Source organism: Novosphingobium sp. (genome assembly GCF_032093395.1).
GTDB lineage: Bacteria > Pseudomonadota > Alphaproteobacteria > Sphingomonadales > Sphingomonadaceae > Novosphingobium.
This window is the reverse complement of record NZ_DAMDBA010000001.1, coordinates 101,010-158,680: the sequence shown is the minus strand read 5'-3', so window position 1 is coordinate 158,680 and position 57,671 is coordinate 101,010. Positions and strand designations below refer to the sequence as shown.

The following is a 57,671-nucleotide window of genomic DNA, read 5'->3' as shown; positions in this document are numbered from 1 at the left end:
CGCCGGCAAGATGATCTGGGAAGGCCTGGTAGACCCGACGCGCGGCCTGCTCGTCCTGTTCTGACTGGCATGCCGGAGGATGCCCGCAGGGGCATTCTCCGGCGGCCCCGGCTTTTCCGTTTCGTTCAGAAGTAGACGTCGATGTAATCCGTCAGCCTGTCGCACCATTCGAATTCGCGCAGCCGATAATAGCTTCGGTTCTGCGTGACGGCGAAATGCCAGGTCTTGTCGGCTGAGCAGGTGCGGCCCGGATCCGGCGTGTCGGTGATGGTGATCTTGCCCTGGAAGGTGAAATAGTCGGCACCGATTTCGGTGATGACGCCATCCAGTGCCAGCAGGCCCGGACCGTTTGCGCCCGCCTGACGGCCATGCAGCCTCCATACGCCGTCCTTGTTCGTGACGGTTGCCGTGCCGCGGTGATCCCAGTCGATCCACTGAAGCGTCAGACCCTTGTTCGCCAGCAGGCGCTCCGCGCTCTTTTCGTCGAGAATCTGCGTAGGCGTTGCCGGGCTGTCGTGTCCATCCGCAGCGCGCGATGTCGACGGCAGGGCGATCGCCAGCAGGGAGGACGCAAGGACTGCCTTGCCGATTTTGGTGACGACCACTTCCATCTCCCACTGCCTGAACGCATCGCGGAAAGGGCGGCCTCCATGGCCGCCCCATTTCCTTGCATATCAACCGTCAAGGCGCAGGCATGCAACAGGCAATGCCGCTGGCAGTACCGGCAATGCCGGTTCGGATGGGCGGAGCGCGGCTTCGGGCACGCTTCAAGACGCGGGGGCCGGCGGCAACTTGCGATGTCGGTCCGGCGTTGCAATCGCATAGACCCGGCGCGAACGTTCCGTCGCGCTCTACCGGAGCAGGATGATGGAAGAGAATGCAAACCAGAGCTACGGGGGCCTCGGCACCGAACATCGCGGCGGAGCACCCCGCATCCTGCCCTATATTCTCTGCGCGATCTTCGGGGTGTTCGCTATAGCTATTGCGATCCTCTGGCTTTCGATCGGCGTCTGGGATCGTCCCGGCCCCGGCCAGGAGGATCCCGGTGCCGGCCGACAGGAAGGCCCCGCGCAGGTCCAGAAGAACCCGCGCTGAAGGCGGCGGCGCCCGAGATGTCTTCAAGGCGACATGTCATCTCGGCAAGTTTCCGCATGGCTGGATAGAGGGGGAAAACAGCTATGATCGCCAGCGTGTTGGCCTCGGTATTAGCGCTTGCAACGACGGTGGCCCCGGCCGGCGCAGCACTTTCGTTGGACAGGATGAGCAGCGGGACGCCGGGCAGTCGATGGGAAGTTCTCGGTGTCGGGGGCGAACGAGCGCCCCGAAGGTCGAAGGCTCCTGCCGCCACGCTGTTCATGGGAGCTGACGGCACGATTGGTGGCACCTGGGAATGCAACAGCGGCGGATCGGCCTACATGCGCTGGACCAGGGCCGGCGCGTTCACCGGGACCGGCGGCCCGATCATCTTCACGGTGATGGGCTGCCCGGCGAAAGACGGGAAGAATTTCGCAGCCCGGTTCTGGCAGTTGATGGGCAAAGCCAGCCGTTGGGAACGCGCGGGCAAGCTGCTCACCATCCGCGCGAGCGACGGTACCACCGCGCAGCTGCGGTTGATGTCGGAGGTTCGTTGACCGGGGCGAGGGCGCGATCAGATTACCGCACCGCGCCAAGGTTCAGCGTCCGGAACTTCGCCAGCATGTCCCTAAACGTGAGCCCGGCATCGATATCGGTATAGATGCGCATCGGCCGGGCGTTCGTCCTGGTCGCATAAGTGCCGTTTTCCAGCAGTCGGGGCGTGGGCATCGCCCTGTATTTGCAGGAGGAAGGGTCCGGCAGCACCGGCGAGACGAGCGCGGAAAGGGTCACCAGGGGGCTGTCTCCCAGCACGTAGGTTTCCGATGCGGAAACCGCTGGCCCACCGGGGATGTTCGCCAGCATCTCGGCCATGGCGTCCACTCTGGTCTTCAGATAGACACCCAGGGCGCCGGATGCGGCAAGTTCGTCCAGCTCCGTGTTGGAAAACAGCATCTGCCGATAGGCGTCGCGCGGGACCTGCCAGATTTCGATGTCGGATTCGTTGAAGATCACTTGCGCGGCGATCGGGTCGATGGAAAGATTGAACTCGACTTCGCCGGGACCGGGAATGGGGTTTGCAAGCCCCGCGTGTTCGTTGCCGCCGATCCAGATGAGCTTCAGTCGCTTGCCGATGCGCGGCTCGCTGAGCCAGGCGAGCGCCAGGTCGGTCAGTCCCGCTCCCGCCGCGTAGATCAGCGGTTCGCTTGCATCCGCACGCATGGCCTCCCGGACGATGGCTGCGGAGGCCGCACCGGCAGACCAGGACGTGCGCGAGCGCATGGCCGTTTCCGACCCGGCGATCGGGCCGTGGGCGGCGTCCAATTTCATGATCTTCAGGAGTTCGCGCGCGCGTGCGGCCCCGTCGCTTGCATCGTGACCGCTGCTGAAGGAGGTGGGCAAGTGAGAGCCGATGATCAGCGGAATATCCACGGAGCGGCACAGGACATGGTGTGCAAGCTGGAACAGTCCATCGGGGTCGCCGGCGAAATCGTTGTCGATGATGACGCGTGCCAGCTTGCGCGGAACAATAGCGGCTGCTGCTGCGTGGCCCATCGGCAGGCTGGCAAGGAACGCGCCGGTGGCGCCGATAAACATCCTGCGATCGATCATCGTGCCTGCCTCACCCCTGTTTACGCCATTGGGGTCAGAGTGGCACTGGCCGTCCATCGTGTAAAATAACGATATTTTCTGGAAGTATAGGCTGACGCTATCTCTGAGTGCCGCGATTCCGCGAGGCGGGTGGCGGCAACCGCCACCCGCCTCGGTTCTTGCCGCAGTCGTTACCGAACCTGTGGCCCCAGCGGTCGCACGTCGGCGGCCGGCGTGCCGATGGCGGGCAGGGGCTTCGGTTTGAGCGGTCGAACGGGATCGCGGGCGATTTCCTGCTTGAGCAGCGAGACGGCAGCTTCGAGCTGGGCATCCTGCCCCGCGAAGCTTGCATGCGGTGCGTTCTCCACCTCGTAGTCAGGGCCGATCCCCAGCCCCTCGACGATCCAGGTGCCATCGGCGGCATACTGGGCGTTTTCGGCGATGCGGACGGCGCCGCTGTCGCTCAGGCGGTTGCGGTCGGACAGCCAGATGCCCGCGCCCGCCGTGCGCTTGCCGATCAGGGGCGCGATTCCCAGCGACTTGATGGCGGCGGCGAAAGTCTCGCCATCGGAATATGTCCGCTCGTCGATGAGCACCGCGATCTTGCCGCGATAGGCATTCTGCATGTTCGTGCCCGGCACGCCGCTGCCGTCCGGCTTGGCCCAGAAGGCCCAGGCGCGGCGCATCAGCATCGAGACGATCAGGCTGTCGATGTTGCCGCCGTTGTTGTTGCGCACGTCGATGATGAGGCCGTCCTTGTCCAGTTGCGCGAAGTAGTCGCGCGCGAAGCTGGCGACATCGTCCGAACCCATGGCGCGCAAGTGCAGGTAGCCGATCCTGTCGTTCGAAAGCTTCCGGGCGGCAAGGCGCTTGCCCTCGACGAAGTCGTGATAGCTGGCGGTCACTTCGCCGTCGAAGTTCATCGGCTCCACGATCGCGCTCAGCGGCTTGCCGCCACGCGTGAGGTCGAGACGCACTTCCTGCCCCGCCTTCGCCGCGATTTCGAGCTGGAGCGCGCCGAGCGAAGCCACCGGACGGCCGTCGACACGGCGGATCACGTCGCCAACGCGCACGTCCACGCCGGGGCGCGTGAGCGGCGGGCGGGTGGAGACCAGATCGGCCTCCGAGCGGAAGATGCTGTCTACGCGTAAACCGCCCGATACCGGCGTGTAGCGCGCGCCCAGGAAGGCCATCTCGCTGTTTTCGCCATCCTTCGGCAGGTCGCCGGGGCGGACCTGGCTGTGCAGGATGCCCAGTTGCGAGGCCATCTGGCCCAGGATCGTGTTGAGTTCGGCGCGATGGCCGATGCGCGCCAGAAGAGGCTCCGTCCGCACGCGCACGGCGTTCCAGTCCACCCCGCGCAAGGCCGGATCGTATGCGAAATCGCGATGCAGGCGCCAGGCGTCCACGAACATCTGGTTCCATTCGGCGGCGGGATCGACCGCCAGGCGCCAGTCGTCCAGCCTGACCACACTGGGTTCCACCTTTTCCGGCAGCTTGGCCTTGGCCGGAACCAGCATCATCCGGGGTTTCCGGGCCTGGCCGGTCACGACCAGAAGCGTCTTCCCATCGGCGGAAATCTCCGCCCCCTGAACCTTGTCGGCGAACGTCTCGACTTTCGGATCGCTCTTGTCGATCGCGATCGAGACCAGCTTGTCGCCCTTGCGGCTATAGAGAAAATCCTTGGACGCCAGCAGCATTTCGCTCATGCCGGGTTCGGTCGGCAGCTTGTAGAGCCGTTCGGCAAGGCCGTTCAGGACGATGCGGGCCGGCTTGGGCTTTTCGTCCTTCTTGTCCTTCTTTTCGTCGGCTTCCGGGGAAGCGGGCTTTTCTTCGTCCGACTTGCCCCCTTCCGGCCTGTCGTCCGCCTTGCCGGTCAGTTCGTTATCCTCGCGGAAGCGGAACGGGGCCGAGGGATCGAGTTGGAGGGCATGGATCTCGCCCCGGTCCGGGAAGGCTACGCCCATGTTGCGATCGCCCCAGGGCGAACCCGGCGTCGGATCGAAGTTGCGGTCTGACAGGAAATAGAGCCAGGCGCCGTCATGCGCGAAGGCCGGGGCATAGCTGTTGTATTTGCCGGACGTGGCCCTGGCCCGCGCGCCGGTGGCGAGGTTCTGCACGAAGAGGTCGCTGGTGTTGGCATTGTTGAGCCGCGAGACTTCCGCATAGGCGATATGCGTGGAATCGGGAGAGAAGGCCAGGTCGTGGAATGGCTGATCGTCTCCCGCGTCGTTGGTGGCCAGCAGGGTAAGGCGGCCGGTGGCGATGTCCACCTTCTGCAGGCGCGCCTGTTTGTCCCACAGCACCAGCGTCTTGCCGTCCGGAGATACGGCGAAGGACCAGATATAGGCATCGTAGCCGCGCGTGATGGCGACGGGTTCGCCGGAACCGTCGGCGCGCATGGTGTAGATGTCGCCGCGCTCGCCCCGGTCGAGGATCATGAACACGCGCTCGCCCTTCGGCGCGGCCACGGCCTGTCGGCCGCGTGCCTGCAAGGGGATCGAAAAATCCACCCGGCGCAAGTGCTTGGGCGCGCCCAGAGCGACCCGGCCGCGGGCCGTCACTGCCACGCTCTCGCCAGAGGGCGATATCCGCGCGGCTTCCAACTGGCTCAGCGGATCGCCGATCGAGCGCAACCGGGTTTGCTCGCGGTCGGTGACGATCTCGATGGAGAGCTTGCGCAGGCTGTTGTCGCGACTGGAGAAGACATGGATGTCCGCGCCGTTCTGGAGATAGACGTCTCCGTTATCGATACTGGCCTGAAGCACCGGGAAGGGCATTTCTCCCGACAGCTTCGTCACTCCACTGCCGTCTTCACCCACCGACCATACCGCGTCGGCTCCGCTCTTGTCCGAAATGAAGTAGATCCGGCCGCCATAGGCCATGGGAAAGCGGATCGGCGCGCCGAAGTCCGCCAGCAGTTGCACGGCCTCTTCGGACGATCCGTTTCGCCAGCGCCATAGCTGCTCCATGCCGCCGCCCCGGTAGAGCACCGCGTTGTCGCGGGCGCGGGCGGTAAGGCCGCGACGGCTGAAGAACAGCGTCTGGCCGTCCTGCCCGTAAGTCGCGTCGTTGGCCCGCCAGAGCGGGATGGCGGTGGCCTCTCCACCGGCCGGATCGACGGTGTAGAGTATCTCGCCCTGTCCCGCGCCGGTGAGGCGCGAGGCGTAGATCACCTTGCCGTCCGGCGTCCAGCCGACCGTGCGCAGCATCCCGCCCTCGAAAGTCAGGCGACGCGGCGATCCGCCGCCGACCGGCATGACGTAGACGTCCTGATCGCTATCGTAGCTGGCGGTGAAGGCGACCTGTGTTCCGTCGGGGGAGACGCGCGCGTCGCTTTCCTCGGCCACATGGTTGGTCAGGCGGGTGGCGATGCCGCCGCTGCGTCCGGTGCGCCACAAATCGCCTTCGCTGGCGAAGACCAGCACGTCCCCCCGGACGCTGGGGTATTGGTAGAAGCCCTGCTCGGCTCCGGCGGCGGACGATGCCAAAGCGAGCAGACTGGTCGCGATCACGCGAAAACGATTCATAAGACGGGAGCCCCTGGTCGAAAACGATGCCGACCATGGCCCAACCCGGCAGCATTGCGCAACCGGTGCGCGCCCTGCTCGCCCCGATACCGCTTTCCGGTACCGTGTTCAGGTCGGTGCGTTAACGACCCGCGTCACGGCGACCTTTGCAGGACTACGGGCCTTGCAGGACTACGGGCGCGATATGGCGGCTGGCCACTTCCCTCAGCACGAAACTGCTGCGGATACGCCGCACATGGGGCAGTACCGAAAGTTCCTTGCGGTAGATCGTGTCGTAATCTTCCAGTGACTGTACGTTGAGGATCATCAGGAAGTCGGTATCGCCGGTGACGAAGGCGCAGAAGCGCATGGATGGACTTCCCAGCACCGCAGTCTCGAAGTCCTGCAGAACTTTCTCGGCCTGAGACATAAGCTCGATCGATACCATCACCAAGGTGCCGTAGCCGAGCGAACGCAGGTTGAGGTTCGCCGCGTAGCTGGTGATATAGCCGGCTTCCTCCAGGATCTTGCGTCGGCGTGCGACGGCCGTGCTCGACAGGTGGACCTTTTCGCCCAGCGACACGTCCGAAGCGCGTCCGTCGGCGACCAGGGCACGCATCAGGCGAAGATCGGTATCGTCCAATTCGTGCTGCCCGGATCTGCCGCGCGCAGCCTCGAGCCAGTGCAGTTTGCCGGACTGCATATCCATCCTGGTGTGACCCCCTTTTTTGACTTTCGAAACCATATTGCCCGGTATCCGCTCGATTTCAAACAAAAGGGTGTGGCAAGGCGATTTATTGGGACAGAATGTTGTCGATCCGCACGATGACGCCGCCGATCGGCATTCCCGAAGCGGCGCATCGACTTCCTTCGCCGTTGCAATGAAAGCGTAGCGCAAACACCGCGACGGTTCCCGGAACTTATCCGGTCGCCGAGCGAGGGTTGTGACGGATTCCTGCACGGTTTCGAAAACTTGTGCGGAAATCGTGCGTGGATAACTCTTGTCCTGCGAGACTCGAGGACGCTAACGGCCGTGCTGCACTGCATTTTCGCGAATCAACCGAAAGTCCCGTTCGGGAAGATGCGCATCGCCGGCAGGCTGCGCACCAATCCTGCGCCAACTTGGCAATTCGCGATGGAATCCATCGTGTATGGGGAAAATCAGCACCAACTTTCTTGGGATCAATCCCTGCCTTCCGGATAGTATCGGCATCGTCAGACAGTAGTCCGGATCGGGCAGCACCGAACAACAAGGTGGACACTGCGAGACGATGGGCTCCTCGCAAAAGGGAGCGGAGATGACGGGTTCTTCACCAGTCCGCCTTGCAGCGGCACCGCAACGACGGTGGGCGCCTTCGTGCGCCGGTGAGAAGCATGTTCGTATCCATCCATCGGGATGAGGGCGCCTGTGGCGAAGAAGGGTCAGTCACAGGGAGTTTTCGCAATGCGCAATGCAGTCCAGACCTCGATAGCGCCGGGGACGTTGGAACCTTTTTCGGCGCGTTCGATCCGCTCCCTGCTTCTGGCGGGCGCGGCGAGGACGCTATTCCTTGGCCCACTGCTGGTTGCCGCGCCGGCCCTGGCGCAGCAGGCGGAACCCGCCGAAGAGGAGCCGCTGAAAGACATCGTCGTCACCGGCTCGCGCATCGTCGGTGACGGTTACAGCGCCCCCACCCCGGTTGCCGTGCTGGGCGAGGCAGATATCGCCGCCCAGGCGCCCGCGAACATTTCCGACTTCGTGAACCAGCTTCCCGCCATTGCCGGCAGCGGCACCTCGGGCAGTTCCTCAGGCGGCCTCTCCAACGCCGCGGCAGGCATCAACTCGATCGGCCTGCGCGGACTGGGGGTCGGGCGCACGCTGGTGCTGGTGGACGGCCAGCGTTCGGTAGCCTCGACCGTGGGCGGCACCGTGGACATCAACACGATCCCGCAGGATCTGGTGAAGCGGGTCGAAGTCATCACCGGCGGCGCTTCGGCCGCTTACGGCTCGGACGCGGTGGGCGGCGTCGTCAACTTCATCCTGGACACCGGCTACCAGGGCGTGAAGCTGGGCGTCGATACGGGTATCTCCACTTATGGCGACGCCTTCAACTACCGCTTCACGGGCACGGCGGGCTTCTCGCTGCTGGACGACCGGCTGCACCTCCTCAGCAACCTTTCCTACTTCAAGCAGGATCGCGAGGAAGGTATCCGCCGCGACTGGAACCACAACGGCTATTTCCAGATCAACAATCCGGCCTACACCGCCACCAACGGCGAGCCGCAGCGCCTGGTCGGCAGCGGCATCGGTCCGTCAGGCTATACGGCCGGCGGCCTGATCACCAGCGGCCCGCTGCGCGGTACCTATTTCCTGGGTGCCGGGCAGACCGCGCAACTTGCCTATGGCACCACCAGCACCAGCAATCCCTGGATGATCGGCGGCGACTGGCAGACCACGCTGGATGGCCACGTCGGCACCAACACGCTTGTCCCGCTTGACGAGCGCCTTAGCGCGTTCCAGCGCGTGGCTTTCGAAATCACGCCCACGGTGGAGGTGTTCAGCCAGTTTTCCTACAACCGCTCGGTCAGTGCCAGCTCCTACCAGCAGACCCCCAGCACCGGCGTCGCCATCCGGGCAGACAATGCCTACCTGCTCAGCCAGTACCCCAGCGTCGCGGCGGCCATGGCGGCACAGGGCCTCTCCTCCATCACCGTGGGCACGTCCAACGCCGGCTTCCCCATCCCCGGCAGCGACATCAAGCGTCAGGTCTATCGCGGCGTGCTGGGCGCCAAGGGCAGTTTCGAGCTGTCCGACAAGACGATGAACTGGGACGTCTACTATCAGAAGGGCGTCACCAAGGCGCGCGAGGCGCTGACCAATAGCTGGATCAACGCCCGCATGACCCAGGCGCAGGATGCCGTGTTCGACGCTTCCGGCAACATCGTGTGCCGATCGAGCCTGAGCAATCCCGGCAATGGCTGCGTGCCGATCGACCGGCTGGGCACCGACGGACCATCGGCGGAAGCGCTGAACTGGATCTTCAACGACGGCAACCAGCCGCTGCGCCGCCAGACCATCAAGCAGGATGTCGCCGCCGCGACGATCTCGGGCAAGGCCTTCGCCCTGCCGGCCGGAGACCTTGCTTTCGCCACCGGGGTCGAATGGCGGCGCGAGCAGATCAACGGCTCGGTGGATCCCCAGTACAATTCCGGCTGGCTATACGGCAATTTCCGCGTCAACCAGGGCAAGTACGACGTTTACGAAGGCTTCCTCGAACTCGACGTGCCGATCTTCGATGGCATGAACGTCAACGCCGCCGCGCGCGGAACGCACTATTCGACGTCCGGCTGGGTGGGCACCTGGAAAGTCGGCGCGAACTGGCAGGCGATCGACGGACTGCGCCTGCGCGGCACTTTGAGCCATGACATCCGCGCGCCCAATCTTGACGAACTGTTCGCGGCGGGCACGGCACGCACCAACTCGGTGATCATCCCGACCGGTGCCGATGCACCGCAGACCGGATCGCTGCAATTCGTCCAGAACGCCTTCGGCAACCCGGACCTCAAGCCGGAAGTGGCGGACAGCTGGACGCTGGGCGCGGTGTTCGAGCCGAGTTTCCTGCCCGGTTTCTCGCTTTCGTTCGATTACTACCAGATCAGGATCAAGGACGCGATCGGATCGATCACCGCGCAGCAGACCGTGGACCTGTGCTACGAGCAGGGGATCAGCTCGTACTGTCCCAACATCAAGTTCGTGAACGGCCAGCTCAGCACGATCGACCTGACCCCGATCAACTTCGCCCGCCAGAAGACCAAGGGCTTCGACATAGAGGCCAGCTATTCCGCCCCGGTCGGCCCCGGCATGTTGCGCCTGCACGGCCAGACCACGCACTATATCGAAAACGTGGTGGATGACGGCATCAGCTTCCCGATCGACTATGCGGGCGTGCTGACCAGCGGCACTTACGCGTCGCCAAGCTGGGTCTATCGACTGAGCGCATTCTACGACATCGATCCCGTAACCTTCAATCTGGTGGCGCGGGGCTTTACCGACGGCGTCTACGGCAACGACTGGATTTCGTGCGACGGCAATTGCCCCACCAGCACCGCGCAGTACCGCACGATCAACGACAATTCCATCAAGGGTGCGGTCTATTTCGACACGTCAGTGGACTTCAAGTTCCCGGCGATGAACAACGGCGTGGGGCACCTGACCTTCATCGTCAACAATGTGCTGAACAAGGATCCGGTGCTCGTCGGCAACGGGCCCGATGGCAACAACGTGCCCGCCTACGCACAGACCAACCGCACACGCTACGACGTGATCGGCCGCACCTTCCGCATCTCGGCTTGGGTCGAATTTTAAAAGAGGATTTCGGATAATGACGACTTTGAAGCGCGCCGCACTTGCTGCCGCCCTGGCCACAACCGGTCTTGCCACGACCGTTTTAGGCAGTGCCCCCGCCCAGGCGGCGGCTCCGCAGGCGCTGAAGGATGAAGTCGCCGCCGAAGTGGAGGCGCAGCGCAAGCAGATCCAGGTCATGGTCGATCAGATCTTCAGCTATGCCGAGCCGGGTTTTCAGGAAGTGAAGACCAGCGAATACCTCACCGGCATCCTGGAAAAGAACGGCTTCACGGTGACGCGCGGGGTGGCGGGCATTCCCACCGCTTTCACCGCAACCTGGGGCAAGGGCGGGCCGAAGATCGCGCTCGGCAGCGATATCGATGACGTGCTGGGCGTGTCGCAGACGCCCGGCCTGCCATACCTGAAGCCGCTGGTGGAAGGGGCGCCGGGGCATGGCGAGGGGCACAATTCCGGCATGCCACTGATGGTGGCCGCCGCGCTGGCCGCCAAGAAGGTGATGACGAAGCACGGGCTGGAAGGCCGTCTGATGCTCTGGCCCGGCGTGGCGGAGGAATTGCTGGCGACCAAAGCCTACTATGTGCGCGCGGGCCTGTTCAAGGACGTGGACGCCTCGATCTTCACCCATGTGAGTTCCGATTTCTCGACCGGATACGGCGAGATGGGCGGCAACGGCATGGTCTCGGTGGAATACAGCTTCAAGGGCAAGACCGCGCATTCGGCGGGCATGCCCTGGGAGGGCCGCAGCGCGCTCGACGCGGTGGAGATCATGGACGTCGCGTGGAACTTCCGGCGCGAGCACCTGCCGCTCACCCAGCGTTCGCACATGATCATCACCAACGGCGGCGGCCAGCCCAATGTCGTGCCGGACAAGGCGAGCATCTGGTACTTCTTCCGCGAGCGTACTTTCACCGATATCCGCAAGCTCTACGAAGTGGGCAACGATATCGCCAAGGCCGCAGCGCTTGCCACCGGTACCACGATGACGCAGCAGACGCTGGGTTATGCCGCGCCGAACTTCGGCAACAAGCCGCTGGCCGAGGCGGCCTATGCCAATATCAAGACGGTGGGTATGCCCAAGTGGAGCGCGGACGATCAGGCATTCGCCAAGGCGGCCCAAACCTTGAACGAGCGCAAGGTCGAACCGCTGAAGGACGAAGTGACCGAACTCTCCACGCCGGAAAACCGCAAGCCCTCCACCGGGGGCGGCTCGGACGATATCGGTGACATCATGTGGGCCGTGCCCACGATCACCATCCGCTTCCCCTCGAATATCCCGAACATGATCGGGCACAATTCCACCTCGGCCTTCGCGATGGCCACGCCGATCGCGCATAAGGGCGTGGAAGCGGGGGCAAAGGCGGTGGCGATGACCGTGCTCGACATCGTGACGACGCCGCAGCTGGTTGCCGAGGCCAAGACCTACTTCACCGACGTCCAGTTGAAGACCGATACTTACGCGCCGGTCCTGACCGACAAAGATGTGCCTGCGATCTGGCTCAACGAGCGCAACATGCAGCTCTATCGGCCGATGATGGAGAAGTATTACTACAACCCGGCAAAATACCCGACCTATCTCGACCAGCTGGGCGTCAAGTACCCCACCCTGACCAAGCCGGCGGAGTGATCGCGATGAGCAAGCGTACCCTGATCGCCGCCGCGCTCTCCCCCGTGCTGGCCCCCGTGCTCGCTGTTGCCGCGCTGGTTCCCGGTGCCGCGCAGGCCGCAGCGGACCCGGCGCTCAAACAGGAAGTCGCCACCGCCGTCGAGGCGCAGCGCAAGCAGATCCAGGTGATGGTCGACGAGATCTACTCGTTCGCCGAGCCGGGGTTCCAGGAAGTGAAGACCAGCGAATACCTGGCCGGCATCCTGGAGAAGAACGGCTTTACGGTGACGCGCGGCGTGGCGGGCGTTCCTACCGCCTTCACCGCCACCTGGGGCAGCGGCGGCCCGAAGATCGCGCTGGGTAGCGATATCGACGGTCTGCTCGGCGTATCGCAGGTACCCGGCGTGGCGGACGTGAAGCCGCTGACCGAAGGCGCGCCCGGCCATGGCGAAGGGCACAATTCGGGCATGCCGCTGATGGTCGCCGCCGCCCTGGCCGCCAAGCAGGTGATGACAAGGCACGGAATCCAGGGACGGCTGATGGTCTGGCCGGGCGTGGCGGAGGAACTGCTGGCGACCAAGGCCTATTATGTGCGGGCGAGCCTGTTCAAGGACGTGGATGCCTCGATCTTCGCGCACGTCAACACCGGCTTCGGCACCGGCTGGGGCGATCTGGGGCTGACCGGCATGATCTCGGTGGAATACGAATGGAAAGGCAAGACGGCGCACTCCGCCGGGATGCCCTGGGAGGGCCGCAGCGCGCTCGACGGGGTGGAACTGATGGACGTCATGTGGAACTTCCGCCGCGAGCATCTGCCGCTCTCGCAGCGATCTCACGATGTGATCACCAACGGCGGGGGGCAGCCCAACGTCGTGCCGGACCGGGCCAGCAGCTGGTACTATTTCCGCGACAAGGACTTCGCCTCGCTGCGCAAGCTCTATGAAGTCGGCAACCAGATCTCGGAAGCCTCGGCGCTGGCGACGGGCACTACGGTCAGCCGCAAGGTGCTGGGGTTCGCGGCACCGAACTACGGCAACAAGCCGCTGGCCGAGGCGCTCTACGCCAATATCGAGACGGTCGGCGTTCCGCAGTGGTCCGCGGCGGACCAGGCTTTCGCGCGCGCGGTGCAGGTGAAGAACCACCTCAAGGTGGAACCGCTGCCGACCGGGGTGGCACCGCTCTCCACGCCCGAAACGCGCGGAAATGCCAGCTTCGGCGGTTCGGACGACATCGGCGACGTGATGTGGACGGTGCCCACCGTCACCATCGGCTATCCGGCGAACATCCCCAACGTGATCTTCCACCACGCCACCGCCGCAATGGCGATGGCCACGCCGATCGCGCACAAGGGCACCGTCGTCGGCGCCAAGGCCGTGGCGATGACGATCCTCGACCTGATGACCACGCCGGAACTGATTGCCGATGCGAAGACCTGGATGAAGGACGTCCAGCTCAAGGACCAGAAGTACGATCCTCTGATCGCCGCCACCGACATGCCCGCCATCGACCGCAATGCGCGCACCATGGCGCAGATACGCCCGGCGATGGAGAGCCGCTACTACGACCCGAAGAAGTACGATTCCTACCTGCAACAACTCGGCATCGATTACGAAGCCTCGGGTCGAGACACCTCGGGCGCGGGCGGCTAGGGCGTTGATGCCCTAAGCTCGCGCGACCGGCCGGGGTGCGAACACCCTGACGACATGAAAACTGCCCCGGCCGGCTTTTTCCCGAATCCCCGCGCTCCCTGGAGCGATGTTCCATTACCCCGAATACGATGCCGAGCGCGACAGGCTGCCCTGCGCGTCGGGCAAGCACATTATAGCTACTTCATTTCTCGTCTATTGCTATTGCGACTTCGTTGCATTTGCATTAGGTGGCGGCCAGCATCGAGGGCGAAGCGTCAGGGCTCTTTCGCCGCTCGATACGGACGATGAGGGAATAGACATGAGGGTGGAAAATTCCGAACGCGGCCGCGTGCCGCGACGTGTCGCGCGCGCCTTGGTCATGCTGGCCGCGAGCTGTGCATGGAGCCAGATTGCAGCGGCACAAAGCCACATCACCGCCGAAGATCCCGGCGCGGGCGACGGCAGCATCACGGTAACGGGGCAGCGCGCCGATAGCGACCCTACCTTGACCGAAGGAAGCGACGGCTATGCGCCGCGCGCCACCATCGTCGGCAAGGCCGCCCAGTCGCTGCGCGAAATTCCGCAGTCGGTCACCGTGCTCACCCGCGCCCGCATCGAGGATCAGAACCTGCTTACCGTCGAGGACGTGATGCAGCAGATGACCGGCGTGACGATCGACCGCAACTGGCTCAATTCCGCCTATACCTCGCGCGGTCTCACGATCACCAACATGCGTTTCGACGGTGGGGCGACCAGCCAGACTTCCAGCGTGACCGGCGATCTCGACACCGCGATCTTCGATTCGATCGCCCTGATCCGGGGCGCGGACGGACTGTTCGGCGCGGGCGAGGCCGGCGGCGTCATCAATTTCAATCGCAAGCGCGCCCTGGCCGAGCCGCAGGTCCGCGCGGCCATGACGTTCGGCAGCTGGAACCATGCCCGCGTCGAAGGGGACATCACCGGCGCGCTCACCAGCGATGGCAGCCTTCGCGCCCGCGTTGTCGGCGTCTACGACATGCGCGAAGGCTTCCAGGACCTCAAGTCGGACGACCGCTGGCTGGCGCATGGGTCGATCGAATACAACCCGGCGCCCGATACGCTGCTGGTGGCCGGCTACACCCACCAGTATGACCGGCATGACGGCTTCAACGTCAGTTTCCCCCGCTATCGCAACGGCGAGGATGTGGGCTTTCCGCGCAGCGTGAACATGGGCACGCCGTGGAACTGGATCAGGCGCGACGTCGACGTGGCCTACGGCCGCATCGAGCAGGCGATCGGCAATGCCTGGACGGTCAGGCTCAATGCCAACTACAGCCGATCGAACGACCGCACCAACGCCGCCGAGATGGAAAATGCCGTCGATCCCGTGGATCAGTCGGGGACCGACTGGTGGTACTACCAGTCCGGCGGCAAGGTTCGCGAGGTTCTGCTGGACTTCAACACCACCGGCAGCTTCCAGGCGTTCGGCCAGAAGCACGACGTGGTGCTGGGCATGGACTACACGCGCAACAAGACCGACGGCCGCAGTCTCTGGACCTATTACGGGCCGGGCGATGTCTTCGATCCCGAATACCCGCCGGAAATCGCCTATCCGCCGGTATGGGATTATCAGGGCCGCACCGATGTGGAGCGCCTTGGCCTTTACGGATCGCTGCGCATTCGCCCGGTTGCGGCACTGTCGCTGATCGGCGGCGGCCGCCTGGTCCTCAAGGACCGTACGGTCGGCAGCAACCTGGGCACCGGGCTCGTCACCTCGGTCACCGACCAGAAGACCAGGTTCGTGCCCTATGTCGCTGCGGTGGCAGACTTGACGAAGGCGCTGAGCCTCTATGCCAGTTATACCCAGATCTACCAGTCGCAGGCCAATCGCCTGTCCGGGCCGCGTCCCGGCACGCCGCTTGGACCGGTGACGGGGACCAACTACGAGGCGGGCATCAAGGGGGAACTGCTGGAAGGCAAGCTCACCGGCTCGCTTGCGGTCTACCGCGTTCGCAAGAAGGGCGCTTCGGCGACCGATCCCAGCAGTCCTCCGGGCGGATCGACCGACAACTGCTGCTATATCCGCGACGGCAATCTCAAGAGCCAGGGCTTCGAGGCCGAGATCAACGGCGAGATCCTGCCGGGCTGGCAGTTGTCGCTGGGCTACACCTACAACGAGAACGAGAACAAGCGCGAGAGCGACGCCTCGTTCGCCGAAATCACCCCGAAGCACCTGTTCAAGCTGTTCACGGACTATGCCTTCCGCGACGGTGCGCTCAAGGGTCTTAGCGTCGGCGGCGGCGTTACGGCGCAGAGCAGCAACTTCCGTTCGGGGTGGGTCCAGGAGCTGAATCCGGCAACGGGCCTCTACGACGGTCCGTTCTACCAGTATCAGTTCAAGACGCCGGGCTATGCGATCTGGTCGCTGCGCGCCGAATACGAGGTGAGCGATCGGTTCTCGATCAGCGCCAATCTCAACAATGTGTTCGACAAGACCTATTACGTCACGATCGGCTATCCGGGCTACGGCAACTTCTACGGGGAGCCCCGCAACGTCCTCGTCTCGCTGCGCGGCAAGTTCTGAGTGAGGCGGCTGGGCGGGCCCTTGCGAAGGTCCGCCCAGCCGCACTGCCATCACTTCAGCGATGAATCCGAGGGAGGCGCTTCACAGTCCCCGCATCGCGACGATTTCCTGTAGCATCGCCGGGAAAGATCGAACCGGCCCGCATGGGCCGGGATATCGGCAGGCGGGAGGACAAGGATGACCGATGGTTTCGCGCCGGGCTGGCGCCAGGTGGCGGTCTGCTTCATGCTCCTTGCCGCCACGAGCATGATCGCCTCCACCTACTCCATCGTCGCCATACCGCTCGCCACGACATTCCAGCCCAGCCGCATGGTGCTGATGCTGGCGATGACCGTGCTGTCCGGGGTTTCGGCGTTGCTGTCGCCATTGTTCGGGTCGATGATGGACCGGGTTCCGCTGCGGCGGGTGGTGCTTGCCGGAGGGTTCCTGCTGGGCTCCGGCTATATCGCCATCTCGTTCGCGGGAACGTTTCCGCAAGTGCTGGCGGTCTACGGCCTGCTGATCGCGCCGGCCAACGTGCTGCTGGGGCCATTGCTGATGACGGTACATCTTTCGCGGTGGTTCGCGCAGCGGCGGGGCAGGGCGATCGGTCTTGCCATTACCGGAATATCGGCGGGGGGCTTCATCTTCCCCTTCATCCTCCAGGGTCTGCTGGAAGCGAACGCGGACTGGCGCTGGGCCTTGCGCTACCTGGGGCTGATCCTGATGGTCTGGACGATGCCCACCGCCTTGCTGCTCATCGATCGCCCTGCCGACCGGGGGCTTCATGCGGACGGCGGGAGCGAGGAGCCCGAAGAGGCGTCCACGGCAAGCGCCGGTCCCCCGGTCAGCGCGCGCGCTCTTTTAGGAGATCCCGCATTCTGGCTGATCGTGGTGACGGTGGCGATCGTCACGGCGGGGCTCAAGGGCATGGTCACGAACCTGGCTCCGCTGGCAACGGACGCCGGCGTGCAGGCGCGCTGGGCGGCGCTGCTCATCCCGATCTATGCGGCCAGCGGCTTCGTGGCGAAACTCAATTTCGCGGCGCTGGCAGACCGGCTCGGTCCGCGCGTGCTGATGTTCGCCTCGCTGAGCGGTTTCGCCGCCGGCATGGCCTGCCTCACGCAGGCGGGAACCGGCTACCCGGCGATGGTCCTCGGCGTGGTTCTGGCCGGACTGTTCGGCGGTTTGATGATCCCGATCGAAAGCTATCTCGCCCCCCGCGTGTTCGGGCAGAGGGCGGTGGGACGCGCCATGGGCTTGCTGTCCGGCGCCATCCTCGTCGCCATGCTGCTGACGCCGCCGCTCTTCGGCCTGATCTACGATCTTACCGGATCGTACACCGCGATTTTCTGGACTTTCGCGGCGCTGGCACTGCTTGCCCTGCTGTGGACGCCTTCGATCCGGGTCACGCCGAGGCAGATCCACGCATGACCGGGAGGTTATTGTTATGATGCAACATATCATTGACGCGCAGCGTCGGGGCTGACACAAGCGCCCCCGCATCGACCAGCCGGCGCTTTTGTCCGGCCGTCTTACCGTGGGGATCATGATGTTTCGCTTCGCCAAGGAAAACCGGTTTCTGGCCGGAACCCTGCCTGTCGCTATCGCACTGGCCCCGTGCCCGGCATTGGCCGAGGGCGCGGACCGGGCCGAAGCGGCAGAAGGCGAAGAGCGCGGCGAACGTGAGGAAAGCAACGGGGCGATCACCGTCACCGGCGTGCGACAGGCCTATCGCGGGGACTTCGCGATCTCTGAAATTCCCCAGTCGATCGCCGAAATCTCTGCCGCCACGCTGGAGCAGAACGGCATCCAGCGACTGACCGATGCCCTTGATCTTAATGCCTCGGTGGTGCGGCAGAACACGCTGGGCGGGCTGTGGGATGCCTTCGCGATCCGCGGGTTCACCGGGGACGAGAACATGCCGAGCGGCTATCTCGTCAACGGCTTCAACGGTGGGCGCGGCTTCGGCGGACAGCGCGACGCCGCCGGGATCGAGCGGGTCGAAGTGCTGAAAGGCCCAGCGGCGGCACTGATCGGGCGCGGGGAGCCGGGCGGAACCATCAACCTCGTGACCAAGCAGGCCGAACTCGGCCGCACGTTCGGCACAGCCTCCGTGCAGTATGGCAGCTTCGACCGCGTACGGGGAGAGGCGGACCTCAACCTCGCCGTCACCGGCGGGCTCACCGCGCGCCTGATCGGCTATGCCGAGGATGGCGACACCTTCCGCGACCACGTCCACCAGACGCGCTGGGGCTTCCTGCCCTCGGTCGGTCTGGCGCTTGGGCCGGACACCCGGCTGACCTACGATTTCGAGAAGACCCGCGTGGAAGTGCCCTTCGATCGCGGCATCGTGGTGCTCGATGGCAATTTCAAAACGGTGCCGCGTTCGCGCTTCCTGGGCGAGCCGGGCGATGGCGACACGGTTGCGCGCGCCACCGGGCACCAGCTGCGCCTCCAGCACGATTTCAACGATCGCTGGAGCCTGCTGGTCGGCGCAAGCACGCGGCACACCCTGCTCACGGGCTTCTCTTCGGACGCCGAAACGGCCGCGTCGCGCCAAGCGCTCTACCGCGATGGGCGTTCGCTATCGCGCCAGCGCCGCTCCCGCCGTTACGATGCGGACCACACCGTCATCCGCGCGGAGCTGGCCGGTGAATTCGAAACCGGCTCGCTGCGGCATCGCGTCCTGATCGGCGCGGACTATGACGAATTCACTTACGATCAGGTCTTCCGCCGCTTCCGCCCGCCGGCGCTGAGCACCGCGCCGACGGAGCAACAGGGCAACGTGATTGACATCCACGATCCCGTCTACGGCCGGTTCCCGCTGCCGGACGTGGCGGTGATGACGGACCGCGTCGATCGCCAGCGCGCCACGGGCGTCTACGTGCAGGACCAGATCGAGATCACGGACCGGCTGCAAGTCCGTGTGGGAGGCCGCTACGATCGGGTGCGGCTGGAAACCGAAAATCGCCTGAGCGGCGTGGACAGCCGCCGCACCCGCAGCCGGTTCAGCCCGCAGGCCGGGGTGGTCTACAAGCTGAGCGATCCGCTGACGGCCTACGCCGCCTATGGGCAAGGGTTCCGCGCCAATGTGGGCACGGACGTGAGCGGCACGATCTTCGATCCGGAATCGAGCGAGTCCGTGGAGGCGGGGCTGAAACTGACGCTGCTCGGCGGGGCGCTCAACGGCACGCTGGCCGCGTTCCAGCTGACGAAATCGAACGTCCTCGCCACCGATCCCGATGCGCCGGGCTATTCGCTGGCCATCGGCAAGGCGCGCAGCCGGGGCGTGGAGTTCGACCTTTCCGGGCGTCTGCCGGGCGGCGTGGACCTGCTGGTGAGCTATGCCTATGTCGATGCCGAAGCGCGGTCGACCATGGTCGATCCCAACACTTCGTTCCAGGTCAGGCCGGGCGATCCGCTAGTGAACATTCCCCGTCACAACCTCAACATGCAGGCCGCCCGGACCTTTGCGATCGGCGATCGCGAGGCGCAGATCGGTGCGGGCATGCAATATGTGGGCAAGCGCCGGGGCGAGACGGGTTCGACTTTCACGCTTCCCGCGCACACGCTGTTCCGGGTGTTCGGCAAGCTGGACCTGATCGACAACGTCGAACTGTTCGGCTCCGTCACCAACCTGTTCGACGCGCATTGGTATGCCAACAGCTATTCCCCGCTGTGGGTGCAGCCCGGCGCCCCGCGCACCGCTACGGTCGGCCTTCGCGCACACTTCTGACCCTTGCAGGACAATCCGATGAAACCGCTCTCCACCGCCGCCCCGCTGTTGGTCGCCGCTGCCATGCTGGTCGCCGCCGCCGCCCCGCCCCCGGCCGTGCTGCCGCCCGCGCTGCCATGGTCGGGTGCCAGCGAGAAGCTGGTGGTTCCGGCCGGCGATCCCTGGATCACCCCCGCCGAAGCCGCCGGTTTTCGCACCACGCCGGGCTACGACGAGGTGGGCGCCTGGCTTCGCAAGCTGGCCGAGGCATCGCCGCTCATCACCGTTGAGACGTTCGGCAAGAGCGAGGAGGGCCGTGACCTGCTGTTGGTCCGCGCCAGCAAGGGTGCGGGCGCGGCTCGCCCCGTCGTGCTGGTGCAGGCGGGCATCCATTCCGGCGAGATCGACGGCAAGGATGCCGGACTTATGCTGCTGCGCGACATCGCCTTGCGCGGCAAAGACGATCTGCTGGACAGGGTGGACCTGGTCTTCGTGCCGGTGCTCAACGTGGACGGCCACGAGCGCGCGAGCCCGTGGAATTTCCTGCATGTTCGCGGCCCCGAGGACAAGGGCACTGAGGGCAACGCCAGGAACATCAACCTCAATCGCGACTTTTCCAAGCTCGACACGCCCGAAATTCGCGCGATGGTGGGCTTGCTGCAACGGCTCGATCCGGTGCTCTATATAGACTGCCACGTCAGCGGCGGCTTCGACATGCAGTACGACATCACGTACACTTACGCCGGCTGGGGCAAGTACGCCCGGCACCGCGCCACCGCGAGCTGGCTGGAGCAGCGCTTCGGCCCAGCCGCGCAGGCGGCGCTGACCAAGGCTGGGCATGAGCCGATCGTCTATCCCAGCCCGATCGATACGCGCGCGCCGGAGAAGGGCATCCGCTACGCTCCCGAAGGCCCGCGCTACTCGACGGGCTACGGCGATTTCATCGGCGTGCCGACCGTGCTGGTCGAAAACCACATGCTCAAGCCCTACCGCCAGCGCGTTCTCGGCACTTACGTCCTGCTGGAAGCGGCCCTGAAGCTGGCGGCGCAGGATGCCGGCCGCATCGCCGCAGCCAAGGCGGCAGACCGGGCGGAGCGTCCGGCGCAACTGCTCACCCGCTGGAAGCCGTCGCCAGCGCCGATCGGCTGGGTGGACCAATTCAAGGGCGTGGCTTTCGAGACGTACCGCTCAGCCGCCACCGGCCGGATGGAGCAGCGCTGGACCGGGCGACCGATCACGTTCCGCATGCCGATCATCGGCCAGGATCCGGTCGAATCCGTGCGCTTGCCCAAGGCCTGGCTGGTGCCGCCCGCCTATCGCGAGGTGATCGAGAAGCTGCGTCTTCACGGCATCCGCATGGAGACGCTGGAAGCCGCGCGCACGCTCTCGGTCGATACCGTGCGGCTTCACGAGACGAAGCTGGCCCGGCAGCACGACGGCCGAATCCCGCTGGAAGCCCGCTTCGAGCATGAGCGGAGCGAGGCGACGGTTCCGGCAGGCACCGTGCGCGTGGTTTCGGACCAGCCTCTCGGCCTGCTGGCGGCAGCGCTGCTGGAACCGGAGAGCCAGGACAGCTTCCTGGCCTGGGGCCTGTTCCCCGAAGTGCTGTCCGCGCCTGCGGGCACCGAGGATTTCGTCATCGCCCCGATCCTCGACGCCCTGCTGGCGGCAAATGCGCCCCTGCGCGAGGAGTTCGACAGGAAACTGGCCGCGGAGCCAGGCTTCGCCGCCGATCCGAACGCGAGAACGGCGTGGCTGAGCGAACGCCTGCCGCATCGCGATGCGTTCGCCGGGGTCTATCCGGTCAAACGGGAGCTTTGAGCTTCGGGGGAGCGCGAGGCTTCGCGCTCCCTCAAGTGTGCCGGCCGGTCAGGCCCTGCCGCTCTGCTTGCCATCCAGGCGTCTTTGCAGGAAGGCCAGGACCAGCGCTTCTTCCGGGCGCAGATCGCCGATATCCTCGCGCAGTTCGCGCTCCACTTCCTGCTCGATCTCCAGCACCAGCGCCTCTTCCATGTAGCTGTCGATCACCTCGGGGTGGATGTAGCAGCGGCGGCATATGGCGGGCGTATTGCCCAGCCGCGACGCCACCTGCTCGATCGCGGTGCGCACATTACGCTTGGCGGCGGCCTCGCTGTCGAACTTCTCGAACTCCGCAAGGGCAAGGGCGGCCAGCACCGTGCCCGTCCAGGTGCGGAAGTCCTTTGCGCTTACGTCGCTCTCGCTGATCTCGCGCAAATAGGCGTTGACGTCGGTGGACGTCACCTCGCGCTGCGTTCCCTCCTCGTCGAGGTACTGGAACAAGTGCTGCCCCGGCAGTTCCTGGCTCTGCTTGACGATCCTGGCGACGCGGCGGTCGGCCAGGCTGAGGTTCCATTGCTTGCCGCTCTTGCCCTTGAAGCGGAACCGCAATTCGTTGCCTGCGATCTTCACGTGCCTGTCGTTGAGCGTGGTCAGGCCGTAGCTCTTGTTCTGCTTCGCGTAATCGGCATTGCCGACGCGGATCATGGTGGTTTCCAGCAGCCGCACGATCGTGGCCAGCACCTTTTCACGGGGAAGGCCGCGCCGTCTCAAGTCGGCATCGATCCTCTCGCGTATCGCCGGCAGCGCCTTGGCGAACTCCAGCATGTGTTCATACTTGGTGCTGTCGCGCACTTCGCGGAAGCGGGTGTGGTAGCGATACTGCTTGCGACCGCGCGCGTCGCGGCCGGTGGCCTGGATATGGCCGTTCCCATCGGGGCAGATCCAGACATCGGTATAGGCCGGAGGAATGCCGATGCGCCGGATACGATCGATCTCGGCCTTGTCGCTGATCCGCTTTCCGTCGGGCTTGCGGTAGGACCACCCCTTGCCGCTCTTGCGCCGCGTGATGCCGGGCTCCTGATCGTTGACATAGACCAGGCCGACACTTTGCGCGGCGTCGCTGGGATCGACGATATCGGGAATGGCCGGGTTCTGGTCTTCCGTTTTCGGAGTTCTGCTCATGCGCCCTAAACGCGCGGGCCGAGAAGGGTTTCCCATGCCGTCCCGGCGCGGTAGGCAGCTCTCATGCGAAGGATTTTTGAATCGGATGCAAAGGCGCCGCCCGGCGCCGACCGGGCGCGGTCGCTGGAGGTGTTCTCCACGGTCGCGGCGGAGGGCAGCTTTTCCGCGGCCGGGCGATTGCTGGGGCTCACGCCTTCGGCGGTCAGCCGCACGGTGGACCGGATCGAGGCCCGGCTGGGCGTTCGCCTGCTGCTTCGCACGACGCGTGCGCTGTCGCTGACGGCCGAGGGACAGGCCTATCTCGGCGCCGCGCGGCGGATTCTGGCCGATCTCGATGAGGCCGAGCAGGCCATCGCCGATCGCGGAACCCCGCGTGGCCGCTTGCGCATCAGCGTGTCGCACGCCCATGGCCGCCTGGCCATCATTCCGCTGCTAGGCGAGTTCGGCCGGCGCTACCCGCATATCCTGGTGGATATCGGCGTGAGCGACCGGCTGGTAGACGTGGCGGCGGGCGAGGCGGATGTCGCGATCCGCTTTGGCCCATTGGCGGACAGTTCGCTCACCGCGCGCAAGTTGAGCGAAAACCGCCGCGTGATCGTGGCCGCGCCCAACTATCTTGCGCGGCACGGCACGCCGCTGGTGCCGGAGGACCTGCTCGAACACAATTGCCTGAACTTCAACTTCCGCCGCGCCGAGCCGGTCTGGCCGTTCCGCCGCGACGGGCGCGACTACGCGCTGAGCGTGCGCGGCACGATCGAGGCGAACAACGGCGAAACCCTGGGCCAGCTTGCGGCGGACGGGGTGGGCATCACCCGTGTCGGCCGGTTCAGCGTGGTGGAGGAGATCGCGTCGGGGCGCCTCGTTCCGGTGCTGGAGGACTACAATCCCGGCGACGTGGAACTGGTCCACGCCGTTTTCGCGGGCGGCGCGAACATGCCGGCGCGGGTGCGGGTCTTCGTGGATTTCCTGAGCGAAAGGTTGCGCTAGGAGATGTTTGAAAATTCGCGGAACGCGAATTTCGCGGCACCGGCCCGCGCCCCCACCCTACCACCCAACGGTAGTATCCTGCGGGTGGTAGGGTGGGGGCGCCTGAGGACTACGGGGGGCCGGTGCCGCTCTAAAATGCCCCTAGGGTGCCGTGCTTCGTTTTGTCTAGCAAAATGCTGGAGAATGTTGAAGGAGGCTCGGGATTGCATCGACAGGGCCCGGTGGTAACGGGCATCACGAGTTTTTGACGCGCCGGTTCGGCGCGAGAGCAAGGTATGAGCATGATCAGCCTCGAAGGCGTAGGCAAGGAGTTCGGCGGTGCCCATGCGGCCCTGACCGGCGTCGATCTGGAAATCGCACGTGGTGAAGTGTTCGGCATCATCGGCCGTTCGGGCGCCGGGAAGTCCACGCTCGTCCGGTTGCTGAACGGATTGGAGCGGCCCACCACGGGGCGCGTGCTGATCGACGGTACCGATGTCGCTGCCCTGTCCGCCGAGGGCCTGCGCTCCCTGCGTTCGCGCGTGGGCATGATCTTCCAGAACTTCGGCCTGCTCTGGTCGCGCACGGTGTTCGACAACGTGGCGCTGCCGCTGCGGATCGGCGGTGCCTCGCGCAGCGAAATCGCGGCGAAAGTGCCGGCCCTGCTCGACCGCGTGGGCCTGTCCGACCATGGCGCCAAATATCCCGCGCAGCTTTCGGGCGGCCAGAAGCAGCGGGTGGGCATTGCCCGCGCCTTGGCCACCGATCCGGAAATCCTCCTCTGCGATGAGGCGACCAGCGCACTCGACCCCGAAACGACGCGCAACATCCTCGACCTCATAGCCGACCTCAACCGCGAACTGGGCTTGACGATCGTCCTGATCACCCACGAGATGGAAGTCGTCCGCCAGGTCTGCGACAGGGTGGTGGTGCTGCACGCGGGCCGCGTCGTGGAGACCGGCAGCGTCGCGGACGTGTTCCTTCGTCCCCGTGCCAGTGAAACGCGGGCGCTGATCGACGAGACGACCGAACATGCGCAGCCTTCCGGATTCGACGGGCCGATCGTCAGGCTCACCCTGCACGGGCAGGCGGTGCTGGACCCGGTGCTGACCCGCATCGCGCGGGATACCGGCACCGATTTCATCATCCTCGACGGCCGGATCGGCCGGTTGAAGAACACCAGTTTCGGCAGGCTTACCCTGGGGCTGCTCGGAGGCGACACGGATCGTGCCATCGCGGCGCTGCGCCGGGAGGGCGAGGTCGAATGAGCGGCTTTTTCAGTAATGTGGACTGGAGCGAGATCGCCCAGGCCTGTCTCGATACCCTGGCGATGCTGGGCGGCTCGCTGGCCCTGACGATCCTGCTCGGCCTGCCGCTGGGCGTGCTGCTGTTCCTGACCGGGGCGGGGCAGCCCTGGGCCAACCGGCTGGGGAACGGCGTGCTAGCGCTGCTCGTCAATCTCGTGCGCTCGCTGCCCTTCATCATCCTGCTGATCGTGATGATACCCTTGACCGTGATCCTGGTGGGCACTTCGCTGGGCGTCGCCGGCGCGATCCCGCCGCTGGTGATCGCGGCGGCACCGTTCTTTGCGCGACTGGTGGAAACGGCGTTGCGCGAAGTGGATCGCAATACGGTGGAGGCCGTCCAGTCCATGGGCGCAACCACGCGCGACCTGGTGTTCCGGGCGCTCCTGCCGGAAGCCCTGCCCGGCATCATCGCCGCCACCACGGTGACCGCCATCACGCTGATCTCGTTCACCGCCATGGCGGGAGCGGTCGGCGCGGGCGGGCTGGGCGATCTCGCGATCCGTTTCGGATATCAGCGTTTCCAGACCGATGTCATGCTGGTAACCGTAGTGCTCCTGCTCGCCATGGTTCAGCTTCTCCAAGTGGCCGGAGACCGTCTGGTCCGGCACTTCACACGCAAATAGGATTTCCGATGCAACGACGCCTGCTCCTCGCCGCCATGGCCACGCTGATCCTTGCCGGTTGCGGCAAGTCGGGCAGTGCCGGCGATCCCAACGTGCTGACGGTCGCCGCAACGGCGGTGCCCCATGCCGAGATCCTGGAGTTCGTGAAGCCTGCTCTCGCCAAGCAGGGCCTCAAGCTCGATGTGCGGGTGTTCAACGACTACGTGCAGCCGAACGTGCAGGTGTCCGAGGGCAGGATCGACGTGAACTACTTCGAGACGGGCCCCTACCTGGAAGAGTTCAACAAGGCGAAAGGCACGAATCTGGTGCCTCTCGCGGGCATTCACATCGAGCCGTTCGGCGCCTATTCGCGCAAGTGGAAGAAGATCGACGAACTGCCGAACGGCGCCACCGTGGCCATTCCCAACGAGCCGAGCAACAGCGGCCGGGCGCTCCAGCTCCTGGCCCACGCCGGGCTGATCACGCTCAAGGATCCGGGGAGCATGACGGCCACGCCGCAGGATGTCGTGCAGAACCGCAAGAACCTCAAGTTCCGCGAGATCGAGGCGGCCACCCTGCCGCGCGTGCTGGGTGAGGTGGACATGGCGATGATCAACACGAACTATGCGCTCGACGCGGGGCTCAATCCCAACAAGGACGCGCTGCTGATCGAGGGTAAGGACAGCCCTTACGTGAACTTCGTGGTCGGCACCGAAAAGGCGCGGAAAGACCCGCGCGTGGAAAAGCTGATCGCCGCCTTGCGCAGCCCCGAGGTGAAGGACTTCATCGCGCGCAAGTATGCCGGCGCCGTGGTGCCGGCTTTCTGAAGGATTTGCCTCTTTTCCGCCGATCGGCAACAAGATCATGGTTGTCGAATGCGGGGGCAATGTGATCGGGTTTGAAAATGCGCTCCTCTCCGGCTGACGGATTGGCTTCTCGCGCGGAGCAGGACGCGCGGCAAGCGCTGGCGGGCGGCGATCTGGCCGGCGCGGCGGCTGCGGCGAAGCGGCTGGTCGAACACGCTCCGGATCGCGGCGAGGGCTACTTTCTGCTGGGCATGGCTTTGGCCGAAGGGGGGCATGTCGGGAAAGCGATTTCCCTGATCGAAGCCGCCGCCGAACGGGGGGGCGATGCCGAGCATCTGGCGCAGCTGGCGAAGCTGCTGGTGCTGGCCCGGCGCGACGGCGAGGCGGCGGTTACCGCGCGCCGGGCCATGGCGGCGGGGCCACGCGATCCGCTTACCTTCGACACGATCGGTTGCGTTCTGGTACGGCTGGGAGATCACGGGGGATCGCTCGCCCCGTTCGAGCAGGCGGTTGCGGGCGAGCCGGACAACGGGGAATACCGCTACAATCTTGCGGCCGCGAGCGCGTTTACCGGCAAGGTCGCGCAGGCGCGCGTGCATTACGAGACGATCCTCGCGCGCGATCCCGGCAATGCGCGGGTGCACTATGCGCTGGCGATCCTGTCGCGTCAGTCGGCAGAGGCCAATCACATCGAGCGTCTGGAAACGGCGCTGGGATCGGCCCGCAGCCCGGGCGATGCGCTGCGGCTGCGCTATGCGCTCGCAAAGGAACTGGAGGATCTCGGCAGAACGACCGATTCGCTGCACCATCTTTCCACCGCCAACGATGCGCAGAAGGCGGCGCTTGGCTACGACTTCGCGCAGGACAGCGCGATATTCGATGCGATCGAAGCGTTGTTCGGCGAAGGACCGCTTCAGGCGGAGGCCGGCAGGCCGATCGGTTCAGGCAGCGACGAAGCGCCGATTTTCATTGTCGGCATGCCGCGTACCGGCACCACGCTGGTGGACCGCATCCTGTCCTCTCACCCGCAGGTGGAAGCGGCGGGCGAGTTGCAGGCGATGCCGCTGGCCGTGAAGAAACTTGCGGGAACGCCGTCGCGCCGGGTTCTCGATCCCGAAACCATGGCCGCCGGCAATACGCTCGATCCGGCGGCGCTGGGCGAGGCCTACCTCGCGCAGGCGAGGGTGCATTGCCGCCAGGGCAAACCCCGGTTTACGGACAAGCTTCCGGCCAACTTCCTCTACATCGGCCATATCCTGCGCGCGCTGCCCCATGCCCGCGTGGTGTGCCTGCGCCGCAATCCGCTCGACACGATCTGGAGCAACTACAAGAACCTGTTTGCCAGCCAGTCGGCCTATTACGCCTATTCCTACGACCTCATGGACACGGCCCGCTACTACGCGCGCTTCGACCGGTTGATGGCCTTGTGGGAGAAATATCGACCCGGCGCGGTGCTGCAACTCTCCTACGAAGGGCTGGTTGCGGATCAGGAAGGGCAGACGCGCCGACTGCTGGCGCATTGCGGGCTGGAGTGGGATCCGGTCTGCCTCGCGTTCCATGAAAACCGGGCCGCCGTGGCCACGCCCAGCGCGGCGCAAGTGCGTCGGCCTATCAACAGCGATGGGATCGGCAAGTGGCGCGCCTATGCGGCAGCGCTGGAACCGGCGCGACGTTGGCTGGAGGAACGGGGCATCGCCACCGAATAGGGCGTGTGGGGATCCAGCCCATACGCCCTGAAAAGCGGCAGGGGCCGCCGCCCTTTCGGGTGACGACCCCTGCCGTACTCGGTGTCCTGCGGGTATCAGTACTTGATACGCGCTTCCACACCCACCGTGCGCGGATTCAGCACCGTCTGGCGATAGTAGCGCGAAACGACACCGTCGTTGACGCCGATGCGCGAGCGATCCTGGCCCACCGAGACGACGGCGTACTTGTCGAAGATGTTGTTGGCGAAGAGACTTACGGTGTACTTGTCGGTCTCGTACGACAGGGTTGCCCGGTGCAGGACGTAGCCGGGGATCTTGTCGCCATAGCCGCGGTCCCAGCCGATGCGGGAGACGACGTTGCCGCGATAGGTCGCCGTCCAGTTGGCGCTGACGATGCCCTCGCCAACGGGAACGGTGTAAGTTGCCCCGAGGCTGCCGGAATTCTTGGCCGATCCGGGCAGGCGATCGCCTGACAGGGCATCGAGCTGGGTGAATTTCGGGCGTCCATCGTAGTTGTTCGGCGTCGTACGGATGGTGATGATGCCGGGCACGTCCTCGGTCAGCTTGGCATCGGTGTAGGAATAGCTGCCCTGAATCGCCAGCGCGGGTACCGGCCGGAACTGGAACGAGGTTTCGAAGCCCTGGGACTTGGCCGAACCGCCGTTCACCGTGATCCCGGTAACGCCGTAGTACGTAGCGGAATCCACCTGGATGCCGTCCCATTTGATATGGAAGACGTCGAAGTTGAACGACAGCTTGCGGTCGAACAACTGCATGCGCATGCCGATTTCGGCATTCTTCGTCTTGTCGGGACCGTACTGGACCTCGTTCGGCAGCGCGCAGGCGTTCTGCTGGTCGGCGGGGACGGGATCGGGGCAGGGGGCGACGCGGTTCGGGCCGCCGATGCGATAACCCCTGCTGTAAGTGGCATAGACCATGAGGTCCGGCGTGAAGTTGTAGGAAGTGTTGAGCTTCCATACCCAGCCGTCCTTCTTCGCCTCGCCGCCCGCGGCATCGACGTCATAGGGGCTGAGCGGATCGCCCAGCAGCGGCAGCACCAGGGCACCGGCGACATCGGAGGTATACTTGAAGTATCGCGCGCCGCCCGTCACCTGCCATTCCGGCGTGATCTTCAGCGTGCCTTCACCGAAGATCGCCTTCTCGGTGATCTTCGACTTGGTATAGCTCACATATTCGAGATCGTCGGGATTGCCGGTGATGCCGTAGAAGTCGGACAGACCTGGGGTGTGTTCGGCATAGTCGTTGTGATACTTCTGACGGTTGTAGAAGCCGCCCAGGACCCAGTTGAACGGACCGCCGTGGCGTGAGACCAGGCGGATTTCCTGGTTGAACTGCTTGCGGCGGCCGTCGCTCTCGTTCCAGCTCGAAAATGCCGGGAACAGCTCGTAGTCGTAGTCGAGATCGAGCAGCAGGTCGGTGTTGTCGGCCTGCGAGCGCGTCCGCACGTTGGTGTAGGCGGTGGTCGATACCAGGTCGACGATGTCGGCAATGTTGGCATTCAGCTCCATGCTGGCAAGGTGCGCGCGGCGGTTTACCGGTTCTTCGTAGCGGCTGGCGTTCTGGTACTTGCCGGTGCCCATCACGCCCGCGCTGTTGGACTGGGCGCCTTCGGTCTTGGTGCGCTGGAAGGCGTAAGTGAAGATCGCCTTCAGGTCTTCGCTGGTCTGGAGCAGCAGCTGGTTGCGCGTGGTGAAGGTGCGCTCGAAGTTCAAGTCCTTGCTGCGCCGGAGGTTCGCGGCGAATTCCTCGCGGGTGACGCCGTCGGTGCCGCCGGGCTGGGGCAGTGAAACGCCCGGCGTCTGGAGCAGGAGCGGATAGTCGATGAAGCCGGGATCGTAGTAGTAGCCGGTGGCGGAACGGAAGGCGACGTGATCGCGAACCAGCGGAATGTTGATCATCCCGTCCGCCTGGTAACCGAAGTTGTCGGAGTGGCCCTTGGCGTAGAGGCGGCCGTGACCTTCGGCTTCCCAGGCGTCCACGTTCGGGCGGTTCGGAATGTAGCGGATCGCGCCGGCCAGCGTGCCCAGGCCATAGAGCGTGCCCTGCGGCCCCAGCAGGGTTTCGACGCGGGCGATGTCCAGCAGCTTGAAGTCGTAATAGAGTGGAACTTCGCCCAGGTAGATGCCCAGCGAGTCATCGTAGTTCGACCCGCCGGAAGCCACATCCGAAGCGTTGAGGCCGCGCAGCACGATCGATCCGGTCGATCCCGGCCCCGTGTCGGAGATCGTGAGGCCCGGCGTGAAATCGGCCAGATCGCGCACGTCGTCCACGCGCTGCCGTTTCAGTTCCTCGGCACCCATGGCGGAAATATTGATCGGCGTATCCATGATCGTGGTGGCGCGGCGGGTGCCGGTGACGACGATGGCGTCCCCGGTATCCACCGTTTCCGCCGCGTCCTGCGCCAGCGCGGGCATGGCGCCCACAGTGCCGGTTATGATCGTCGCGGACAGCAGGGCTGCCCTCATTTTCGCGCGATGTGTCATGTGCTTCCCTGTCCTTGGTTCGAGGCTCTCCGTGGCCCGGCCTGCCTGCGCCGGAGCTGTCGGATGCCGCTTGTCGTTATGACGGCCGGCCATCTTCGCGGATGTTGCGCCGGTGCGTCTCTGGTTTCCGATACTGCCTGGCGGCGGCTCGGATCGTTTGCGTCAGGCCGTCCGGCTCAATTTGCCGTGGCCGAATTTCCGGCTCTCTTCCCCTTCCAGGCCGCAATCGCGGGCTGGAAGGGGAAGAGGAACTGCTCCCGGATCGACAGTCGCCTCAGATCGTCCTGACCGACCACGCTGGCCTCGCCCGCGCGATAGGTTCCGAACAGGCGGTCCAGGAGGATCAGCGAATTGGCATAGTTGCAGCGCGTGCTCTCGTAGTCCGTGGAATGATGCAGGCTGTGATGGCGGATCGTGGTGAAGATCAGCGAATAGAAGCCGGGCGGATCGGCGCGGACGTTCGCATGGGCGAACGTGGAAACCGCACCCAGCACGTTGATCCCGCAGAAGACCGCCGCGAGGGGCAGGTCGAACAGCGCCAGAACGCTGAGGCTGATCAGGAACAGTTCGATCGGATTGCCGACGTAGCCCTTCGCGGCGTTGAGCTGGGTGATGTGATGGTGCGGCGCGTGCGTCAGCCAGAAAGGCGTGAAATTGTGCATCAGGCGATGCATCCAGTACTGGCCGAACTCGATGATGAAGATCACCATCGCGACTTGCACCAGGAACGGCAGGTGCATCGCCCATTCCGTGGAGATGCCGATCGAGGCCTTGAGTGCCTTCAGCGGCTCTTCGGCCAGCGTCGTCGAGGCCCAGGCTATCGCCGTTGCGCCGAGCACCACGTAAAAGAGATCGGTGAAGAACTCGCGCCGGTTCATGCGCCAGCCTGCGTGGCGCTCGTTGATACGTTCCAGCCCCAACACGCTCAGGGTGATCAGCGAGGCCACGGCGATCAGCGTCCACGGCGCTTCGATCAGTCCCTTCGGCGCCAGACCCCAGAACGCGACGATGGCGAGGACATAGACGGCCGGAATCAGGTCGAAGAGCGTCTGCTTCACGGACTTGCCGGTTCGGCGAGGAAGCGAATGTCCGTTATGCGACGCGCCGTCCTGCGGATCGACGCCCGAGAGAACCGTACAGGAGATTGGCAGTTGTTCCATCGAAAACCCCCCTCCAGGCCAGTGGACCGGCCTGTTGCTACAGTTGCTCTCTCCCGGATTTCCGTCGCTCTGCCAGGCGACTTGATACACGGTATGGATATTACATTTCGCGTCAAGAGTATTAATTCGCTTTGATGCGGTTTCGGCGGCAATCGCATGTAAAGGCCGGAAATCTGCCGGTTGCTGGTTGGCCGGCAAGTGTCGCTGCCGCAGCGTTATCGGTCTCAAGCGCCGGATTTGCGATCAGAGCAAGCAACCGATTCGCCACCGCCGGTCAATCGTAGCGATAGGGATTGCGGTCGATCGTCGTCGTTCCACGCGTCTGGTTGCAGAGAAACACGGTTCCGGTGAAGTAAATGCCCGGTTCGGTGATCTTCTGTGCATGGGCATAGGCCTCTCGCAACTGCTGGACGGTCATCTCGACCGGTGCCTCGTCCGGCTGCCAGGTCATGCCATAGGCGTAGTCCTGCCCGTCCGTGCTGATCTCCACATGGCAACCCATCACGTGCGTCACCGGATGGGTATCGCAGAACTGGATCAGTCGCTTCATGCTGTCGAACCACGGTTGCCAGAAGCTGATGTAGCACCGGCCGCGGTAGAACATGTCGCCGGTGTAGAGAATCTGCGTGTAGCTGTCGTAATAGGCGAATTCGGAAACGACATGGCCGGGAGAGCCCCAGATCAGGATCTCCCGGCCGCCCAGATCGAGCGTGATCCGTTCCTCCGGGTAGTTCCTCATGCCCCAGAATCCGACCATTTCCTCGTGCGTCAATCCCATGCAGCGGGTGTTCGGGCGGTCCGCGAACTGGTTGGTGGCCGCGTAGTGGTCGGCATGAAGGTGGCTGAACGCGACCAGAAGCTCCAGGCTCGCGGGATCGCGACGGTTGCGGCGGCACCATTCCTCGATGCATTGGTCCACGACAGCGCGGTAGTCGCAGTCGTTTCGCAGTTGAACGTAGCCTTCGTCGAGCAATAGCACCCGGTCGTTGCCGAAATAGAGCGGGGCGAAGGGCGCCTCGTAGCTATAGGCCTTGTTCTGGCGCAGGATCGCCGTATGCGGGTCGTACCAGTGCACCTGCACGGGCGGGTCGGTATTGTCCATGCAGGACGACGATCCGCAGATCCATCGCTTCGGGAACGTGCCCTTCGCGGGAAGATCGCTGCGGAAATCGATCGGCGCGGGCCGGGTTGCGGCCGAGACGGATGTCGCGGTTGCCGTAAGCGCGGCTCCGGTCAGCGGAACGGCGGCGATGGCGGCATTGTGGGCAAGGAACGTGCGGCGATCCATCATGGAGTTCCTGATGTTCGAAAAGGTCAGAACGGGTGGGGCGCGTCGATCCTGGGCACGCCTTCGGGCCAGACCTTGGTTCTCTGGTCGGGGCTGACGCCGTTGAACAGCGCGAAGTCGGGCCTGATCAGCATCATGTCCTTGCCCTGCACCGCGCGCGCATGGACGATCGCCTCGTCGATGAGGTCGGGCGTCATTTCCAGCACCCGCTCATAGGGTTTGTAGGTGGCGAAGCGCGGGTAATAGCGGCCCGGAACGAACATCATCTCGACATGTCCGCCGAGTAGCCATTTGATCGGTTTGGTGGCGGCGAAGGTCTTGAGGCGCTCCAGCGAGGCCAGGAAATCGCGGTCGTTGCCGATGTTGATCTTGCCGGGAAACAGGAGATCGCCGGTGAAGAGGAGATCGCAGTACGGATCGTAGAAGCTGACGCCGTCCTTGTGCGTGCCGGGCGTGGGTATCACCTCAATCACGCGGTTGCCCAGGTCGATGCGGCCCGTGCCCGAGGGCCATGTGCCGCCGAGACCGTAGAATTGCTTCATCGCTGCGAGCGGCTTCGGGACGATCGTGGTTTCGGGACGCCCGGCGAACTGCACCAGGCCCTGGTTCTGCGCGGTATCTTCTCCCGATGTCAGCGCGACCGTGAGCGGCAGCGAAGCACGCCCGCGCGCCTGGCACCAGCGGGAGATGATGGCATCGACGGTCTCGCGCAGCGGATAATGCCGCGCATTCGCCGTGGCGCCGGTATCGATCAGCAATGCCCCGGAATTGCCGAACAGCAGGTAGGTGAACGGCGCTTCCCAATGGACGCAGACGTTCTGGCGCAGCACGAAGGTGTCTTCGTTGTATTGCACCACCTGGACGCGCGGATCGCGGTTCTTCGCCGCGACATTCGAGCCGTAGGTCCAGCGGAACGAGAGGCTTCCCGGAGCCGGTCCGTCGCAGGCATAGTCATGGACGACCGGCTGCGAGCGATGAAGCGGAACCACGCTATCGGTATGGCGCACGCCGGGAAGGTTGTATCCCAGCGCGATGTTGCCGTTGGGATACGTGGGTCGCGCCGGCGGCTGTACCGCAGGCGTAGGACTGCTTGTTGAATCTTGCGCCACGGATGGTCCCCGAACTGCCCGCACCATGGCGACAACGGTATCGATAATACGTTTCGGCGCAATGGTAATAAATCGATGGCCCTCATCGATAGCGTTTATGGGCGCTCTTCGTTCGGCATGGCCTGGGCGGCGCGCTCTGGACGGATCGCGCGGCGGCCGGTAGTCATGGAGCCGATGTATCGCACGATTGTGACCCCGATTGTTGTCCCGGCCGAAAGGGATGCCGCGTGAGCAGCGACGCCGCCAATCTCGCTCGGCTCAGCATGAGCTTGCCCGCCGACCTGTTCCGCCAGCTCGACATGATGGTGGAGGAGCGCGGCTTGCCTTCGCGTTCGCAACTGATCGCGGAACTGATTCGCCACGCCCTGGCCGAGCATGAGGCGCTGACCCGGCCGGAGGAGATGCTGGCGGGTACGATCACCCTGGTCTATCGCGGCGATCGCGGGCGGGTGCGCCAGCAACTGGCGCAAAGCCAGGCGGAATACCTGAAGGAAGTGATCTCTTCGCAGCATGTCTTCCTGGAGGACGACCAGTCGCTGGAAGTGCTGCTGGTGCAGGGTCCGGCCGCGCGCCTCAAGGAATTGTGCGACGCCCTGCGCGCGATCCGCGGTGTGCATCAGCTTGAGCTGGTCACTACCACCGCGCTGCTCCCGCCGCTGCATGACAAAGGCGCGGCCAAGCGTCCCGCGCGGCGTCCGCGCAAGGCGGCAAGCGAAGCCCTCGCCTGAAATCCCCACCGATGGAACCGACGGCCGGATAAACCGGCTGCACAGGGTATTACGAAAATTAAAAACTGTAATATTTTGGGATGGACAACGTCTTCGAATGCGGCAATGCTGCATTGCGAAAGGGGACCGAGTCATGATCGTATCGATCCGCAGCATTGCCAGAGCCACGCTGATGGCCGGGTTGCTTGCCACCGCCGCCTGCTCGCAGGGACCGAGCGAAGCGACCAAGCGCACGGAATTCAATATCGGATGGTCGATCTATGCGGGCTGGATGCCCTGGCCCTATGCCCAGCAGGCCGGTATCGTGAAGAAGTGGGCCGACAAGTACGGGCTCAAGATCAATATCGTCCAGGTCAACGACTACGTCGAATCGGTCAACCAGTACACGGCGGGCAAGCTTGACGGCGTGACCGTGGCGAACATGGACGCGCTGACGATCCCTGCTGCGGGCGGCAAGGATACCAGCGCGATCATCGTCGGCGACTATTCGAACGGCAACGACGGCATCCTGATGAAGGGCGGCGACCTCAAGACGATCAAGGGGCAGTCGGTCAACCTCGTCGAGCTTTCGGTTTCGCACTACGTGCTTGCACGCGGACTCAATTCTGCGGGTCTTCAGCTCAAGGACGTTAAAACGGTCAATACCGGGGATGCCGATATCGTCGGCGCCTTCGCCAGCCCGGACGTCAAGGTTGCTGTGGCGTGGAACCCGCAGCTCAATGCGATGAAGGCGCAGCCGGGCGCGAAGCTCGTCTTCAGCTCCGCCGACATTCCGGGCGAAATTCTTGATCTGCTCTGCGTCGATACCGCCACGCTCAAGGCCAATCCGAACCTCGGCAAGGCGCTGGCGGGTATCTGGTACGAGACGACGGCGCTGATGGTCCGCCAGGACGCAGAGGGCAAGGCGGCCCGCGCGGCCATGGCCAAGCTGGCAGGCGCGACGCCCGAATCCTTCGACAGCCAGCTCAGCACCACTTTCCTCTATTCCGATCCGAAGGCCGCCGTGGCCGCTGCCGACGCTCCGGCTCTCGTCACGACGATGACGCGGGTGCGCGATTTCAGTTTCTCCAAGGGGCTGTTCAAGGGCGCGACTTCGGCCGACGCGGTGGGCATGTCCTTCCCCGGTGGCAAGACGCTGGGCGACGCACAGCGTGTGACGCTGCGCTTCGACGACAGCTTCATGAAGATGGCGGCCGACGGCAAGCTTTGAGGGGGTGTTCGAAAGTGCCCGTCCCGGGCATTTTCGAACGGGCTCCACCGGGTCATCGAGCGGCTCGAAGTGCAATAATCAAAACAGGACCATGACAATGCGCTGGGTGAATCGTCAGGTCGGGCGAGGGGGGCGAGTGCTCCTCGGCGCAGTGCCGATCCTGCTGTTGCTGCTGATCTACATCGTCGTGGCGGCGAACCGCCATGCGATGAACCCGGCGGACAAGATCCTGCCGCTTCCCGGCGCCATGGCGCAAAGCATGTCTGCGCTGCTGTTCGTGCCGGACCAGCTTACCGGGCAACTGGTGTTCTGGGCCGATACCCTGGCCAGCCTCCAGCGCCTCGGCATCGGTCTGGGCATTTCCACACTCATGGCACTCACGGTAGGGCTGGCGCTGGGCGTACTGCCGCCGGTGCGGGCCACGTTCGGCCCGCTGGTCACCGGCATTGCCGTCATCCCGCCGATCGCGCTCCTGCCGATCCTGTTCATTGCGCTTGGCCTTGGCGAGACCGCCAAAGTCGCGCTGATCGTGGTGGGCATCGCGCCGGTCATGATCCGCGATATCGCCGCTCATGTCGGCGCCTTGCCGCGCGAGCAGATCATCAAGGCGCTGACCCTCGGCGCCAACAGCTGGCAGGTCATGATCCGCGTCGCCCTGCCGCAGGCCATGCCGCGCCTGCTCCATGCCATCCGCCTGGCGCTGGGCCCGGCCTGGGTCTTCCTGATCTCGGCCGAGGCGATCGCATCGGACGTGGGCCTCGGCTACCGCATCTTCCTGGTCCGCCGCTATCTCTCGATGGACGTGATCCTGCCCTATGTCGCCTGGATCGCGCTTCTGGCCATCCTGATGGACCTGGCGCTCACTTTCCTCAGCCGCCGGCTGTTTCCCTGGGCCCATGGAGAAAGCCATTGAGCACTTTGCTGAGCTTTCGCGATGTCTGGGTCGAATATGGCGACCGGATCATCATCGAGAAGCTGAACCTCGAAATCGAGGAAGGCTCCTTCGTTTCCATCGTCGGCCCCTCGGGCGCGGGCAAGAGCAGTTTCCTGCGCCTGATCCTGGGGCAGGAAGGGCCGAGCCAGGGCGCGATCCTGATGGACGGCGTGCCCCTGAAGCCCGAATGCGGCCCCGATCGGGGCGTCGTTTTCCAGCGCTATTCGGTGTTCCCGCATCTTACCGCGCTGCGCAACACGATCCTGGGCATGGAGTGCGAGAAGGCGCCTGTGTTCGGCCGCCTGTTCGGCAGTGCCCGCCGTGCCGCCGAGGAGGAGGCGAGGGAAATGCTGACGGCCGTGGGCCTGGGGCACAGTCTCGACCTCTATCCCGCGCAGATGTCGGGCGGCATGCAGCAGCGTCTGGCGATTGCGCAGGCGCTGGTGAAACGGCCGCGCATCCTCCTGCTGGACGAGCCGTTCGGCGCGCTCGACCCCGGCATCCGCGCCGACATGCACAAGCTGATCCGCAGCCTCTGGCGCGAGCGGGCGCTGACCATCGTCATGGTGACGCACGATATCCGCGAGGCCTTTACGCTCGGAACCCGCGTCCTTGCGCTCGACAAGCGCCGTCACGACCCGCACGCGCCGCACCGTTTCGGCGCCACGGTGGTCTACGACCTGCCGATGCGCGATCGGCCCGAAGAGGAAATCGACGAAGCCGGAATTATTACGATTGACGTAAATAGTAATAACTGAAAAGAGAGTGGGCATGGGCTCCGATTCCACCGGCCTGGCGCGGCTCAGCATGAGCCTCCCGGCAGATCTCTTCAGACAGCTTGACCTGATGGTGGCGGAACGCGGCCTGCCTTCCCGCTCCCAGCTCATTGCCGAATTGATCCGCCACGCGCTGACGGAACACGGATCGCTCATGCACCCGGAGGAGATGTTCGCCGGGACCATAACCCTGGTCTACCGCAGCGAGCGCGGCCGGGTGCGGCACCAGCTTTCGCAGACGCAGGCCGGTTATTTGAAGGAAGTGATCTCCTCGCAGCATGTCGTGCTGGAGGACGATCAGTCGCTTGAAGTTCTTCTCGTGCAGGGTCCGGCAGCAAGACTGAAGGAACTCTGCGACGCCATTCGCCGGGTGCGCGGGGTGCAGCAGCTAGAGCTCGTCACCACCACCGCCCTTCTGCCGCCGCTCTACGACCCCAGCGGCGAAGACATTACCAGCATCGGAGCGCATTCATGACCCAGACCCTGGCCGATCCGCTTGCCGCGCGGGACCATGCGCGGGCCCAGGGCGGCACCGTTGTCGAGAGCATGCCGGTGCTGCCCCCGGTGGCGGACGATCTGCCCGGCGATGTGTCCCCTGCCGACCTCGTGTGGGAAGAGACGATCGCCGCAGGCGGCTATGCCACGCGGCGGCTGTCGCGCGGTTCGCGCCTGCGCCTGATCGACCTGCACGGCGATGCATGCGCCTCGCTGCTGGTCTTCAATGCCGAGCTGCCGAACGAGCGGCTCAACGTAGCCGATACGGTAAAGGTCCAGTGGAACGCCTATCTGGGCGCGGGAAAACTGCTCCTGTCCGACATGGGCCGGGTGCTGTTCAGTATTCTCGCTGACGATGCCGGTACGCATGACACGTTCTGCGGCACGTCCAACCCCGCAACCAACGCCGCGAAGTACGGCGAAGGCCGCAATAGCGGTGCCTTTCCCAGCGGGCGCGACAGGTTCCTCCTCGGTGCCGCCAAGCATGGCCTCGGCCGCCGCGACGTTCACCCTTGCGTGAACCTGTTCAAGGGCGCGAAGATCGAGGCCGACGGCACGATCACGCCCGAAGTCGGCCCCTTCGCACCCGGCCGCAGCGTGGTCCTGCGCGCGGAAATGGACGTGATCGTGGTGATCGCCAATGTCCCCCACGTCCTCGACCCGCGCGCGGAATGGAGCGTCACGCCGCTGCGCGCCACGGCCTGGCGGGGACCGGTGACTGCTGAGGACGATCCCGTCCGGGGCGCCACGCCCGAAGGCCTGCGCGCCTTCACCAATGTCGAAGACTACTTCCGCCGCTGAAAGGACACGCGATCATGAGCACCGATCCCCACATGTCCGGCCTCACCGGTACTGTCGTCCACGACGTGGTCGTTCCCGCCCGCGCGCCATGGCTGCACCACGTCAAGGCCGGTCAGACGCTGCGCATCGTCGATCTCGAAGGCAACCAGGCCGTCGACTTCTTGCTCTATTCGGCAGCCGACGATGCCGAGCGCTACAGCGCGCAGGACACGGTCTCGGCACAGGGCAACCTGTTCCTGCGGGCGGGCACCAAGCTGCTTTCCAACGAAGGCAATGCGCTGATGACGATCGCCGCCACCTCGGTCGATTACCATGACACCATCGGCGGCGCCTGTTCCTGCGAATCGAATACCTTGCGCTACGGCCACCACACCAAGGCGGAACACGCCTGCGTCGAGAACTTCCTGGAGGCCAACCTCCTCGAAGGGCGCGGCAAGCGGGACATCGTCTCCAACATCAACTTCTTCATGAACGTACCGGTCGAGCCGGACGGGTCGCTGGGCATCGTCGACGGAATATCCGCGCCGGGCCTGACTGTTGACCTGCGGGCGGAAATGGACGTCGTCGTCGTCGTCTCCAACTGCCCGCAGGTCAACAACCCCTGCAACGGCTTCAACCCCACCCCCGTTCGCATGATCGTCGTCGCATGAGCTTCGACACGGTTCTGATCGCCAACCGAGGCGCGATCGCCACCCGCATCATTCGCACCCTGCGCCGCATGGGCCTGAAGTCGGTCGCCGTCTATTCCGAGGCGGACGAAGGCTCGAACCATGTTTCGGAAGCGGACGAGGCCGTGCTGATCGGCCCGGCCAAAGCTTCCGAAAGCTACCTGAACATCGCCGCGATCCTGGATGCGGCGAAGAAGACTGGGGCCGGGGCTATCCATCCCGGCTACGGCTTCCTGGCCGAGAACGTCGAGTTCGCCGAAGCCTGCGCCGAGGCGGGGATCGTCTTCATCGGCCCGACGCCCGACAACATCCGCACGTTCGGCCTCAAGCACAGCGCCCGCGCACTCGCTGCCGATCATGGCGTGCCGCTGGCGCCGGGTACCGGCCTGCTGACGGACGAGGAAGAGGCCGTGGCCGCCGCCGCCGGTATCGAATATCCGGTGATCCTCAAGGCGACCGCCGGGGGCGGCGGCATCGGCATGAAAGTCTGCGAGAACGAGGCGGACTTGCGCGAAGGCTTTGCCACCGTCGCGCGCCTTGGCCTCAGCAATTTCGGTGATGCCAGCGTCTTCCTGGAACGCTACGTGCGCCGCGCTCGGCACATCGAGGTGCAGCTGTTCGGGGACGGCGAGGGCCGCGTCATGGCGCTTGGCGAGCGCGATTGCTCGCTCCAGCGCCGCAACCAGAAAGTGGTCGAGGAAGCTCCCGCGCCGCTGCTGCCGCAGCATGTCCGCGCGGAACTCATCGCCTCGGCCGTGCGCCTGGGCGAGGCGGCACGCTATCGCTCGGCAGGCACCGTGGAATACCTCTACGACGCCGACCGCGAGGAGTTCTTCTTCCTGGAGATGAACACCCGCCTCCAGGTCGAGCACGGCGTGACCGAAGAGGTCATGGGCATCGACCTCGTCGAATGGATGGTGCGCGGCGGGGCGGGCGACTTCGCCTTCCTCGAAGGGCCGGCTCCTAGCCCCAAGGGTCATTCGGTGCAGATGCGCCTCTATGCCGAGGATCCCTCGCTGGACTATCGGCCGACTTCGGGCCAGCTTACCTGCGTCGAGTTCCCCGAGGACATCCGCGTCGAAACCTGGTGCTCGTCCGGCAGCACGGTCAGCGCCTGGTACGATCCGATGCTGGCCAAGCTGATCGTCCATGCTCCGACCCGCGAGGAAGCCGTGGCGGCGGCGCAGGCCGCGATCGACCGCAGCCGGATCGACGGCATCGAGACCAATGTGCGCTGGCTGCGCGATGTCGTCCGCTCGCCCGCCTTCACCAGTGGCGAAGTCTCGACCCGCGTGCTCGATGCCATCGCCTATCACCCCCGCTCGATCCGCGTGGTCAGCGGCGGCACCGCGACGACGGTGCAGGATTGGCCGGGCCGCCAGAAGCTCTGGGGCGTGGGCGTGCCGCCTTCGGGACCGATGGACGACCAGTCGTTCCGCCTCGGCAACCGCCTGCTCGGCAACCCCGAAGGCACCGAGGGATTGGAGGTCACCGTCACCGGGCCGACCCTTTCTTTCGTATCAGAGGCGCGGGTCTGCCTGATGGGCGCCGATTTCGGCGCGACCCTGGACGGGGTTCCGGTCTCGCGCGGCGTGCCGATCGATATTGCGGCGGGCCAGACGCTGGCGCTCGGCCGGGCTTCGACCGGCGGGCTTCGCGGCTACATCCTGTTCGCGGGCGGGCTCGACATCGCGCCCTATCTGGGCAGCCGCAGTACCTTCGAACTCGGCCAGTTCGGCGGCCACGCCGCGCGGCGCCTGCTGGCGGGCGATACGCTGCACCTCGCCGGAGAGGCCACGGGATCTACACTGCCCGCTGTGGACTTGCCCGAGATCGGCACCGACTGGACCCTGCGCGTCCTCTACGGCCCGCACGGCGCCCCGGACTTCTTCACCGGAGAGGATGTCGAGACGTTCCTCGGCGCCGAGTGGAAGGTCCATTACAACTCCAACCGCACCGGCGTGCGCCTGATCGGCCCGAAGCCGCGCTGGGCGCGCAGCGACGGCGGCGAAGCGGGCTTGCACCCCTCCAACATCCACGACAATCCCTATGCCATCGGCGCGGTGGACTTCACCGGCGACATGCCGATCATTTTGGGACCGGATGGCCCGTCGTTGGGCGGCTTCGTCTGTCCTTTCGTTGTGATCGCCGCCGACCGCTGGAAGATCGGGCAACTGACTCCGGGCGACCGCCTGCGCTTCGCGCCCGTCACGATCGAAGACGCCATCGCAGCTGAAACCGCCCAGCGCGAGCTGGTGGCGACCGGAGCGCCGCCGGCGCCGTCGCCTGTGCGCGCCGTTGCGGATCTTTCGCCCATTCTCGGGGAGATTCCGGAAGCACCAGGCCGTCCGCGCACGGTCTATCGTCAGCAGGGCGACCGCAACATCCTGGTCGAGTACGGCCCGATCGTCCTCGACATCGAACTGCGCATCCGCGTCCATGCGCTGATGACGGAGCTGGAGCGGCTGGCGCTGCCGGGCGTGATCGACATCGTACCGGGTATCCGTTCGCTCCAGCTGCATTTCGACGGCGCGGCGCTGACGCAGCAGGCGGCGCTGGCCGCTCTGATCGCGGCGGAGGAGCGGCTGGGCAACCTGGAGGATTTCGCGATCCCTTCGCGGATCGTCCACTTGCCGCTCAGCTGGCGCGATCCCGCCACGATCGAGACGATCGAGAAGTACATGGCCACCGTGCGCGACGATGCGCCCTGGTGCCCGGACAATATCGAGTTCATCCGCCGCATCAACGGCATGCGTGATCAGGCCGCGGTGGAGAACCTGATTTTCGAGGCCAACTACCTCGTCATGGGCCTGGGCGACGTCTATCTCGGCGCGCCCGTGGCAACCCCGGTCGATCCGCGCCACCGGCTGGTCACCACGAAGTACAACCCGGCCCGCACCTGGACCCCGCCCAACGTGGTGGGCATCGGCGGCGCCTATATGTGCATCTACGGGATGGAAGGGCCGGGCGGCTACCAGCTGTTCGGGCGCACGCTTCAGGTCTGGAACACCTATCGCCAGACCGATGCCTTCACCGAAGGCAAGCCCTGGCTCCTGCGCTTCTTCGACCAGATCCGCTTCTATCCGGTTACGCCTGAGGAACTGGCCGACTGGCGCCGTGAATTCCCGACCGGACGCCGCTCGATCCGCATCGAGCCTTCCGAGTTCCGCCTGTCCGACTACCGCGCCTTCCTGGCCGAGAACGCTGCAGGCATCGCGCAGTTCGAGGAAACGCGGAAGGCCGCCTTCGATGCCGAGCGTGAGGAATGGCAGCGGCGCGGCGAGTTCGACCATGTCGCGAAGCTGGAGGAGGCCGACGCGCCTGTGGAGGCGGCGATCGTCCTGCCGGAGGGTTCGGATCTGGTGGAAGCACCCTATGGCGGCAGCGTCGCGCGGCTGCTGGTCGCGGCGGGCGACCGTATCGAGGCAGGCGACAAGATCGCGGTAATCGAGGCGATGAAGATGGAATGTCCGGTAGAAAGCCCCGGCAGCGGGACGGTGGAAGCGCTCTACATGCGGGAAGGGCAGTCCTTGCAGCCCGGCGCGCCGATGCTTGCCTTGCGGAGGCACGCATGACCGTGCTGAACCGCCAGAGCGCAAACCGCATCGCCGCTGCCGTCAGGACGGGCGAGACCACGGCCGTAGCCGTGGCCGAGGATGCCTTTGCCCGCATCGAAGCCTACGACGCCGTCCAGCCGCAGATCTGGATCAGCCGGGCCAGCCGCGAGGACCTGCTGACTGCCGCCCGCGCCGTCGATGCGCGCGTTGCGGCGGGCGAGGACTTGCCGCTGGCCGGTGTGCCTTTCGCGGTGAAGGACAATATCGACGTCGCCGGTTTCGAGACGACGGCGGCCTGCCCGGCCTTCGCCTACGAGCCCGAAGCCGACGCGGGCGTGATCGAGCGATTGTTGGCGGCCGGCGCGGTCTGCGTGGGCAAGACCAACCTCGACCAGTTCGCCACCGGGCTCAATGGCTCGCGCAGTCCTTATGGCATTCCGCGTAATGCTTCGAACCTCGCCTATGTCAGCGGCGGGTCCAGCTCGGGCTCGTCGATCGCGGTGGCGGCGGGGCTGGTGCCCTTTGCGCTCGGCACCGATACGGCGGGATCGGGCCGCGTGCCCGCTGCGTTCAATCACCTGATCGGCATGAAGCCCACCAAGGGCCGCTGGTCCACGCGGGGTCTGGTCCCCGCCTGCCGCACCATCGACTGCATCACCGTCTTCACCGACGACACCGCCGATGCGCGTCTGGTGGACGCGGTGCTGGCCGGTTTCGATGTGGCCGATCCCTATTCAAAGGCTCTGGCCGACGAACCCCTTACCGTGAAGCGCATCGGCGTGCCGCGTCGCGAGCAGCGGGTGTTCTTCGGCGATGTCGAATCCGAATATCTCTACGATCAGGCGCTGGAGACGCTGGCCGGTTTGGGCGAGATCGTCGAAATCGACCTGGCCCCGCTGCTAGAGGCCGCGCAATTGCTCTACGGCGGCCCCTGGGTGGCCGAGCGCACCGCCGCGATGGAAGGCATCCTGGCCAGCAACCCGCGTGCCGTCGATCCGACCGTGCGCGCGGTGGTGGAGCCGGGCAAGGACATGAGCGCGGTCGAGCTGTTCAACGGCATCTATCGCATGGCCGATCTGAAGCGCCATGCCGACCTGCTGTGGGGCGAGATCGACATGCTGGCTTTCCCCACGACGGGGGCGACCTACCGCGTGGCCGAGATGCTGGCCGCGCCGGTGGCGCTCAACAGCAATCTCGGGCTCTACACCAATTTCGTGAACCTGCTGGACATGGCCGCGCTGGCGGTTCCGGCGGGCATCCGGGCCAATGCCACGGGCTTCGGGATCACCCTGATCGGTCCCGCCGATACCGACCGCGCCCTGCTGGACGTGGCGGACGCCTACCTTGCGGTCGCGGATCTTCCCGCGCCGCCCCCACTCGATCTGGAGGGAAAGATGCAGACCGTGAAACTCGCCGTCGTCGGAGCGCACTTGAAGGACATGCCGCTGCACTGGCAGCTCACCTCGCGCGAGGCCGAATTCGTCGGCGCGTTCGAGACGGCGCCCAGCTACAAGCTCTACGCCATTGCCGACAGCGTGCCGCCCAAGCCCGCGCTGGTGCATGACGAAGACGGTGCGGCGATCAAGGTGGAAGTCTACGAACTGGGCGTGGCCGAATTCGGCAGCTTCACCGTGGACGTTCCCGCACCGCTCGCGATCGGCAACGTGACGCTGGCAGACGGCACTACCGTCAAGGGCTTCGTCTCCGAACCGCGCGCGCTGAACGGGGCCGAGGACATCACGCATCTTGGCGGCTGGCGCGCCTATATCGCCGGCAAGGCCTGATCCGCACCGTTTATAAAGGGGGAAATCCATGCGCAAGTTCGTCACGATTCTTCTGGCCGCCTGTGCCGCCATGCCTGCGCTCGCTCATGCAGAGGAGGTGATCCAGGTGCCGGGCTTCGCGGATTTCCTCGCGGTGGACGGCAAGACCGTGTGGGTCACCAACAAGGGCAAAGTCGAGCAGTGGTCGCGCAAGGGCAAGCGCGCCGAAGTGGCTATGGCACACCCCTGCGGCGCCATGGCCATCTCCGCCGGTTCCTTGTGGGTGGCGGATTGCGACGAAAAGGCGGTCAAGCGCATCGATGTGAAGACCGCGAAGCTGGTTGCCACGATCCCCACCGGCATCGCCTCCACCGGAGAATTGAACGTGGTGGCGGGAGACGGTTCGGTCTGGGTCGCCAGCGATAACGGCGCCGAGGATCGCGGCGGCTTCGTCGCCCGCATCGATCCGGCCAAGAACGCCGTCATCGCCTCGGTTCCGGTCGATGCGGGCACCTGGTACCTGACTTACGGCTTCGGCGCGGTCTGGGCCGTGAGCGCCGCCAAGCAGTCGCTCCAGCGCATCGACACGGCGACCAATGCCGTCACTGCCCGGATACCCCTCGGCAAGGAGCCGGGTTTTCTTGCCGCGGGCGAGGGCGGCGTCTGGGTGCAGGAGCAGGGCGACGGCACGCTCGCGCGCATCGATCCCGCCACCAACGCGCTGGCCGGCCGCGTCAAGGTGGGCGACAATCTCAAGTGGGGCGACATCGATACCGGCGCGGGCAAAGTCTGGTTGCGCACCACCGACGACCAGATCTTCGCGGTGATCGATCCGGCGACGATGACCGTCGCGGCGCGCAAGGGCAAGGCGGCGGGCAGCGGCGCCTTGCGCTGGACGCCCGAGGGTGTCTGGACCTCCGCGCACGATGAACACACGCTTTCCTGGTGGAGCGGAGCGGAATTGCAGCCGACCCGGTGAGCCGGGGCTGCACATGGCGCTCGCGCTACGTCCCCGCTCTGTTCTATCACCTTGATTCGGCGGGCCGCCGTCCCCGACGGTGGCCGCCTATTGGGACCGATGACGCATGAGCGAACGTACGCCGATAACCGACAAGAAATTCGCCAGTCGCGTGGACTGGAACCTGATGCGTACTTTCGTCGATATCGTGCGGGCAGGCGGCATCGGCGCGGCGGCGCGGCAGCTCAACAAGCAGCAGCCGAGCGTGAGCGCCGCGCTCAAGCGGCTGGAAGATCATGTCGGCACGACCCTGCTTCACCGCACGGCGGCGGGCGTGGAAATGACGACGGCGGGCAAGGCCATGATGGCCCTTTGCGAGGACATGCTCGAATCGGCGCGCATGATGCCGCACCAGATCGCCCAAGCGACCAAGCGCGTCGAAGGCGTGGTGCGGATACAGATCGTTTCCGCCATCGTCTCTGAAGAGTTCGACGAGGCGATCACCAGCTTCCACAGGCGCAATCCCGACATTCAGATAGAGATCCGGGTCTCGCCCTGGCGCCAGGTGCTCGATGCGCTGGAAGCGGGCGAAGTGGAACTGGGCATCGGCTACGACAACAGCGTACGCGGCAACCTGGTCTACGAACCGCTGTTCGTCGAACACCAGCAGCTCTATTGCGGCCGCAGCCACCCGCTGTTCGGCTATCGCATCACCCAGCCGAAGGAACTGAAGGACGAGGCCTTCGTGCTCATGGGAGAGGGCGAGATCGAGATCATCACGCATCTTCGGCGGCGCTATCGCCTGGGCACGCGGGTGGCAGGACTGGCCGACGACATGAACGAAGTGCGCCGCCTGATCCTGTGCGGCGTGGGCATCGGCTTCCTGCCCACACCCATCGTGCGCGCCGATGTGGAGCGCGGTGCCCTCTGGCCGCTGCTCCACAGCGATTTCGAGCCGGGCTACGACATATTCCTGCTGGCCCGCGCCGAACCTGAGCGCGACACCGCCACGCAGTTGTTCGTGGACGAGGTTTTCCGGCGGATTCGCGCGCACCCGCGCGTGTAGATTTCGGTGCGGACAGCCAGGGCATAGTCCTGATCGATGGCTGGCATCGTGAATTCGCCTCTGCCCTGATGACGCCGGCCGTCGCAGTCTTGCCGAATACGGGCAAGACGAGGGCGGCAAGTGATCTCCAGAACCACTCCTCCAGAACAAGGGACAGGGCTCTCCGCCGGGCTGCGGGCATTCGCTGCGACGATGCTGAAGCTCCTCCGCAACGGAATCGAGGCGCGGGCCGAGGCGGTTTGTGGCGCAAGCAGCAGGAGGGAAGGCCGGTGACGCGAAAGGGCCATCTCTTCCACGCCCTGGCGATTGCCGGCGCCTTCGTCACCGCCGCTATCGGCCAAACGGCATGGGCGGCACCGCGCGAGAAGGCTCGCCTGGTGTCGTGCGGTGCTGCCGACTGTCTGCTGCTCTCGGGCTTCCGCGCCGGTCGCGATCATGTCGTTCGCATCAACGGGCACTCCGTGGACGTTGAGGGCGGACGAGGGTGGAAGGTGCTCCTGCCGGTAGATACGGTTCGCGAATGGTCTCGGCCTGGCGCAAGGAGCATTGCCGTCAACACCGCGCCGCTAAATGCGAAAGAAGAGGTGTCGCATCAAGTTGTTCTGCCGATCGGTATGCTCGGGAGTATTACTGAACTGGCGTATCTAGTAATACCGCAAAGGTAACTTTGCCGATTCGGCGGCAGGACTGTCGGATATATTGCAAGTTCTTCCCAAAGGCGCTATGGAGACGTCAGTCCCCGTAGAGTGATCCCGTATCCGCGCTTTGGAGAAGATGATGAAAATTGGCATTCTGGCGCTGGCATCCTTGGCCTTCGCATCCCAGGCATCGGCAGCTACCGGTGAAAATCCGTTCGCCCAGGATAGGGCCGTGCTTGAGCTCAAGGGGCTCGACCTCGCCACCGCCGAAGGGCAGCAGCGTCTTGCGATCCGCATGGACAACGCGGCACGCTCCGTCTGTGGTGAAAAGATGGCCAGCGTCCACCTTGTTGCAGAGCGCAAGGCACAGGATTGCCGCACGGCGGTGCTGGCCGATATCCGCAGCCAGATCGAGAATCGCCGTGCCGACGCTTTCGCCACTTCGGCGACAAGGCTCGCCATCGCACGCTGAACCGCCGTCCGAAGCGCTTTTTCGTCGGATGAAATTGTCCGATGATTCGAAAACGCTTCGTTCAGTCCGGCTTTTTTCCGAACAGTCGAACCGTCCTTCTCGCCTCGCGGCAAGTTGGGCGGTTTCGGCGTAAGTGGCTTGGAAGGCGACTGGCCGAACTGCTTCTGCGATACTTGTAGCAACCTCTATCGCCTGCACATCCCGCGGCATAGACCGCATCTATGCGTAACATATTGCATTGGTAACTGGCGGCGCCACGCCACTTTCACGATGTTCTGAGCATATCAGGACACCATGAGGGCAAGAGCATGGAAGGGGTACGGGTAGGCAAGAGGATCATCGGCGCGCAGTCGCCGGTCACCGTGGGATGGGAAAACATCCCGCGCGTGGAAGGCGGGCCGATGAAGCAGTTCATCTTCACCTGGTTCCAGCCCACTGTTCTGTTCGCGCTGATCGCCTTCTGGTACTACGCGCCCAACTCGATCGCGAAGGCATCGACCGCCATCGGCATCGGCATCGGCTTCAAGGTGCTGCTGCTGGCGATGGAGTGGGCCTTTCCCCGGCATGAGAGCTGGAGCCTGACCTGGAAGGAACTGGCAACCGATCTGTTCTACGTCGGCCTGGGCTATACCCTGCTGCGGATGGTCGAAAACTACATCGGCGACGGGGTGATGATCGAGGCGATCCAGCACAATCTGGATTGGAACAAGTTCACCTGGTTTCTTGGGCTGCCCTTGCTGCTACAGGCCTTCCTGATCGCGTTCATCTTCGATTTCGGTCAGTACTGGATGCATCGCGGTATGCACAACTGGTACCCGCTTTGGCTGACCCACTCCGTTCACCACTACATCACCCAGTTGAACATCAACAAGGGCGCAGTGGGCAATCCGGTGGAACTGTTCCTGATCGGCCTGGGCATCGGTGGCTTCTTCGACTTCCTGCCCCGCGCGGCCCTGCTCGCAGGCGCCTTCGGCATGGCGATCGGTACGTACCAGCACATCAACGTCCGCTTCAACACGCCCCGCTGGTGGCGCTTCCTGTTCAACACGACCGAACATCACAGCGTGCACCATTCCCAGGATTTCGAAGCGAGCCGCAGCAACTATTCGAACACCTTCATCTTCATCGATCGCATGTTCGGGACATGCGTGGACGGTGAGGCCGAACTGCTGGGGATGGAGGGTGGTCGGCGCATGTCGATCTCCGAACAGATGACCTTCCCGTTCACGGAAGCGTGGAAGACCATTCGTGAGAAGTTCGGCCGCGAGAAGTTTGGCCACGAGAAGTACGGATCGTCGACAGCCGTGCCGGCCGAATGATGCACGGCCTTTATCCGGCCTGATCACCCTCAGACCGACTGCATCCCGAAACGCTCTTCCAGGGAACGACCAAATGAACGCAGGCTTCCTCAATTGGATATGGCACGTGAAGGGCAGCCTGAAGCTCGCTCCCGAGCAAACGAGCGACGATGTGTTCGAGAGGCTCGCTCCCCTGTTTCGCGAAACCGGTACCAGCCACAAGCGTGCGAACGACAGCCTGACCTTTCAGAAGAAAGATCCAGCCGCCCAGGACAAGATGGCGGTCTTCGAAAACGGTGTTTTGCAGGTGGAGAAGGGGCCGACCGGGGCCATGCTGCACTATCACCTGACCAGCCGGGCGCTGCTGTTCTGTTTTCTGGCGCCGCTGCTGTTCCTTGCCTTCGCGCAGATCACGAACGTCCTGGCCAGTTTCGAAAAACCCGCGACGGAAGAAGCGAGCAGTAAGAAGGCTGATCAGGACACGGCTTTGCCCCAGAACCCGATCGACAAGGCTCTGGGTGCTCCGGTACCCGAAAAGCCGAAGAAGAAGAGTGCGGCCGAAGGGCAAGAGAAGAAGAACTCCCCGAAATCCGCGTATGTCTTCGCCGGGATTTTTGCAGTGCTCTATCTGGTCGGCCGCATTCTCGAGCCGAGGCTGGTCGGGGCCTTGTTCAGGCGCAAGCTTCAGGACCAGCCTGCCTAGGTTATAAGCCCAGCCGGGGTGATGCGGGCAAGGATACTCCGTTCGCCTATTCGGCGGCTGTCGGCAGGCAGCCGCCGTTGTCGTTTTACCGACTCGCGACGGGACCTTTTGCATCTCCCCACCACGCGAATTCCCCTAGCGCCCAGGCGGGCCTGCTCCCTTCACGACGGGTTTCGCAGAAAGCCGTTTCCATCGGTTCGCCGCAAGAAGCGCTCGAATGAACGGCGCTGCCACTCCGTGTGGCCAGAGTGTTCATGTACTGGAAAGGTTGATCTGAACACCCAGGAACTCCCTAGTGTTTAAGTGCAGCGAGAATGCCGCACATCATATGAAACGAGACGGTTCGGGTTTCTTTCGCAGCGGCGCCTTTCTGGCGCAGTGGACGAATTAGAAGATGCGATTACGCAGGCCCAGCTTGTTACGTTTGGAGGAGTAGTGCCATGAGTGTCATTTCCGCGAAAAAATCCAAACTTTTCTTGGTGATCGGTCTGGCGGGTGTTGCCGTTTCTGGCAGTGTCGCCGCGCAGACGCAGGAAGCGCCGGAAGCCGACGTTTCGGCCTCTTACAACTCTGCACCGGCAGAAGCGGCCGAGATGACCGAAGGACCTGAGGTCAAGGGCATCATTTCCGCGCGCAGCGGCGACCGGATGCAGGTCACTGCGGCCGATGGCAACAAGTCGGTGATCACCATCAACGATGCCACGAAGATCAAGTCCAGCGGCGGTCTGTTCGGTCTGGCTAGCGACAAGCTGGCTGCCACTTCGCTGCTCAACGGCCTTCCGGTTACGGTCAAGACCCTGCAATCGGGTGGGGAGCTGGTGGCCAGCCAGATCAATCTGCAGAAAAAGGATCTGAAGACCGCTTCGATGATCCACAACGGCACCGACCAGCGGTTCGCCGAGCAGACCGCAGCTACCGAAGCGCTGAAGGGCCGCATGGGCGATATCGACCAGTACAACGTGAAGGGCACGACGAACGTGAACTTCGATACCGGCAAGGCTGCCCTTTCGCCCGAGGCGAAGCAGGAACTCTGCGCCGCCGCCAGCCAGGCTGAAGGCATGGACAACGCCCTGCTGCTGGTCGTGGGCTACACCGACTCCACAGGCAGCCCCGAACTGAACCAGACCCTCAGCGAAAAGCGCGCCGGCAGCGTCGTCAATTACCTTCAGCAGGCGTGCCACTGGAAGCCCTACCGCATGCTCACCCCCACGGGCATGTCCGAAGCCGATCCGGTTGCCGACAATCAGACCATCGAGGGCAAGGCTCAGAACCGCCGCGTGGCCGTGAACATCCTCGTCAGCAAGGGCCTGGACGGCCTCTAAACCGCAAGGAGGCGGGCTCGACCCGCCTTCGGTACACTATCGTCGGGCCAGGATGCGTAAGCGCACCTGGCCCGATTTTTTCGACTGTGCCAAAATCGCAACGGTTGGTTAAAATCTGGCGAAGCTGTTGCGAGTGTCTCGCATTATCGCTTAAGCGCGCCCCCATACGCCAATATTGGCAAGGGGAACGCGAAATGAACCATATCCGCAAGCTCGCGCTGAACGGCGCAGCGATCGTCGCACTGGCCACCGTGCCCGGCGTGGCGTTCGCAGCCGAAGACGCCGCCGACCAGGCCGATACGGCCGGCGACATCCTTGTCACCGGCGCGCGCGCCAGCACCAAGACCGACACACCGCCGATCCAGGTGCCGCAGCCCGTCACCACGATTTCGGAAGAGGTGTTCAGGGCCCAGGGCGCGATCAGCATCAGCGATACGGTAAAGTACGCAGCCGGCGTTCTGGCCAACCCCTACGGCCGCGATACGCGCGTGGACGGCTTCAACATCCGTGGCATCAGCGCCCTTCAGTTCCGCGACGGCATGCGCGACATCTTCTCGTACTATGCCAGCATCACGTCCGACCCCTACAACTTCCAGGAGGTCGAGATCGTTCGCGGTCCGGCTTCGGTTCTCTACGGCCAGGGCTCGATCGGCGGCCTCGTGAACCTCGTGTCCAAAACCCCCGAGTTCCGTACCGGCGGCGAGGTCAACGTGGTCTACGGCAGCTACGATCGCAAGGAAGCGATGGGCGACATCAACGTGGCCCTGACTGACAACCTGGCGATCCGCGGCGTTGCCCGCGTGCGCGACGCCGATACTTATGTCGATCACGTCCCCGACGACCGCGTGATGTTCGCGCCTTCGATTCGCTGGCAGCCCACGCCCGATACCGATATCGTGCTGAACGGCCTCTATCAGGAGGACGATACCGGATCGACCTCGCAGTTCCTGCCCATCATCGGCACCTTCCTGCCCAACCCGGGCAACCCGAGCGGCAAGCTGGACCCCTATACCTTCGTCGGCAAGGCCGGGTGGGATCGGTACAACGGACGCTCGCTCCAGGGCGGCGGCGCGATCACCCACAAGTTCTCGGACAATATCCGCATCAGCCTGAAGGCGCGCTATATCGACAGCGACCTCCAGTATTTCACGCATTATGCGGACAGCTACACCAATCCGCTCGATCCGTTCTCGGTCTACGGAACCGATGGCCGCACCATCAAGCTGACCGCCGATGCAAGCGATGCGCGCATGAACGTGTTCTCGACTGACAACAACGTCCAGTTCACCTTCAACACCGGCGCCAACATCGAGCATAACTTGCTGGTCGGCATCGACTACAGCTGGAACAAGGTCGGCAAGCGCTATGCCAATACGTTCGGCGTAACCGAACTCGTCGATCTCTACGACATCGACTATGATGCGCTGCTGTCTTACACGCCCTCGGGCCCGTACAGCTATGACAGCCAGAAGCAGCTTGGCATCTACGTGCAGGATCAGATCCGCTTCTACGATCGGGTTTCCGTCGTTCTGGGCGCCCGTCGTGACCGGGTGACCTCTTCGGCCGGAAGCGAGGACAAGGCCACCACGTTCCGCGCCGGCATCATCGGCGAACTGGTTTCCGGCTTCTCGCCGTTCTTCAGCTATACCGAGAGCTTCCTGCCGGTTGCCGGCCGGATCCAGCTTCCCGGCGGCATCCCGAGCGACCCTTACAAGCCGCAGACGGGCACGCAGTTCGAAGTGGGCTTCAAGTGGCAGCCGGAACAGCATACGCTCGTCACCGTCACCGCGTTTGACATCAAGGAGCGCAACCGCGTGCTCTATGGGGCGCAGAACTCCACGACGCAGGCCGGCGAGCTGAAGACCAAGGGCGTCGAGGTGGAAGCCAGCTATACCCTGCCGGACGATTTCGAACTGCTGTTGAATTACGGCTACAACAAGCTGAAGTCGGAAACGAACACCAACCTGGATTACATGCCGCGTCACATCGCCTCGGCATGGTCCACCAAGACGTTCGGCGTCTCGGACGGTGCAAGGCTGCGCCTCGGTGCGGGCGTCGTCTATACCGGCAAGAGCATTTCGACCAGTTCGCTGTGGTCGATCGTGACGCCGTCGCGCACCACGGTCGATGCCCTGGCGGAAGTCAGCTGGGAAAACTGGCGCCTGTCGGTCAACGCCACCAATCTGCTCAACAACAAGTTCTACGCTTCGTGCCTGGCGCGCGGCGACTGCTTCGTGGGCGCGCCGCGCAACCTCATGGCGACGCTCGGCTACAGCTTCTGATAGAACCTGTGTCGGCCCTCGGCGTGCTTCGGCAGTCGAGGGTCGACCGCACTTGGGCGCCGTCCGCACAGGCGGCGGCGCGCGCTGGGGGCTGTTCAGCGCTCCCAGTAAGGCGGGTCACCGAAGCTGCGGCGCAGGCTGTCTCCCAAGGCGCGGATCCTGGCGGCGGCGCCGTGGTCCTTCGGATAGGCAAGGAACAGCTCCGCGCCTTCGGCCTCCAGGCCGATGTCGATTTCCTTCAGCGCTCCGCTCGCCAAAGCGTCATGCACGAAGAAGCTGGGCAGCAGGGCGATGCCCAGGCCCGCTGCTGCGGCGTCCCTCATCACCAGGCCGTTATTGACACGCAGCGCCGGTTTGGGGCGGATCACCGACCACCCCGTCGCCGTGGCGAAGCGCCAGTCCCCCGATCGATTCGCGTAGAGAATGCCGCGATGGCGTTCCAGTTGCGCGAGCGACTCAGGGGTGCCGACGCGCTCAAGATACTCCGGCGAGGCGACCAGCAGGCGACGGCTCCTGGCCAATCGGCGCGCGATCAAGCGGCCGTCCCCCACTGCGCCATGACGCAAAACGGCGTCGAACCCGCCGCTTGCGGCATCCACGAAGCCATCGTCCAGTTCCAGTGAAACCTCGATTTCCGGATAGTCCCGCAGAAAGCTGGAGAGGGCCGGGCCCAGATGGAGAATGCCGAACCCGACGGGGGCGGAGAGTCTCAGCGGGCCGGAGAGCCTGCCGCTGCGAGCGGCCAGTTCGGCCGTCGCTTCTTCCGCCTCGCGCAGGATGCTCTGCGCACGGGGGAGAAAGGTCTGGCCGCTGTTGGTGAGGGAAAGCCTGCGCGTCGAGCGCTGGACCAGAGTCGCGCCCAAAGTGCGTTCCAACTCGGCCAGTCTTTCGCTGACCACCGACTTGGCAAGCCCGAGCCGGCGGGATGCGGCGCTGATCGAATCGGCCTCCGCCACGGCGACGAAAGCCACTATGCCGTCGAACTTCATCATCGTTCGGGAATCCCGTCATCCAGTTCCAAGATTTGCCGGCTAGTGCGAACGATGCCCGCAGGACATGTTCCTGTCCAGAACGAGAAGGCATCGCGCTTCTCGAAATGGATGGAGACACTTCATGAGCGATTTCAACGGCAAGAATGTTCTGGTTCTCGGCGGTAGCCGGGGCATCGGCGCGGCGATCGTGCGGCGCTTCGCGGAAGGCGGCGGCCAAGTCGCCTTCACTTATGCCGGCTCGCAGGAAGCGGCCGAAGCCCTGGCGGCGGAAACTGGCGCGCTGGCGATCCGCGCAGACAGTGCCGATCGGGAAGCGGTGATCGCCACGGTAGCCGGTCGCGGCGCGCTGGACGTGCTGATCGTCAATGCTGGCACGCTCGTGCTCGGAGATCCGTTGGAACTGGACGCGGATTCGGTCGATCGCATGATCGACATCAACGTCCGCGCTCCTTATCACGCCGCCGTCGAAGCCGGGCGCCGCATGAACGCGGATGGTCGCATCATCGTGATCGGTTCGGTGAATGCCGATCGCATGCCGTTCGCGGGTGGCGCGGCCTATGCGCTGACGAAGTCGGCGATGCAGGGCATGGTCCGCGGACTGGCGCGTGACTTCGGCGATCGCGGTATCACCGTCAACAGCATCCAGCCGGGGCCTACCGACAGTGAAATGAACCCGGCCGATGGCCCGATGGCATCGACCATGCACGGTTTCATGGCGATCAAGCGCCACGCGCGTGCCGGGGAAATTGCCGAACTTGCCGCCTTCGTCGCCGGTCCGCACGGCGCGATGATCACAGGCTCGATGCAGACGATCGACGGCGGCTTCGGCGCCTGATCGAGAGAGCGGGATGGGACTATGAGCGATAGCGGTTGCCGTACCCATCCCGCCGATGGCGTGAAATTATGCGCTCCGTCGCATTTTCTCTCGTATTTACCCCTACCCCGATCGCCCCATTGAAACCTGAGCCCCGGACGAGCATTTTCCTGAAGGTGTTGAGGAGACCAGGTGGTGGCAAACGAATGCATCGCGTATCGTGATTCGAAGGGGGGGCTTCATGCATCGGCGGAAAAAGCCACGCTGGAAGACTTGGCCGGGGTTCTCGGGCGCGTAGGGGATGAGGGCGGCATGACCGCCGGCGTAGCGCGCATGATTTTCGACAAGCGCGCGGAGATCGAGCGTGTGTTCGCCGAACATGATTCGATCATGGCATCGGCCGACAGCCGCCGGTCGGATGACTCGGCGCCGCTCGTTCCTCAGCCACCGCAGATTCACGTCGTAAATTAAACTGCGAGGGATTCAGGCCGGGCGAGTCTGAACGGCGGATTGCAAAACTCCGCCGTTTTCGACCCCGAGCGGTTATTTGGCCCGCGCGGTTACTCGGAACGGGATTCCTCCGGCGCCGCTTCGCGATAGCCGTGGCCGGATTCCGTGCTTCGAATATCGAAAGTGAACCAGGCATCCTCACCATAGTCGTAGAGCTGGACCAGGCGGTCGGTCACTTGCGCCATGTAGGAGTGCGATGTCGTGCGATCGTGGCCCCGGACTTTCTCCCCATCGATTTCCATCGAGATGAAAGCGTCTTCCCCGGCGTCGTAAAGTTCGGGAAGGGTGCCGCTGAATTTCGCGCCTCTATCGCCATCGAAGCCCTGTAGCTGGTCTCCACGGCTTTCCGCAGCGATCCGGAGATCGCGTCGGGCCGAGTGATCGAAAACCCCGGCGACTTTCCTGCCGACGATGAAGGCGTGGGCCGCCGCAGCCACCATTGCGCGCGTATGTGCAAACATGCCGCTACCTTGGCACCCGAAGCACCGAGAAATCAAGCCCGGTCGATAATCGGCGCGCCTGTCGGTGCTCTCGAAGCTACGGGAGGATATTCGGCAAGATCCTCGGCGGACAAAACCCGCCTGACCGTCGCACGAAAGCAATCTTGAACTTTTATGTCAATAATGAAGGCTTAACAGGGCAGGGAGCGCTCGGCCGATTCGTCTGAGGCTGTTGTTTCAGGGTTTTTACCAATAGCGTTAGCCCCTACTCCTATGGCGTACTCCATCGCTGAGAAGTTCAGGTCGCCAATAGAATTTCCGCTCGTTTTTATTGAGGGAGGCGACCTATGATTCAACATGCAGCCAAGATTCTGATCGGGGACCACCAGGAGGTCCTGCGCATCGGTGTGCGCAACCTGATATCGTCGATGCACGATATCGATGTGGTCGCGGAGGCATCCGACGGGCTCGAAGCGTTGGAACTTGCGCGAAGCTGCAATCCCGACATCGCCATAGTCGAGCACGCCTTGCATGGCCTGAACGGCCTCGATCTCACGCGCCGCCTGCAGAAGGAGCTGCCGGCCACCAGGGTCATCGTCTACACGGCCAGCTTCACCGAAGATCTTCTTGTCGACTATGTCAGGGCCGGGGCTCGCGGCGTGGTATTGAAGATCGATCGTCTCGACGACCTGAAGATCGCCATGAAGCGGGTGTTGCTGGGCAAGACCTATTTCTCGTCATCGATCTACGAGGCTCTGGCGCATAGGCTGGCGCAGACACAGGGCAAGGAAAGTTCCATCCTGAC

Annotated in this window: 47 protein-coding genes (1 of these 47 only partly in view); 36 read left to right on the top strand and 11 right to left on the bottom strand. The window is 64.4% G+C overall.

Annotated elements, in window-relative coordinates:
* Nucleotides 1-64 carry the final stretch of a YjbE family putative metal transport protein gene (locus RT424_RS00610; RefSeq protein WP_313433700.1) on the top strand. It extends 584 nt beyond the left edge of the window, so 64 of the gene's 648 nt are visible here — the last part of the coding sequence; its start codon lies beyond the left edge, outside the window; it ends in the stop codon at nucleotides 62-64.
* 61 nt (nucleotides 65-125) lie between these two features.
* On the opposite strand, the gene RT424_RS00605 is transcribed toward RT424_RS00610, so the two are convergent.
* The gene (locus RT424_RS00605; protein ID WP_313433699.1) at nucleotides 126-605 is read right to left on the bottom strand and encodes a hypothetical protein; all 480 of its coding nucleotides are present in this window, start codon (nucleotides 603-605) and stop codon (nucleotides 126-128) included.
* A gap of 262 nt (nucleotides 606-867) precedes the next feature.
* On the opposite strand from RT424_RS00605, the gene RT424_RS00600 reads away from it, so the two are divergent.
* Both RT424_RS00600 and RT424_RS00595 read left to right on the top strand, forming a co-directional pair.
* Nucleotides 868-1,095: a hypothetical protein gene (locus tag RT424_RS00600; protein ID WP_313433698.1), complete on the top strand. Its 228-nt coding sequence runs from the start codon at nucleotides 868-870 to the stop codon at nucleotides 1,093-1,095.
* An 83-nt stretch (nucleotides 1,096-1,178) separates the two neighbouring features.
* A complete protein-coding gene (locus RT424_RS00595) occupies nucleotides 1,179-1,631 on the top strand; it encodes an META domain-containing protein (RefSeq protein ID WP_313433696.1) in 453 nt (150 codons plus the stop codon).
* A gap of 22 nt (nucleotides 1,632-1,653) precedes the next feature.
* On the opposite strand, the gene RT424_RS00590 is transcribed toward RT424_RS00595, so the two are convergent.
* The 3 genes from RT424_RS00590 to RT424_RS00580 all read right to left on the bottom strand — a co-directional run bounded on the left by RT424_RS00590 (nucleotide 1,654) and on the right by RT424_RS00580 (nucleotide 6,876).
* Nucleotides 1,654-2,685, bottom strand: coding sequence for a nucleoside hydrolase (locus tag RT424_RS00590; protein WP_313433694.1), 1,032 nt, complete (start codon nucleotides 2,683-2,685; stop codon nucleotides 1,654-1,656).
* 170 nt (nucleotides 2,686-2,855) lie between these two features.
* On the bottom strand, nucleotides 2,856-6,194 hold the full coding sequence (locus RT424_RS00585) for a S41 family peptidase (protein WP_313433693.1): 3,339 nt from the start codon (nucleotides 6,192-6,194) through the stop codon (nucleotides 2,856-2,858).
* Between the two features lie 154 nt (nucleotides 6,195-6,348).
* Complete coding sequence (locus RT424_RS00580; RefSeq protein ID WP_313433714.1) at nucleotides 6,349-6,876, bottom strand: Lrp/AsnC family transcriptional regulator; 528 nt, start codon at nucleotides 6,874-6,876, stop codon at nucleotides 6,349-6,351.
* 741 nt (nucleotides 6,877-7,617) lie between these two features.
* Between RT424_RS00580 and RT424_RS00575 the strand changes: the two genes are divergently transcribed.
* The 7 genes from RT424_RS00575 (at nucleotide 7,618) to RT424_RS00545 (ending at nucleotide 21,830) form a co-directional block, all read left to right on the top strand.
* Nucleotides 7,618-10,518 (top strand): TonB-dependent receptor domain-containing protein, encoded by a 2,901-nt coding sequence (locus RT424_RS00575; RefSeq protein WP_313433691.1) that lies wholly within the window; start codon nucleotides 7,618-7,620, stop codon nucleotides 10,516-10,518.
* Nucleotides 10,519-10,534: 16 nt separating this feature from the next.
* Nucleotides 10,535-12,142 carry an amidohydrolase gene (locus RT424_RS00570; protein WP_313433690.1) on the top strand — a complete coding sequence of 536 codons (1,608 nt, stop codon included), beginning with the start codon at nucleotides 10,535-10,537 and terminating at the stop codon, nucleotides 12,140-12,142.
* Between the two features lie 5 nt (nucleotides 12,143-12,147).
* Nucleotides 12,148-13,770 (top strand): peptidase dimerization domain-containing protein, encoded by a 1,623-nt coding sequence (locus RT424_RS00565; RefSeq protein WP_313433689.1) that lies wholly within the window; start codon nucleotides 12,148-12,150, stop codon nucleotides 13,768-13,770.
* Nucleotides 13,771-14,068: 298 nt separating this feature from the next.
* Nucleotides 14,069-16,312, top strand: coding sequence for a TonB-dependent siderophore receptor (locus RT424_RS00560; RefSeq protein ID WP_313433687.1), 2,244 nt, complete (start codon nucleotides 14,069-14,071; stop codon nucleotides 16,310-16,312).
* 177 nt (nucleotides 16,313-16,489) lie between these two features.
* Nucleotides 16,490-17,725 carry an MFS transporter gene (locus RT424_RS00555; protein ID WP_313433686.1) on the top strand — a complete coding sequence of 412 codons (1,236 nt, stop codon included), beginning with the start codon at nucleotides 16,490-16,492 and terminating at the stop codon, nucleotides 17,723-17,725.
* Between the two features lie 118 nt (nucleotides 17,726-17,843).
* On the top strand, nucleotides 17,844-20,030 hold the full coding sequence (locus RT424_RS00550; RefSeq protein WP_313433712.1) for a TonB-dependent siderophore receptor: 2,187 nt from the start codon (nucleotides 17,844-17,846) through the stop codon (nucleotides 20,028-20,030).
* Nucleotides 20,031-20,048: 18 nt separating this feature from the next.
* Nucleotides 20,049-21,830: a M14 family metallopeptidase gene (locus RT424_RS00545; protein WP_313433685.1), complete on the top strand. Its 1,782-nt coding sequence runs from the start codon at nucleotides 20,049-20,051 to the stop codon at nucleotides 21,828-21,830.
* 48 nt (nucleotides 21,831-21,878) lie between these two features.
* On the opposite strand, the gene RT424_RS00540 is transcribed toward RT424_RS00545, so the two are convergent.
* Nucleotides 21,879-22,991, bottom strand: a complete 1,113-nt coding sequence (locus RT424_RS00540) for a DNA topoisomerase IB (RefSeq protein WP_313433684.1) — start codon at nucleotides 22,989-22,991, stop codon at nucleotides 21,879-21,881.
* A gap of 63 nt (nucleotides 22,992-23,054) precedes the next feature.
* On the opposite strand from RT424_RS00540, the gene RT424_RS00535 reads away from it, so the two are divergent.
* The 5 genes from RT424_RS00535 to RT424_RS00515 all read left to right on the top strand — a co-directional run bounded on the left by RT424_RS00535 (nucleotide 23,055) and on the right by RT424_RS00515 (nucleotide 28,378).
* Complete coding sequence (locus tag RT424_RS00535) at nucleotides 23,055-23,978, top strand: LysR substrate-binding domain-containing protein (RefSeq protein WP_313433682.1); 924 nt, start codon at nucleotides 23,055-23,057, stop codon at nucleotides 23,976-23,978.
* Nucleotides 23,979-24,253: 275 nt separating this feature from the next.
* On the top strand, nucleotides 24,254-25,225 hold the full coding sequence (locus tag RT424_RS00530) for an ATP-binding cassette domain-containing protein (protein ID WP_313433681.1): 972 nt from the start codon (nucleotides 24,254-24,256) through the stop codon (nucleotides 25,223-25,225).
* Nucleotides 25,222-25,887 (top strand): methionine ABC transporter permease, encoded by a 666-nt coding sequence (locus RT424_RS00525; RefSeq protein ID WP_313433679.1) that lies wholly within the window; start codon nucleotides 25,222-25,224, stop codon nucleotides 25,885-25,887. The genes RT424_RS00530 and RT424_RS00525 overlap by 4 nt, the downstream gene beginning before the upstream one ends.
* Before the next feature lie 8 nt (nucleotides 25,888-25,895).
* On the top strand, nucleotides 25,896-26,693 hold the full coding sequence (locus RT424_RS00520) for a MetQ/NlpA family ABC transporter substrate-binding protein (RefSeq protein WP_313433677.1): 798 nt from the start codon (nucleotides 25,896-25,898) through the stop codon (nucleotides 26,691-26,693).
* A 101-nt stretch (nucleotides 26,694-26,794) separates the two neighbouring features.
* Nucleotides 26,795-28,378 (top strand): tetratricopeptide repeat-containing sulfotransferase family protein, encoded by a 1,584-nt coding sequence (locus RT424_RS00515; protein ID WP_313433676.1) that lies wholly within the window; start codon nucleotides 26,795-26,797, stop codon nucleotides 28,376-28,378.
* Nucleotides 28,379-28,473: 95 nt separating this feature from the next.
* Here the strand turns inward: RT424_RS00515 and RT424_RS00510 are convergent, their stop codons facing one another.
* The 4 genes from RT424_RS00510 to RT424_RS00495 all read right to left on the bottom strand — a co-directional run bounded on the left by RT424_RS00510 (nucleotide 28,474) and on the right by RT424_RS00495 (nucleotide 34,439).
* Nucleotides 28,474-30,882 (bottom strand): TonB-dependent receptor, encoded by a 2,409-nt coding sequence (locus tag RT424_RS00510; protein ID WP_313433674.1) that lies wholly within the window; start codon nucleotides 30,880-30,882, stop codon nucleotides 28,474-28,476.
* A 176-nt stretch (nucleotides 30,883-31,058) separates the two neighbouring features.
* Nucleotides 31,059-32,042: a sterol desaturase family protein gene (locus RT424_RS00505; protein WP_313433672.1), complete on the bottom strand. Its 984-nt coding sequence runs from the start codon at nucleotides 32,040-32,042 to the stop codon at nucleotides 31,059-31,061.
* A 274-nt stretch (nucleotides 32,043-32,316) separates the two neighbouring features.
* Complete coding sequence (locus RT424_RS00500) at nucleotides 32,317-33,330, bottom strand: MBL fold metallo-hydrolase (RefSeq protein WP_313433671.1); 1,014 nt, start codon at nucleotides 33,328-33,330, stop codon at nucleotides 32,317-32,319.
* 26 nt (nucleotides 33,331-33,356) lie between these two features.
* Nucleotides 33,357-34,439 carry an MBL fold metallo-hydrolase gene (locus RT424_RS00495; protein WP_313433670.1) on the bottom strand — a complete coding sequence of 361 codons (1,083 nt, stop codon included), beginning with the start codon at nucleotides 34,437-34,439 and terminating at the stop codon, nucleotides 33,357-33,359.
* A 75-nt stretch (nucleotides 34,440-34,514) separates the two neighbouring features.
* Between RT424_RS00495 and RT424_RS00490 the strand changes: the two genes are divergently transcribed.
* From RT424_RS00490 to RT424_RS00405, 18 genes are all read left to right on the top strand, one after another.
* Nucleotides 34,515-34,670 (top strand): hypothetical protein, encoded by a 156-nt coding sequence (locus RT424_RS00490; RefSeq protein ID WP_313433669.1) that lies wholly within the window; start codon nucleotides 34,515-34,517, stop codon nucleotides 34,668-34,670.
* 32 nt (nucleotides 34,671-34,702) lie between these two features.
* Nucleotides 34,703-35,167 (top strand): CopG family ribbon-helix-helix protein, encoded by a 465-nt coding sequence (locus RT424_RS00485; RefSeq protein ID WP_409521407.1) that lies wholly within the window; start codon nucleotides 34,703-34,705, stop codon nucleotides 35,165-35,167.
* A 133-nt stretch (nucleotides 35,168-35,300) separates the two neighbouring features.
* Nucleotides 35,301-36,377, top strand: coding sequence for a putative urea ABC transporter substrate-binding protein (locus RT424_RS00480; RefSeq protein ID WP_313433667.1), 1,077 nt, complete (start codon nucleotides 35,301-35,303; stop codon nucleotides 36,375-36,377).
* Nucleotides 36,378-36,474: 97 nt separating this feature from the next.
* On the top strand, nucleotides 36,475-37,290 hold the full coding sequence (locus RT424_RS00475; RefSeq protein WP_313433666.1) for an ABC transporter permease: 816 nt from the start codon (nucleotides 36,475-36,477) through the stop codon (nucleotides 37,288-37,290).
* Entirely contained in the window at nucleotides 37,287-38,069 is a 783-nt protein-coding gene (locus tag RT424_RS00470; RefSeq protein ID WP_313433664.1) for an ATP-binding cassette domain-containing protein, read from the top strand. Before RT424_RS00475 ends, RT424_RS00470 begins: the two co-directional genes overlap by 4 nt.
* Nucleotides 38,070-38,082: 13 nt before the next feature.
* On the top strand, nucleotides 38,083-38,562 hold the full coding sequence (locus RT424_RS00465; RefSeq protein WP_086492145.1) for a CopG family ribbon-helix-helix protein: 480 nt from the start codon (nucleotides 38,083-38,085) through the stop codon (nucleotides 38,560-38,562).
* Nucleotides 38,559-39,383, top strand: coding sequence for an urea amidolyase associated protein UAAP1 (locus tag RT424_RS00460; protein WP_313433660.1), 825 nt, complete (start codon nucleotides 38,559-38,561; stop codon nucleotides 39,381-39,383). Before RT424_RS00465 ends, RT424_RS00460 begins: the two co-directional genes overlap by 4 nt.
* A 14-nt stretch (nucleotides 39,384-39,397) precedes the next feature.
* Entirely contained in the window at nucleotides 39,398-40,033 is a 636-nt protein-coding gene (locus RT424_RS00455; protein ID WP_313433659.1) for an urea amidolyase associated protein UAAP2, read from the top strand.
* A complete protein-coding gene (gene uca / locus RT424_RS00450; protein ID WP_313433658.1) occupies nucleotides 40,030-43,626 on the top strand; it encodes an urea carboxylase in 3,597 nt (1,198 codons plus the stop codon). Before RT424_RS00455 ends, uca begins: the two co-directional genes overlap by 4 nt.
* Nucleotides 43,623-45,392, top strand: coding sequence for an allophanate hydrolase (gene atzF, locus RT424_RS00445; protein WP_313433656.1), 1,770 nt, complete (start codon nucleotides 43,623-43,625; stop codon nucleotides 45,390-45,392). Before uca ends, atzF begins: the two co-directional genes overlap by 4 nt.
* A gap of 28 nt (nucleotides 45,393-45,420) precedes the next feature.
* On the top strand, nucleotides 45,421-46,350 hold the full coding sequence (locus tag RT424_RS00440) for a YncE family protein (protein ID WP_313433654.1): 930 nt from the start codon (nucleotides 45,421-45,423) through the stop codon (nucleotides 46,348-46,350).
* 106 nt (nucleotides 46,351-46,456) lie between these two features.
* Entirely contained in the window at nucleotides 46,457-47,395 is a 939-nt protein-coding gene (locus RT424_RS00435) for a LysR family transcriptional regulator (protein ID WP_313433652.1), read from the top strand.
* A 269-nt stretch (nucleotides 47,396-47,664) separates the two neighbouring features.
* Nucleotides 47,665-48,060: a hypothetical protein gene (locus RT424_RS00430; protein WP_313433651.1), complete on the top strand. Its 396-nt coding sequence runs from the start codon at nucleotides 47,665-47,667 to the stop codon at nucleotides 48,058-48,060.
* Nucleotides 48,061-48,169: 109 nt separating this feature from the next.
* Nucleotides 48,170-48,505 (top strand): UrcA family protein, encoded by a 336-nt coding sequence (locus RT424_RS00425; RefSeq protein WP_313433649.1) that lies wholly within the window; start codon nucleotides 48,170-48,172, stop codon nucleotides 48,503-48,505.
* Between the two features lie 308 nt (nucleotides 48,506-48,813).
* Nucleotides 48,814-49,824 carry a sterol desaturase family protein gene (locus RT424_RS00420; RefSeq protein WP_313433647.1) on the top strand — a complete coding sequence of 337 codons (1,011 nt, stop codon included), beginning with the start codon at nucleotides 48,814-48,816 and terminating at the stop codon, nucleotides 49,822-49,824.
* A 73-nt stretch (nucleotides 49,825-49,897) separates the two neighbouring features.
* Nucleotides 49,898-50,506 (top strand): hypothetical protein, encoded by a 609-nt coding sequence (locus RT424_RS00415; protein WP_313433645.1) that lies wholly within the window; start codon nucleotides 49,898-49,900, stop codon nucleotides 50,504-50,506.
* A gap of 440 nt (nucleotides 50,507-50,946) precedes the next feature.
* Nucleotides 50,947-51,828: an OmpA family protein gene (locus RT424_RS00410; protein WP_313433642.1), complete on the top strand. Its 882-nt coding sequence runs from the start codon at nucleotides 50,947-50,949 to the stop codon at nucleotides 51,826-51,828.
* Nucleotides 51,829-52,022: 194 nt separating this feature from the next.
* Nucleotides 52,023-54,110, top strand: a complete 2,088-nt coding sequence (locus RT424_RS00405; protein WP_313433640.1) for a TonB-dependent siderophore receptor — start codon at nucleotides 52,023-52,025, stop codon at nucleotides 54,108-54,110.
* 95 nt (nucleotides 54,111-54,205) lie between these two features.
* Here the strand turns inward: RT424_RS00405 and RT424_RS00400 are convergent, their stop codons facing one another.
* Nucleotides 54,206-55,102 (bottom strand): LysR family transcriptional regulator, encoded by an 897-nt coding sequence (locus RT424_RS00400; RefSeq protein WP_313433638.1) that lies wholly within the window; start codon nucleotides 55,100-55,102, stop codon nucleotides 54,206-54,208.
* A 121-nt stretch (nucleotides 55,103-55,223) separates the two neighbouring features.
* On the opposite strand from RT424_RS00400, the gene bdcA reads away from it, so the two are divergent.
* Complete coding sequence (bdcA, locus tag RT424_RS00395; protein ID WP_313433635.1) at nucleotides 55,224-55,937, top strand: SDR family oxidoreductase; 714 nt, start codon at nucleotides 55,224-55,226, stop codon at nucleotides 55,935-55,937.
* A 171-nt stretch (nucleotides 55,938-56,108) separates the two neighbouring features.
* Nucleotides 56,109-56,387, top strand: a complete 279-nt coding sequence (locus tag RT424_RS00390) for a hypothetical protein (protein WP_313433632.1) — start codon at nucleotides 56,109-56,111, stop codon at nucleotides 56,385-56,387.
* Nucleotides 56,388-56,476: 89 nt separating this feature from the next.
* Here RT424_RS00390 and RT424_RS00385 read toward each other — a convergent pair whose 3' ends face one another.
* Nucleotides 56,477-56,887, bottom strand: a complete 411-nt coding sequence (locus RT424_RS00385) for a hypothetical protein (RefSeq protein ID WP_313433631.1) — start codon at nucleotides 56,885-56,887, stop codon at nucleotides 56,477-56,479.
* 326 nt (nucleotides 56,888-57,213) lie between these two features.
* On the opposite strand from RT424_RS00385, the gene RT424_RS00380 reads away from it, so the two are divergent.
* A partial coding sequence (locus RT424_RS00380; protein ID WP_313433629.1) for a response regulator transcription factor occupies nucleotides 57,214-57,671 on the top strand: 458 nt, incomplete at its 3' end.

Coding starts and splice junctions, on each gene's coding strand:
- RT424_RS00600 (WP_313433698.1), top strand. CDS start 868: ATGGAAGAGAATGCAAACCAGAGCTACGGGGGCCTCGGCACCGAACAT.
- RT424_RS00595 (WP_313433696.1), top strand. CDS start 1,179: ATGATCGCCAGCGTGTTGGCCTCGGTATTAGCGCTTGCAACGACGGTG.
- RT424_RS00590 (WP_313433694.1), bottom strand. CDS start 2,685: ATGATCGATCGCAGGATGTTTATCGGCGCCACCGGCGCGTTCCTTGCC.
- RT424_RS00585 (WP_313433693.1), bottom strand. CDS start 6,194: ATGAATCGTTTTCGCGTGATCGCGACCAGTCTGCTCGCTTTGGCATCG.
- RT424_RS00580 (WP_313433714.1), bottom strand. CDS start 6,876: ATGCAGTCCGGCAAACTGCACTGGCTCGAGGCTGCGCGCGGCAGATCC.
- RT424_RS00575 (WP_313433691.1), top strand. CDS start 7,618: ATGCGCAATGCAGTCCAGACCTCGATAGCGCCGGGGACGTTGGAACCT.
- RT424_RS00570 (WP_313433690.1), top strand. CDS start 10,535: ATGACGACTTTGAAGCGCGCCGCACTTGCTGCCGCCCTGGCCACAACC.
- RT424_RS00565 (WP_313433689.1), top strand. CDS start 12,148: ATGAGCAAGCGTACCCTGATCGCCGCCGCGCTCTCCCCCGTGCTGGCC.
- RT424_RS00560 (WP_313433687.1), top strand. CDS start 14,069: ATGAGGGTGGAAAATTCCGAACGCGGCCGCGTGCCGCGACGTGTCGCG.
- RT424_RS00555 (WP_313433686.1), top strand. CDS start 16,490: ATGACCGATGGTTTCGCGCCGGGCTGGCGCCAGGTGGCGGTCTGCTTC.
- RT424_RS00550 (WP_313433712.1), top strand. CDS start 17,844: ATGTTTCGCTTCGCCAAGGAAAACCGGTTTCTGGCCGGAACCCTGCCT.
- RT424_RS00545 (WP_313433685.1), top strand. CDS start 20,049: ATGAAACCGCTCTCCACCGCCGCCCCGCTGTTGGTCGCCGCTGCCATG.
- RT424_RS00540 (WP_313433684.1), bottom strand. CDS start 22,991: ATGAGCAGAACTCCGAAAACGGAAGACCAGAACCCGGCCATTCCCGAT.
- RT424_RS00535 (WP_313433682.1), top strand. CDS start 23,055: ATGCGAAGGATTTTTGAATCGGATGCAAAGGCGCCGCCCGGCGCCGAC.
- RT424_RS00530 (WP_313433681.1), top strand. CDS start 24,254: ATGAGCATGATCAGCCTCGAAGGCGTAGGCAAGGAGTTCGGCGGTGCC.
- RT424_RS00525 (WP_313433679.1), top strand. CDS start 25,222: ATGAGCGGCTTTTTCAGTAATGTGGACTGGAGCGAGATCGCCCAGGCC.
- RT424_RS00520 (WP_313433677.1), top strand. CDS start 25,896: ATGCAACGACGCCTGCTCCTCGCCGCCATGGCCACGCTGATCCTTGCC.
- RT424_RS00510 (WP_313433674.1), bottom strand. CDS start 30,882: ATGACACATCGCGCGAAAATGAGGGCAGCCCTGCTGTCCGCGACGATC.
- RT424_RS00505 (WP_313433672.1), bottom strand. CDS start 32,042: ATGGAACAACTGCCAATCTCCTGTACGGTTCTCTCGGGCGTCGATCCG.
- RT424_RS00500 (WP_313433671.1), bottom strand. CDS start 33,330: ATGGATCGCCGCACGTTCCTTGCCCACAATGCCGCCATCGCCGCCGTT.
- RT424_RS00490 (WP_313433669.1), top strand. CDS start 34,515: ATGGCCCTCATCGATAGCGTTTATGGGCGCTCTTCGTTCGGCATGGCC.
- RT424_RS00485 (WP_409521407.1), top strand. CDS start 34,703: ATGAGCTTGCCCGCCGACCTGTTCCGCCAGCTCGACATGATGGTGGAG.
- RT424_RS00480 (WP_313433667.1), top strand. CDS start 35,301: ATGATCGTATCGATCCGCAGCATTGCCAGAGCCACGCTGATGGCCGGG.
- RT424_RS00475 (WP_313433666.1), top strand. CDS start 36,475: ATGCGCTGGGTGAATCGTCAGGTCGGGCGAGGGGGGCGAGTGCTCCTC.
- RT424_RS00465 (WP_086492145.1), top strand. CDS start 38,083: ATGGGCTCCGATTCCACCGGCCTGGCGCGGCTCAGCATGAGCCTCCCG.
- RT424_RS00460 (WP_313433660.1), top strand. CDS start 38,559: ATGACCCAGACCCTGGCCGATCCGCTTGCCGCGCGGGACCATGCGCGG.
- RT424_RS00455 (WP_313433659.1), top strand. CDS start 39,398: ATGAGCACCGATCCCCACATGTCCGGCCTCACCGGTACTGTCGTCCAC.
- uca (WP_313433658.1), top strand. CDS start 40,030: ATGAGCTTCGACACGGTTCTGATCGCCAACCGAGGCGCGATCGCCACC.
- atzF (WP_313433656.1), top strand. CDS start 43,623: ATGACCGTGCTGAACCGCCAGAGCGCAAACCGCATCGCCGCTGCCGTC.
- RT424_RS00440 (WP_313433654.1), top strand. CDS start 45,421: ATGCGCAAGTTCGTCACGATTCTTCTGGCCGCCTGTGCCGCCATGCCT.
- RT424_RS00435 (WP_313433652.1), top strand. CDS start 46,457: ATGAGCGAACGTACGCCGATAACCGACAAGAAATTCGCCAGTCGCGTG.
- RT424_RS00425 (WP_313433649.1), top strand. CDS start 48,170: ATGATGAAAATTGGCATTCTGGCGCTGGCATCCTTGGCCTTCGCATCC.
- RT424_RS00420 (WP_313433647.1), top strand. CDS start 48,814: ATGGAAGGGGTACGGGTAGGCAAGAGGATCATCGGCGCGCAGTCGCCG.
- RT424_RS00415 (WP_313433645.1), top strand. CDS start 49,898: ATGAACGCAGGCTTCCTCAATTGGATATGGCACGTGAAGGGCAGCCTG.
- RT424_RS00410 (WP_313433642.1), top strand. CDS start 50,947: ATGAGTGTCATTTCCGCGAAAAAATCCAAACTTTTCTTGGTGATCGGT.
- RT424_RS00405 (WP_313433640.1), top strand. CDS start 52,023: ATGAACCATATCCGCAAGCTCGCGCTGAACGGCGCAGCGATCGTCGCA.
- RT424_RS00400 (WP_313433638.1), bottom strand. CDS start 55,102: ATGATGAAGTTCGACGGCATAGTGGCTTTCGTCGCCGTGGCGGAGGCC.
- bdcA (WP_313433635.1), top strand. CDS start 55,224: ATGAGCGATTTCAACGGCAAGAATGTTCTGGTTCTCGGCGGTAGCCGG.
- RT424_RS00385 (WP_313433631.1), bottom strand. CDS start 56,887: ATGTTTGCACATACGCGCGCAATGGTGGCTGCGGCGGCCCACGCCTTC.